Raw genomic sequence first — 57,671 nt, forward strand, 5'->3', positions numbered from 1 at the left:
GCCCCAGCCCCTGCGATGCGCCCGAACCCCGGTCCGGCGGGCGCGCCCCGGTTCGATCAGGAGCACGGCAGGCACATGGCGCCGCACGTTGTGCCGGGCGCCCCGATCGCACAGGCGCCGCGTGCGTTCGGCGCCGTCCCGGCACCGTATCGCGGCGACATGCACCGCTTCGTCGATCAAGACGCGCGCGTATGGCGCGGGGGCCGTTGGCATCATTCTCATCACGACGGACGCATCGGGTGGTGGTGGGTGGTGGGCGGCCTCTGGTACTTTTATCCGCGGCCGATCTATCCGTATCCGGATCCATTCATCCCCGGCGACGTCGCTTACGGCACCGCCGGGATGGGCCCCTATTGGTACTACTGCCGGTCGGCCGGTCAATACTATCCCTACGTGACGTATTGCCCCGAGGGATGGTTAGTGGTCGAGCCAGACCAGTGACGCTCGCGCGACGCCCCCGGGCATTACACCACCGCGGCAGCCATCGATAGGTATGCGACTCCCCGCACAGCACGACATCGCGCAACCGATCAGCGCATCGGTCCTCGCGGACCGCTACCTCGTTCCGGGCGAGGGCGACTGCCGCGACGTGTTCCGGCGCGTGTCGCTCGCGCTGGCCGCCGTGGAAGCCGAGCCGCTCCGCGAGCGTATCGCGGGCCGGTTTTACCGCAACATGTTGCGCGGCGCGATCGGGGCCGGGCGCATCATGGCGAATGCCGGTACGACGCACGGCGGAACGATGGTCAATTGTTTCGTCCAACCCGTATGTCCATCGAACGAGCACGTTGCGAGCGCATCCGATATCGAACAGGCGTTGGCCGATGCGCGCACGACGCTCTCGATGGGCGGTGGCGTAGGCTACGATTTCTCGCCCGTCGCGCCGGCGCTCGGCGTGTGTTCGGTCATCGACCGCTTCGACCAAGCGTGTCGGCAGCTCACGTTCGAGGGCGCGCGTCGCGGCGCCCAGATGGCGGTGCTGCGTTGCGACCATCCCGATCTCGTTGCATTCGTACGCGCTAAGCAAGGTCGAGCGCGCTGGCACACGTTCAACGTCTCGGTGGCCGTCACCGATGCCTTCATGCGCGCGGTGGCGGACGATGCGCCGTGGACGCTCTCGCACCATGCGAAGCCCGCCGCGGTCGAACACGCGCCTTCGCAAAGTGCCGACGGCACCTTCGTCTACGCGCAAGTCGGCGCCCGCGCCTTGTGGCGGCAAATCGTCGAATGCGCGCGTGAGAGTGCGGAGCCCGGGCTCCTTTTCATCGACACGATCAACGCGACCGACACGCTGGCGCCGATCGAAACGATCGCGGCGACCAACCCGTGCGGCGAGCAGCCGCTGCCGGCGTGGGGCAGTTGCGTGCTGGGGCCGATCGATCTCTCGCGCCTCGTGCATCACCCTTTCGGATCGCAGGGCGAGCCGAGCTTCGATTACGCACGGCTCGCCTCGCTCGTGCGCACACAAGTGCGCTTGCTGGATAACGTCATCACCGCCACGCGCTGGCCCTTGGCTGCGCAAGCGCGCGAAGCGATGTCGAAGCGCCGCATCGGCGTTGGGGTAACGGGGCTCGCCGATGCGCTCGCGATGCTGCGCCTGGCTTACGACACGCCGGCCGCGCGCGCGGTCGCAGCGCGCATCGCCGCGTGCATGCGAGATCACGCTTACGCGGCATCGAGCGTGCTCGCGGCGGAGCGCGGGCCCTATCCGCTATTCGATGCCTCGCATCATCTTGCACCCGGCGCCTTCGGCTCGCGTCTACCCGGGCCCGTGCGAGCCGCGATCGCGCGCGACGGTCTGCGCAACAGCCATCTGCTCTCGTTCGCGCCGACGGGCAGCGTGAGTCTAGCGTTCGCCGACAACTGCTCGAACGGTATCGAGCCGGCCTACGACTGGGTGTATTGCCGCGCGGTGCGTTTGGGCGGCCATGAGCCGCGGGTCTACCGTGTCGAGAACCATGCAAGGCGCCTCTACCATGCGATACATGGCGCCCACGCGCCGCTGCCCGAGTACTTCCGCCGGGCTGTCGATATCCGCGCGCTCGACCATGTCGCGATGCTGGCCGCCTTGCAACCGTTCGTCGATGCGGCCATCTCCAAGACCGTCACGATCGCCGCGGACAGTTCGCCCGAGCAGGTCGATGCGTTGTTCTTTTCGGCTCGGAAAGCCGGGCTCAAGGGCATCACGGTGTTTCGTCCGGATCCGAAACTCGAGGCCGTCATGCAATCGCAGACGCCGCGCTGCGCCATTTGCTGACGCAGCGGCTTTCGCGAACGTGCGAGCGGCGCAGTCGCGCCGCCCTGGTTCATTAGTTCGTTCGATACTTCAGTTGATTTGCAGATGCTTCTTGGCAGTCGTTGCCTTCTTCGGCAACGTCAGCGACAACACGCCGTCTTGATAGGTGGCCGCGGCGGCGGCTTCGTCGATATCGCTGTCGAGCGAGAACGACCGGCTGATCATGCCCGAGTAGCGCTCGCTGCGAATCACGCGTTCGCCTTCTTTCAGTTCCTTGTTGCGCTCCGCCTTGGCGCTGATCGACACGACGTTGCCGTCGATCTTCACATCGATGTCTTTCTTGTCGATGCCGGGCATCTCGGCCTTGACCGTATAGGCCGTATCCGTCTCGGTCACGTCGACCTTGACGTCCGCCAGCGGCATATCGCCGTTATGCAAAGCGAGCGAACGCATCGGCCGGAAAAAGCCTTGGAACAGATCGGGAATCGACTCGATCGAGAACGGGTCGTAACGCGTCAAATTGCTCATTGCATTCGCTCCTTAAAGATATGAGGACAAACGAAGCGTTTGCCGCGCATCACGCGCGACATCACTACCTCGCCGTTGCGTACTCACTTTAGGACGCGGTGCGATAGCGTGGTTGATTTGCATCAACAGGGCTGCGCCGGTGCGTGCGCGGCAGCAATCTAACGCGCCAGCTCCGCCAACGTTTCTCGCGTCGTCTCGACGACGGTGAGCCCGGCCCGCAAGCCGGGCTTCACGGTGCGGTTCGGAAACACGATCCGCTCTTCATCGCGCGTCACGGTGTATTGGTAATCGCCGTCGCGCGCGAGGACCGCGCCTTTCGAGAAAGGCGTGAAGTTCGAAACGTCGTCCGCCATGCACAGCTCGAACGCCTCGCTGTGCTTCGTGATCTGGCCGATGACGGTGAACACGCGCGGCATCGGCGCGGCATCGCGCTCGCTCGCGCCCGATACGAGCGAACGCACGGCGGCGTCGGCACCCGAGAAGCGCGACAGATCGTTTGCGCCGAACGGCCTCACCTTCCCGAGTTCGAGCGTGCAAGCGTTCGCCCCGAACGCCTCGGCCGTGAAATGCGTATAGGTGTTGCCCTTGGCCGTATGCAACAAGACAGCCTCGATGCGGGCATCGGCGAGCCATTCGAACATCGCGCGCGAAGGCGGCGTGCCCGTATGCGGCAGCAGCGCGAATCGCTCGAAGACCGACGCTCGAATCGCCGTATGCATATCGATGTGCCAACGCATACCCCTATCATCGGGCGCCACAGCGAAAAATTCCCGGGCCGCCGCTTCGAGCACGCTTGCGCGCGGTGCCTCTCGGCTATCGGCCAGTTGCGCATGCCGCCCGCAAAACAGCCGGTTCAGATCGTCATCGATATATCGGCAGCCCGCTCGCATCGCGGCCACGTTGCCGAGGACAATGCCCAGTCGGCAGGCGAGCGGCAGATCGCCGCGCGCGATGTCCGCGACCATGCGCGAGAGCAACTCGATCGGCGCGGTTTCGTCGCCGTGCACACCGGCCGAAACGAAGACGCTCGACAATGGCCGCGCTTGCGGCCATGCGGCCGGCGCAAGCTCGATCACGCCCTCCTCGAGCCATCGATAGCGCACCCCGCCCGCTGTGTCGCCTTGCGCGTCGAGCGCACCGGGACGTATGCCCGCAAGCGTGAACGCAAGAAAATCGGCGAGCATCGCCGGCTCAGCGCTGGAAGTCATACAGCGAGCCGAGGCCGAGAATTTGCGTCAACTCGTCGAGCGCCGTGCGCGATTCGTCGAGCAAGCGCGGGTCAGCGAGGTCGCTCGGTGTGAGCCGATCGCGGTAGTGCTTGCCGATCCAAGCATCGAGCCGTGAAAACAGCGCATCGTCGATCCATACGCCGGGTGCGACGGCCGCCCGCTCCGCCTCGGTCAGCACCACCCGCAAACGCAAGCAAGCAGGCCCGCCTCCGTTTTTCATGCTTTCGCGCAAATCGAACACGAGCACGTCGCTGATCGGTCCCGAAACGCTCATGAGATCGTCGAGATACGCCGCCACATGCGGGTTCTCGCGGCATTCTTGCGGCACCACCAACACGTCGCGCCCATCGGGTCGCGTCAAAAGCTGGCTGTTGAAAAGATACGACGACACCGCATCGCCCACGCTCACGCGCGCATCGGGCACTTCGATCACGTTCAACTGCGCGCCGCCGCGTGCTAGTTGCGCGCGCAACTGATCGTACACGGCGCTTTGTTCGACGAAGGCGCGCTCGTGGCAAAACAGCGTTTGCCGGTTGCCCACGGCGATGACGTCGTTGTGGAACACGCCCGCATCGATCACGTCGGGGCTTTGCTGCGCGTAGACCGTGCCCTCCTCGGTGAGCCCGTGACGCTGCGCGACGGCGCGGCTCGCTTCGAAGGTCTGGCGCGCCGGATACCGGACGGGCTCCGGGCCGCGCCGGTATTCGCTACGTCCGTAGACGAAAAATTCGACGCCGCGCTCGCCGTATTGCGCGCAAAAACGCGTATGGTTCGCGGCACCTTCGTCGCCGAGCGCGGGGGTGCCGGGCAACGCCTCGTGTACGACGAAGCATGCCGGGTCGGCGAAGATGGCAGAGAGCGTGCGGCGCGTCGCCTCATGTTCGATCGCGCGATGCAGCTTGCTCGTCAAGTTGGCCGGCGTGAAATGGACGCGGCCGTCCTGCGTATCGGCGGACGGGCTGACCGTGGCCGCATTGGCCGTCCACATCGCCGAAGCCGAGCTCGCCGCCGCCAACAGTTCGGGCGCTTCCTTCGCCGCGCGCTCGATCACCCTCTGCTCGGTGCCGGAGAAACCCAGCTCGCGCAGCAGCCGCAACGACGGCCGCTCTTGCGGCGGCAGCACGCCCTGCAAAAAGCCGAGATCGGCCAGTTGCTTCATCTTGCGCAAACCTTGCTTGGCGGCGGCGAGCGGATTGGCGATCGATTTCTCGTTCGTCTGCGACGCCACGTTGCCGAACGACAGCCCCGCGTAGTTGTGCGTCGGACCTACGAGTCCGTCGAAATTGGCTTCCCGTGCTTGCATCGTCGATCCTTCGTCGATCTTTAGAATTGGAGACCCGGCGATACGCTCGCGGGCATCGTGAGTTGCGCGCTTTCGACAGAGGCCATCGGATAAGCGCAATAGTCGGCCGCGTAATAGGCGCTCGGCCGATGGTTGCCCGAGCGGCCCGTGCCGCCGAAAGGCGCCGCCGAGGACGCGCCGTTCGTCGGCCGGTTCCAGTTGACGATACCCGCGCGTATCGAGCGGTGAAATTGTGTCCAGAGCGCTTCGTCGTCGGCGAGCAGCCCCGCCGAAAGACCGTAGACCGTATCGTTCGCGCGCGCGATCGCTTCGTCGAAACTCCCGTAGCGCACGATTTGCGCGAGCGGGCCGAAGTGCTCCTCGTCGGGCAGTTCGGCCACCTCGGTGACGTCGAGAATCGCCGGGCTCACGAAGCCCAAGCGCTCATCGCGCTGCGCCATGCTCAGCAATGAGCGCGCGCCCGCCGCCACGAGCCGCGCCTGCGCGTCCACGAGCTTCGATGCCGCGCGCGCCGACACAACGGCCCCCATGAACGGCTGCGGCTCGGCATCGTAAAGACCGTACGCGATACGCGAGGTGACGTCGGTCAAGCGCGCGAGGAAGCGATCGCCGAACGCGCCGCGCGGCACGAAGATGCGGCGCGCACAGGTGCAACGCTGCCCCGCCGACAAATACGCCGATTGGATCGTATGGTGCACGGCTGCATCGATGTCCTCGACATCCGCGACGATCAGCGGATTGTTGCCGCCCATCTCGAGCGCGAGGACGATCTCGGGCCGCCCGCCGAATTGCTTGTGCAGCAGCGTGCCGGTGTCGGAGCTACCCGTAAAGAACAACCCGTCGATTTGGCGATGATTGGCCAGCGCCACGCCCGTCTCTTTTTCGCCCTGCACGAGATTGAGCACACCCGGCGGCAAGCCGGCCTCGCGCCACACGTCCACCGTTGCGCGCGCGACGTCCGGGGCAAGCTCCGAAGGCTTGAACACCACCGCGTTGCCTGCGATCAACGCCGGCACGATATGGCCGTTGGGCAGGTGTCCCGGAAAGTTGTACGGGCCGAACACGGCCACGACGCCGTGCGGACGATGCCGCAGCACCGCCGTGCCGTCCGCCATCGGCATCCGCTTTTCACCCGTGCGTTCGTGGTAAGCGGTGATCGAAATGCCCACTTTCGCCGCCATCGCAGCCACTTCGGTGCGCGCTTCCCAAAGCGGCTTGCCCGTTTCGCGCCCGATCGCATGCGCGATGCTTTCCTTGCGCTCGGTCAGCAATGCGGCGAAGCGCTGGACGATCTCGATACGCGTTTCGAGCGGCAGCGCCGACCACGCACCGAACGCGCGGCGCGCGCTCGCGACGGCCCGATCGACGTCGCTCGCCGAGGCGCTCTTGCCCTCCCACACCACGGCACCCGTGCCGGGATTGCGCGACGCAAACGCGGGGCCGTTCGCCTCGCACCATTGCCCGTCGATAAAAAGTTCGCTCATGTTCTCTCGGTCCTTACTGATTCTTTTTGCCCAGCGCCAGCACGCGCACGTGATCGCCGTCGCTCACTTCGAGCGCCGCCGCATCGTCGGCCGATAGGCGCATCGCGCCGTCCGTGACCGTGCCCGGCGCGACGCCGACGCGAAAACCCGACATCGACATATTCGAGACCAGCGAGCGCACGCCTTCGCCGCCTTGCTCACCACCGGCACGACTGACGACGACCGGAACGACCTGGCTTTCACGCACCGTGCGCAGATCGTTGATATGACACTCGAGCACCGGACCCGCGTCGAAGATATCGACGTGGTTCTGATACCGCAGACCTTCGGCTTCCAGCATCTTGCGAGCCGGCGCCGTGTCGCGATGCGTGAGCCCGATCACCGCTTGCGCCTCGCTCGGCAACAAATCGGCGTACACGGGATAGCGCGGCATCAACTCCGCCAGGAACGACTTGCGCCCGTGAGCGCTCAGATAATCGGCCGCGTTGAAATCGATCTGATAGAAGTGCGAGCCGACCGCGCGCCAAAACGGCGAAGTGCCGTCCGCGTCGAAGTGTCCGCGCAGCTCGGCGCACAGCCGCTCCGGAAAATGCTCGCGGAACTGCGCCATGAACATGAAGCGCGATCGCGACAGCAGGCCGCCCACGCCATGCGCGCGATAACGCGGCGATAGGAACAGCGAGCACACCTCGGCATAGCCCGTGAGGTCGTGCGAGATATTGAGCAGCGACATCTTGGTCCACACGCCGAGCTCCTGGCTCGCATGCACGACCGTGCTCACGCGATAGTTGTAGAACGGCTGCTCGAGGCCCACTTGCACTTCGATGCCGCAGACACCCGCGACGTCGTGCGTCGCGGTATCTTCCATCACGAAAAAATAGCCCGCTTCATGCGGCGCGGCGCGGCCCTCCATGGTTCGCTGCGCGCGCACGATACGCGCGGCCAGCGCATCGCGGTCGGGCTTGAACGTCGTCAGGCCCGGGCCCGTTTCTCCCGCGAGCGAGACGAGCGCATCGAGGTCGTCTGTCTTGACGGCACGAACGACGATCATCGCCGATCTCCGGTAGGTTTCGTTGGGTTGCCCGGAAGCGATCCGAGGTAGGCGTTCTCGCCGCCATCGTCACTCGCTTCGCTCGCCTCCTGCGCGCTGCGATGCAGCGGCACGCAGCGCACGGTGTCGCCGTGCACGACGTCGAGCGCGGCGCGCACCGGCCCGCCAAGCGATGTATCGGGCGAATGCGCGTCCGGCAACTCGGCCAACACGCAGCGGAAATCGCCCCCGCGATGGCTCGATACGAGGTAGGCACGCGCGTGCTCAGCGGCTTTTCCGCCGGCTTCGCGCACCGTGCGCGTTTCGTTGAATCTGACGCAGGCACTGCGATCGATTTGCGCGGTCAGCACCGGGCCCGCGTCGAAGATGTCGACGAAGCGATCGGGCTCGAAGCCTTCCTCGATATGAATGTCGTACGACAGCAGCGCCTTGACGTTCGGCTCGCCGATCACGCGCTGCGCTTGCTCGGGCAAAAGCGGCACGTACAGCGGATACGTGGGCATGACTTCGGCGATGAACGTGCGGCTACGCCCGCCCGATGCGATCTCGATCTGCGCGAAATCGCGCCCGAAGAATCTGCGGCCCACGGCTTCCCAGAACGGCGACGTCCCGGCTTCGTCGGTCACGCCGAGCAGCAGCGAGAACACCTCTGGGGTGAAGCGCCGGCGATTGGCAGCCATGTACATCATCCGCGCGCGCGACAGCAAATGCGCGGCGGCGTCGCCCGCGCCGGCCGCCTCGCGATCGAGGTAAAAGCCCGCGAGCCGGCTCATGCCGGTCAACTCGTGCGACATCGTCAACGCGTGAATCTTGCGATTGACGTGCAGCTCGCGCGACGCGTGAATCAACGCGTCGTTGCGGAAAACGTAAAAGGGCTCGGCATAACCGGCCGCGGCAACGATGCTGGCGGTGCCGAGCAGTTTGCCCGTCGCGCTGTCCTCGAGCACGAAGAGATAGAACTCCTCGCCCGGGAAGTCGACGTCGGCTCGAAACGAATCTTCCGATAGCGCGATACGCGCTTCGAGCTCGTGGCGGTCGTGCGGCAACGAATGCAGCACCGGCCGCGCCGCGAGCGCCATCTGCGCGAGCGCGTCGAGATCGGAAAGCCTGCCTGGACGGACGAAGAGCATGGTGTGATTTCCTCGGGCGTGGCGCGATCAGCGAGCTTGGGCATCCGCCGTGGCGCCGACGACTTCCTCGATCGCCTTCGTCAGGCGCGCGAAGCCCTCGTTCAGATCGTCTTCGGGAATCACGAGCGAGGGCGCGAAGCGCAGTACGTTCGGGCCCGCGATCAGCAGCATCACGCCGTGCGCGGCCGCCGCGTTCACGAAATCCTTCGCGCGGCCTTCATAGGCCGCCGTCAATTCCGCGCCGATCAAAAGACCCTTGCCGCGCACTTCCTTGAATAGATTGAAACGCCCGTTGATCTCGGCGAGCTTGGCCGTGATTTGCGCGCCGCGCGCTTTGACGCCCTCGAGCAGCGCGGGATCGCTGACGAGCTCGACCACCTTGTCCGCCACGGCCGCCCCGAGCGGGTTGCCGCCGTAGGTCGTGCCGTGCACGCCGACCTTGAAATGCGCAGCGATCTCGTTGGTCGTCAGCATCGCGCCGATCGGAAAACCATTGCCGAGCGCCTTGGCCGTCGTGAGGATGTCGGGCGTCACGCCCGTATCCATGTAGGCGTAGAAAAAGCCGGTACGGCCGACACCCGTTTGGACTTCATCGAAAATCAACAGCGCGCCGTGGGCGTCGCACGCCTCGCGCAGCGCGCGCAAGAACGCCGGATCGGCCGGGATCACCCCGCCCTCGCCCTGCATCGGCTCGACGATGACCGCGCACGTTTTCGGGCCGATGGCGGCGCGTGCCGCTTCGACGTCGTTATACGGCAGATGCACGATGCCGGCCGGCACGGGGCCGAAACCTTCGGCGTACTTCGGCTGGCCGCCCACGCTGACCGTGAAGAACGTGCGGCCGTGGAACGACTGTTTGAACGAAACGATCTCGATCTTGTCCGGGCCATGGCGCTCGATCGCCGCGCGGCGCGCGAGCTTGAGCGCGGCTTCGTTCGCCTCGGCGCCCGAGTTCGCGAAAAACGCGCGGTCGGCGAACGTCAGCGATTCGAGCCGCTTGGCCAGGCGCAACACGGGCTCGTTCGTATAGGCGTTGCTCACGTGCCACAGCGTTTCGCCTTGCTCGCGAAGGACGCGCACGAGTTCGGGATGGGCATGCCCCAAACCCGTCACGGCGATCCCGCCCGTGAAATCGACATAATCGCGGCCCTGCGTATCCCAAACGCGCGAACCTTGGCCGCGCACCGGCACGAAGGACGCGGGCGAAAATACCGGCACCATGACTTCGTCGAAAGTCTGGCGGTTCACAGCGAAATCGTTCATGGTGGGTCCTCTAGGGGTAAGGGGGTGCCCCTCGGACCCGCCGCGAAGCACCGGGTCACTTACCAGGGCAATAAACGTTAGTTTAGAAAACGATCGTCACGGCGTCTTGCGTGGGGGCGACGCGATCTATCGCGTTCGTCAGGCGCTATCGGGCGGCTCGATCAATGCGCCCGCGCGTGGTTCGCCCGCATAAGCCACGCCTGCTCCATGCTGCTTGGCGATCCAATTGCGACGCTCCTCGCGCGGCGTCACGCCGAAGCGTTCGCGATACGCGTTGGAAAAATGCGCCGCCGACGAAAATCCGCACGCCAGACTCACCTGCACGATGGATTTGCTCGTTCGTTGCAATTGCATGCGCGCCTTGGCGAGCCGCAAGCCGAGGTAGTACTTCGACGGCATCGAGCCGAGGTACTGTCGAAACAGCCGCTCGAGCTGCCGGCGCGAGACGCCTACGAGGTTCGCGATATCGTCGGTGGTGAGCGGGTCCTCGATGTTCGCCTCCATGAGCTGAAGCGCGTCGTTCAAGCGCGGATGCCGCTCGCCCGGCGCCGTGACGTACGGGATGCGCTGGCGCTCCTCGCCCGAGCGCAGCACGCCCACGCCAAGCGCGTCGGCGATGCGTTCGGCGAGTTCGGGACCATGCTCGCGCCCGATCATCGCCAGCATGAAGTCCACGCTGGCCAAGCCGCCCGCGCAAGTCGCGCGATCGCGGTCGATTTCGAAGATCTGCTGGGTGACGATGGAGCGCTCGAACTGCTCGGCGAACTGCTGGTAGGTTTCCCAATTCACGCTGACCCGGTAGCCCGAAAGCTGGCCCGCCATCGCGAGCCACCAGACGCCGTGATGGATGCCGGTCACGAGCGGCGTGCGTTGCCCGACACGCGCGAGCGAAGCCAGAAAGAGCCGGTAATCGGCAAATTGCTGGAAGCGTTCGGCCAGCACGATGAGCCAATCGCAGGACAGCCCGTCGCCGAAGGCGTCGTCCGCGGGTAGCGTCGCGCCGCCCGCGAGCGGCACGGCGCGCCCATCCCAGGACAGCATGCGCCAGCGGTACAGCGCGCGGCCGTCGATTTCGTTGGCGAGCCGCAGCGCATCGACGATCGGGGCGACACCCGACATCGAGACGGGCGGCAACGCCACGATCGCCACTTGCGTCGTCCTGGCCGGGCCGGCTTGCACGCGCCCTACCATTCAGCCCTCGCGCTCGTTAAAGACGCTGGCGGCACCGGCCGCTGCAGGTGCTTCAGCCCGCCGCCGTTCGTTCTTCCAGCCTTGCATGCCGTTACTTCAAGCTGCCCGAGAGAAACTGCTTAAGGCGCTCGCTGCTCGGTTGAGCCAGCACGACCGACGGGTCACCCTCTTCCTCGGTGCGCCCCTGATGCAGGAACATTACATGATTGGAGACGTTGCGCGCGAAGCCCATCTCGTGCGTGACGACGATCATCGTGCGCCCCTCCTCGGCCAGCTTCTGCATGACCTTGAGCACTTCGCCGACGAGTTCGGGGTCGAGCGCCGAGGTCGGTTCATCGAAGAGCATGACGTCCGGGTTCATCGCTAGCGCACGCGCAATCGCGACGCGCTGCTGCTGTCCGCCCGACAAGTGCGACGGATATTGCTTCTCGAGACGCGGCGCGAGCCCCACCTTCTCCAGGTACATCCGCGCCCGTTCCTCGGCTTCGCGCTTGGACAGCCCCAGCACGTGCACGGGCGCCTCGATCACGTTCTCCAGGACGTTCATATGCGCCCAGAGATTGAAGTGCTGAAACACCATCGAGAGCTTCGTGCGGATGCGCTGCAATTGCTTGTGATCAGCCACCTCGAGATTACCGGCGCGGTCTGCCTTCGTACGCACCGTTTCGCCATCGACGACGATGCTGCCCGCGTTCGGCCGCTCGAGGAAGTTGATGCAACGCAGGAACGTGCTCTTGCCCGAGCCGCTTGCGCCGATGATGCTGATGACGTCGCCCGCTTTCGCCGTCAGCGTGACGCCTTTGAGCACCTCGTTGTCGCCGTAGCGCTTATGGATGTCGAGCGCCGCGAGTTTGGCGGCGGCGGATTGAGAAGTCGCTTGGAGCACCGTGCTCTCCCGTATGAATCGATGGCGTTTGTATCAATGCCGGCTTCAATGCCGGCCGACGGCCAAGTAAGCCAGCCAGTGCCGCTCGGCCCGCCGGAACGCCGCGACGAGTGCGAACGATACCGCAAGATAGATCAGCGCGGCGATCCCGAAGGCCTGGAACGACATATAAGTGGCCGAGTTGGCGTCGCGCGCGACCTTCAGCACGTCGGGCACCGTGGCCGTGAAGGCGACCGTGGTCGCATGCAGCATCAAGATGACCTCGTTACTGTACAACGGTAGCGCGCGGCGCAGCGCCGAGGGCAAGATGATGCGCAGGTACATCGTCCAACGGCTCATGCCGTAGGCGCGAGCCGCTTCCACCTCGCCGTGGGAGATCGAGCGGATCGCCCCGGCGAAGATTTCGGTCGTATAGGCGGCCGTGTTCAAACCGAACGCGAGAATCGCGCAATGCAGGCCGCTGCGGAAAAACTCGTTCAGCACTTCGTGCGAGCGGATGAACTGCAGGCTGTAGACGCCGCTGTAGATCAGCAGCAGTTGCACGTAGAGCGGCGTGCCGCGAAACACGTAGGTATAGCAACGCACGGGCGTCGACAGCCAGCGGTTCTTGGACACGCGGGCGACGGCCAGCGGCACCGCCATGCAAAACCCGATGACGAGCGAGGCGACGAGCAGCCACAACGTGACGGCCAGGCCCGAGAAGCCTTGTCCGTCGTAGTACAGAAACGCGCGGCCGTATTGGGAGAGGATTTCGATCATATTGCCCAGCGCCTCGTCAAAGTTCGGCGTGCCGCACGCCGATGGAATAACGCTTGTCGAGCCACAGCAGCACGACGTTCGACACGGTGGTGATCGCCAGATAGATCAGCGCCGCGACGAGAATGAAGAAGAACATGTTGAACGTGCTCTTGCCGGCGTCTTGCGCCGCCTTCACGACGTCGGCCAGACCGATGATCGACACGAGCGCCGTCGCCTTCACGAGCACCTGCCAGTTGTTGCCGATGCCCGGCAGCGCGAAGCGCATCATCTGCGGAAACAAGATGCGCGCGAACACGCGCATGCCGCTCATGCCATAGGCGCTGCCCGCCTCCAACTGGCCCCGCGGCACGGCCAAGAACGCACCGCGAAAGGTCTCCGTGAAGTAGGCGCCATAAATGAAGCCGAGCGTCAGGACACCCGCGACGAACGGATCGATGTCGATTTGATCCATGCCGAGGGCATCGGTCATTTGATTGACGGCGATTTGGATGCTGTAAAAGAGCAGCAGCATCAGGACGAGATCGGGCACCGAACGGATCAACGTCGTATAGAGCGTTGCCGCGCCGGACACCACGCGATTGCGCGAAAGCTTCGCGACCGCGCCGAGCAGGCCCAGCAACACCGAGACGGCCAGCGAAAGCACCGACAATTCGATCGTCTTGATCGCGCCGGCGAGAAGGATCGGGCCGAAGCCATACAGGAACACGGGCGTCTCCTCTTGTCTTGATATGTCGCGCGCCGAAATGCCGCGCCGCTAGGGTGCCGGCGTTTCGACACGGCGTAATACTGGCAAGATCGTCCGGCGTGTACAAATTGAAAGGCACCGGTCTATTGCGGCGCAGCATTTCCTCTGCCGCCGGCGTGCCGGCCTGCCCAACGGGCAACGAATGGGCTCTGCTGTGCCCGCGCAGCTTTCCCCATGCCTCAGCGCAGCGTCGGATTCGAAAATTGACCGTCGCTTTTTCGATATTTCCGCCGCCGCAGGACGGACGCAACAGAGGCCGCATTCGTCATACGGATAGGCGGAACCACGTCTATAATCGCTTGCCGCCCCTTGGTACGACGGGATCGCGGCGAACAAACAAAACACGGAAAATCATGAAAACAAAAGGCCAACTCACAAAAAACGTAATTGCGCGGGGACTCGCCCAATTGGCCCAAGCGGCACCGTTCGCCGCTGTGCTCTATGTCGCGCCGCACTGCGCTTGGGCGGCGCAGGTCGATCACGTCGCTTGGTTCAAGAATCTCGTTCAGACCAATAACGAGCACGCCTTCTGCGTGCCCGACGGGATGACTTACGAGCAGGTCTTACAGCAAATGTTCAAGCGCTCGCCCCACGCGGCACCCGATGGCACGATAACCGACTATGACGCGATTGGCGCATTGCGGCGAGCGTTTCCGTGCCACGCCCCGGAAGACGAGTACACGGCCATCGATACGCGTCGCGCCCAGGAAATCATCGGGATGCTGGAAACGGACACCGGGCATGATGCCCAACAACTCGTGATGGCCGTCGAAACCGAAGCGCGGCTCTATCCCCCGCCCGTCTTGTTCGTGCTGGCGAACCAGCTCTTCAAGCAAGGCAACACGCAGGATGCACTGTTTTGGTACTACGCAGGCATCTTGCGCACTCGGTACGATATAGGCCGCTGCGCGGATCGGACGGTCGATTCGACGCTCGCCGACCTGCTCCGTCAAATGCCGCCCGAATTGCGGCAGGCAGGGACCCAAGACGCCGCCAAGCTGCGCGAAATCATCGACATGGTGCTCGAATGGGACGCGAACACGCCGTACGACTATGATCAGCGCTGGATCAATTTCCACGGCATGAACGCCATCATCGGAGGCGACCGCAAGCCGCTGAGCGTGCCGAGCGGCGAATGGGCCTCGATAGTCGCGAAAACGCGAGCCCAGTTCCGCGAAGACATGGACAAGGTAATCGCATCCGCGTCGCCATCCGGTAAGCAGCCGGCATCGCAGCACGCCGCCAAGTAAGCAAACGCCTCGGCTCTCGCCGGTACTTGCCGCAACCATCGATTTTCAAACGGCAAAAAACAGAACCGGCCGTCACTCATCGTGAACGGCCGGCAATCATCATGGCGCGCGACGCAAGATCGTCGGCAAAAAAGCCGGGCACCGGCAGAACGACGTCGTCCCTTTGCGCTGCGTCTTTGGCTTGCGTCCGCCCGCCCGTGCGGTGCACATGGCGTTCGTTCGCCCCCCGTAGCCGGCGCGGCGCTGCGTCGTCTGGCCTTCAATCGGTGTCGATTTAATTCGATATGACGTGTCCGGTTGGCATAAATGTAGGACGAGAGACGACCTGAATGCAAAGCGTGTTTACACGCATAGGGAACGTCTGTACCTCGCTCATCGCGGCAATGTGCGTTATAGAACGGACATCGATGGGGTGGGTTAAGCGAATTACAGCTACTTTTCAGCGCACCGACCGGCGAAACAAGACCCAATAACCTAGCGTTTTACTAGCGCAAATGGGACGCTTGCGTTTCTTGAATCCACGCACGAAACGTTATTCACGAGAGACGAAAAATGATCCCGCGCAAAATAAATCAATCCCTAGAATTGTCCCCTTCACTCAAAATGCGTTGGCCGATCGCGATCGTAGCGGCGATGCTCACCGGCAGCGCGACAGCAAGCCACGCCGAGATCGCACCGCCGAACGCGCGTCAGCCGATACCTGAACTCGGCGAACATGTGATCAAGTTCGATAACAGCAAGGGGACGGAAAAGCTGCAATTCCGCGAGAGCCTGCGTCAACGCCAGTGCGTCGCTACCGTCACACCGGATTTCTTTACCGTAGCTCCCGGCGAAACAGCCGAGGTTCGTATGGATGTCCGAGATAGCGCATCTTCGGGCTGCCAAGGCGAACCCAAGCATGTTTTGTGGAACGTCGCGTCGTCCGAACACCACCGGCGCCCGCTTGCTTATATGGTGTTATTCAGTGTCGAGCCGAAAATGGACGAGGAAGGACGCGTCCGAATCGCGAGTACGAAATCTTCGCGGCCTGGAACCCCATACGCGGCAACGTGCGGCAATTACGCATGCCTGAACGAATGGGCGCTAGGTTACAACGATAAGCGCCAGGTGATTTACCTTTTCAACGAACGAGATTGACGTCCCGCTGCGATTGCGCTTGCCGAACGCCGCGCCGCGCGACGACGATCTCGGCCCATTGCCACGACAGCAACGCCACGCAGCCGAAAATCACTTCGCGCATCCGCTTCACGAGCGCGAGCGAGAGTCCGACTTCGCGGTCGATGCCGAACATTTGCGCAAGCAGCACGACCGCCACTTCCTGCACGCCGAGGCCCGCCGGCACCATGAACGCCGCATGCCGCACGGCCTGCGTCAGGGCCTCGATCGCGATCGCGCCGCCCGCCGACACGGGATGGCCGAGCAGCGCCAGCGCCCAATACGTTTCGAGTGCGCCGATCAGGTAACCGAGGAATTGCCAGACGAATGTTCGAACGAGAACGCCGGTGCGCGTCATGAGCGCGTCGATTTCGGCATCGAGCTTGGCGCCGTCGATGCCTTGCAAGAGGCGATGCTCACTGCCGAGCGCGCTGGCCGCGAATCGCTCGATCGCACGAAATACGCCGCCGCGGCGCAGCAGCAAAGCGGTCACGATCGGCAACGGCAGCGACAGCACGAGCGCGAGCGCGATCGTTCGCGCATGGTCGCCGCCCGTCGCGGCAAGAATGAGCACCACGCCCAGCGCGGAAAACGCGTATTGCACGGCAATCGTGACGAGCACCTCGACGATCACCGAGGCGCTGACGGCGCTAGCGTCGCGAAGACGCCATCGAGCCAGCCGGATGCCGACGATTTCACCGCCCACCGCGAGTACGGGCAGCAGGCGGCTTACCGCCTCGCGCACGGTGGCTACCCACCAGAGGAACGGGAGCGGCACGCGGCCACGCAACAAGATGCGCCAGCCGTAAGCGTCGAACAGCAGCGGCACGGCGTGAAAGGGCACGAGCCACAACAGCGCGAGGCCCGCCTGGGCGATGACGTGCATGACGTCGGCCGCGCCATCGCGAACCACGAGCGCGATAAAAATTGCGATCCCGATGGGCCAACCGGCCCATTTGAGCCATTTCGTCATAGCGACGCCCTCCCGCGCGCGGTGTCGTCGCCATCGCGCGCATCGGCCATGCCTCGCGCACCGGCTTGCCCACCGAACACATCGGCAAAGCCGCCGCACACGAGCCCGGCATCGGCGATCGCCTGCGCCACGCGCGAAGACAGCAGCGCATGAAGTTCGTCGGCATGGCGATACGCCTGCATCGAAGCCGTGATCGGCCCCTCGCCCGCTTCCGCCGGATGGCTGTAAATTTCGCCGACCCCTTCCCCCGGCATGCGAGCAAGCGCATCGAGCATCGCGGCTTCGTCCATGCCGCCCGTGTGCTCGATACCGACCACATAGTCGTTATAGGCGATACCGGCGCGCGATAGCCGCGCGCGCATGAGGCCGATCCACGGTTTGAGCCACCAAGGCGCATTCGCCTCGAACGGCAGCCGCACGGCGCGCAGACCGAATTCCCGCCCGATCGATAAAACGAGCGAGAGCACGGTCGGATGCAGATGGAAGTGCTTGTGCGCGTTGACGTGGTCGAGCGGCAACCCCGTCGCCGCGAACGCCTCGAATTGCGCGCGGATCTCGCGCGCGAGGGCCCGGCGCACGGGCGGCAGGAAGAAGAAACGGACCCCGTCGCGCGCCATCGCATCGCCGAATCGCCCGTCGGGGCCGACGAGCGCGGGGATGTACGCGGGCGGCAACGTACAGGGCCCGTCGGCCAGCACGAGATGCAAGCCCACGCGCAAGCTCGGCAGCGCTCGCGCGCGCTCGACGGCATCTTGGGCCGCCGGTGCGCTCACCATGAGGCTGGCGGCTTTGAGCACGCCTTCGCGATGCGCACGCTCGATACCCGCGTTCACCCGCGGATGCAACCCGAAATCATCCGCGGTGACGATGAGGGCGCGCCGGCCCGAGCGTGTCACTGTCTTACGCCTCGTGCGCGCGCAGGAAGCGGAAGAATTCGACGCCTTCGCGCAGACGCCGCTTCATCATGTCCCAGCTCGTCAGCATTTCGCGAACGATCTCCCAAATCTTCGAGGGACGGAAGTAGAACTGGCGATAGAACTGCTCAAGATGGTGATAGATCTCGTCGCGCGACAAATGCGGATAGCCGATCGCGGCAAGCTGCACGCCTTCCTTGCTCACGAGGTTGATGGTCTTGTTCTCTTCCATCCAACCGTTGTCGACCGCCTGTTTGTACAGCGTCGTGCCCGGATAGGGCGCGGCCAGCGAAACCTGGATCGTGTGCGGATTGATTTCCTTCGCGTACTCGATCGTCTTCTTGATGGTTTCCTGCGTTTCGCCGGGCAAGCCGAGAATGAACGTGCCGTGGATCTTGATGCCGAGCTTCTTGCAATCCGCACTGAAGCGGCGCGCGAAGTCCGTGCGCACGCCCTTCTTGATGTTCACGAGGATCTGGTCGTCGCCCGACTCGAAGCCCACGAGCAACAGACGCAAGCCGTTTTCCTTCATGACCTTGAGCGTCTTGTACGGCACGTTCGCCTTCGCGTTGCACGACCAGGTCATGCCGAGCTTGCCGAGACCGATCGCAATGGCTTCGGCGCGCGGCAAGTCGTCGGTGAAGGTGTCGTCGTCGAACATCAGTTCTTTGACTTCGGGCATGTTGTCGCGGATCCACTTCGCTTCCTCGATCACGTTCTCGACCGAGCGCGTGCGGTAGCGATGACCGCTGACCGTCTGCGGCCACAGGCAGAACGTGCAACGCGACTTGCAGCCGCGGCCCGTGTAGATGGAGACGTACGGGTAGTTCAGGTAGCCGATGAAGTAGTTGTCGATCTTCAGGTCGCGCTTGTAGATCGGCGCGACGAACGGCAACTCGTCCATGTTCTCGAGGATCGGACGCGCTTCGTTGTGCTCGATCGAGCCGTCCTTGGCGCGCCAAGAGAGGCCCTTGATCTCGGCGAACGGCTTGCCTTCCGCGAGCTCCTTACACGTAAAGTCGAACTCCTCGCGGCAGACGAAATCGATCGCCTCGGTTGCCGTGAGCGAGTTGTGCGGATCGACCATCACCTTGGCGCCCACCATGCCGACCAGCACCGACGGCTTGCGCTTCTTGACGTCTTGCGCGAAGAGCGCATCGGTGGGGAACGAGGGCGTGCTCGTGTGGATGATGATGAGATCGTAGTCGTCGCAGATCTTCAGCGTTTGTTCGACGGACAGGCCGTCGGCCGGCGCGTCGAGCACGCGGCTGCCCGGCACGAGGGCCGCGGGCTGCGCGAGCCATGTCGGGTACCAGAACGAGCGGATTTCGCGCTTGGCTTGGTAGCGCGAACCGGCACCGCCATCGAAGCCGTCATACGACGGGGCCTGCAAGAACAGCGTTTTCATGGATGAAGCTCCGGCAACCTATAGGTGAAGCAGATGTTGTGAAGACGACGGCCGCGCGAAGACGGCCGCCGACGAAATACGAATACGGCTGCGCTCAAGGCCCGTCCGACCCCTCGGCCACGCGCGCCACGACCGGCATGCGCGCGCCGCGCCAGACCACGTGCGAGCCGAATGCCGCGACGAACCATTGCGCCGCAAGCAATGCGTCGCGCAGCGGCACGAGCGGCAAATCGCGCCAAAACTCGCCGGCGGCGCGCGAGGCTCGCGCATGTAAAACGATACGGGCACCAAGACCGAGTAGCGTCGATGCGGCCAGCACCGTCTCGCGCGCGCCCGGCTGTCCGTGCCACGCCAATAGGGCGCCGGCCAGCACCCAAGGGAACGTGAACGTGATGAACAAGAAGGCGAACCCGAGCGGATTGATCGAGCGAATCGTGCGCAGCCAGCGCGTCTCGCGCAGCCAGAGCGTGTTGAAGTCGGGCTCGATCACATCGGTATCGACCACGATTTCGGACAAGACCGTCGTCATGCCTCGCTGGCGCGTGTACTCGGCCAGCCAGTAGTCGTCGGCCAAGCAATCCTTGAGCGCGGCGAACCCGCCGATATCGGCCAGCACGTTCGAGCGCAGCGCGAGCGTCGCGCCGAAACCGAAACTGCGCGAACCGCCGGCGTGCGCGATACGCACCGAAGGGGCGAACCATTCGTTGATGAACTGCGCGCCGATACGCGTCCAGAACCCGCCCACGCTCTTCGCGTGATACAGACAGGTGACAATGCCCACTTGAGGGTCGGCCAGCGGCGCGGTGACGGCTTGCAAATAATCGCGCCCGACGGCGATATCGCTATCGGCCAGGACGATCAGCGGATGCTTGGCCCGCGCCGCCAGGTTGATGAGGTTGCTGACCTTCAGGTTGTGGCCGTGCACGCGGGAATCGACGACGAGCGCGATATCGCGCTCGGGATACGCCGCTTGCAGGCGCCGCACGACGGCGATCGCCGGATCGGCCGACGAGGACACGCCGAACAGCAACTCGTAGCATGGATGCGTCTGCTCGCAGAACGTCGAAAGGTTTTCGTAAAGACGCGGCTCGGCGCCGCACAGCGGCTTGAGCACGCTCACGGCTTCGCCGGCCCGGCGGGCGCCGGCAAAGCGGCCTTCGCTCGCCGCGCGCTTGGCCAGTGCGCGCGCGGACGGCAGCGCGAGCGCGGCGACGACGACGTACGCGGTCGAGACGCAACACAGGGCGACGAGCAGCCAGTCCCACAGCACGGCGGGCGTGAACGTCATCGCGCACCGCCCTTGCCGGCCGCGCGCGCCGTGACGGCGGCGCCCGCAGCCACGTGAGCGCGGCGCGCGGACAACCCGTTCGATGAGACGCTTGCTGGCACGTTGGCTACTCCTTCGTTCTTCTCGACGCGCGGCGCCAAGCCTGCCCCGGCTTGCGCACCACCCGCTGTCGTGTCGCGTGAATGTTCGCGTGCCTGACATAAAGACAACGGACTTCGACGCACCCGGCAAACCGTGTGCGAAAGGCGACAGGGCCGGCTCGAGGACCGTGCGCGGGCGCGCGCTCAACTTGTCTGATGCGAGGCGAAACGAACACGAAGCGCGCTGAAGCGACACGCCTTGGGCGCCGTCGAACCGGCTCGAGGAAAGCCGTCAGCTCGCTTTGTAAACTTCGGAAACAGGCAATTGTAGCAGTGCGTGCGGGAATACGCTTACGACCCGGTACCACGCCACCCCGATTCGTCGGATGCAAGCAACGCCTTCTCCACCCGGCTGCCGGGAACGCGATCGATGCGGCCCGATTTTGTGACACGCTGCCCGGGTGCCGCGAACGAGCGGGCGCGCGGCGTGCTCGAGGCGCCCGATGACGCGACGCAACAACTCATGTATCTTGCAAATATCGAGCAGCGCCCGGCGCCGCGGCACCGGACCCGGTTGCGCCGCCGGTTGGAGCGTTGGCGCTTCACGCGAGCGAACTCATCATGAAAAATGTCTTGAGCATTCAACCGCACGTCGTCTTCGGCCACGCGGGCAACAGCGCAGCCGTCTTTCCGATGCAGCGGCTGGGCGTCAACGTCTGGCCGCTCGACACGATGCAGTTTTCGAACCACATGCAGTACGGTCACTGGGCGGGAAGCGCCATCGACCCGCCGCAAATGGCCGAGCTCGTGGAGGGAATCGGCGCGATCGGCATGCTTCGGCGCTGCGATGCGATCGTCTCGGGTTACTTGGGCTCGAAGGCGCATGCGCAAGCCGTCGCCGACATCGTGCGCACGGTCAAGTCGACGAACCCCGAAGCCTGGCACTTTTGCACCCCGGTGATCGGGGCGGGCGCCGGTGCGAGCGTCGACGACTACTTGCTCGAGACCATGCCCGCGATCGCCGACGGACTCTCGCCGACGCACGACACGCTGCAAAAACTCGTCGGCCGGACGATCGAAACCGTGGACGAGGCGCTGCGCGCTTGCCGCGAGATCATCCGCAGCGGTCCGCAGGTGATCCTCGTCAAGCAACTCGTCGACCGCAACAGCCCGGCCGATCGCGTCAATTTGCTCGTCGTCACCGCGCGCGAGGCGTGGATGACGCAACATCCGCGCTACCCTTTCGCGCGCCAGCCCGTGGGAGTGGGCGAGCTCACGAGCGCGACCTTCGTGGCGCGCCGCCTGAGCGGCGACTCGCTGCGCACGGCGTTCGAGCATGCGGTTTCCGCGGTGCACGCGGTGCTCAAGGCCACCTACGCCGCAGGCCGCTACGAACTCGAACTCATCGCGGCGCAGGACGACATCGCCCGGCCGCGCGAGTGGCTAGGCGCATGGTCGATCGATACGGCATGAGCCCGAGCGCTGAAAAGCAAGCGGCCCGGTCGCGCTGGAAGCGCGCCGGGCCGCTCGTACGCCGGGCACCCGTTACAGGCGCCTAGCGCAGGCCGCGCCTCAATCGAGCCGGAACTGAGCGACCGCCCCGGCGAGGTTGATCGCCTGCGTCTGCAACGCCGCCGCCGCTGCCGCCGATTGCTCGACGAGCGCCGCGTTTTGCTGAACCATCTCGTCGAGTTGCGACACGGCGCGGTTGACCTCCTGAATGCCGCGCGTCTGCTCATCGGCCGCGTGCGTGATCTCCGACATGATCGTCGTCACGCTCGACACGTTCGAGACGATCTCGGTCATCGTATCGCCCGCGCGCTTGACCTGGCTGGAACCGGAGGACACGCTATCGATCGTCGATTCGATCAGCGACTTGATCTCCTTGGCCGCCTGCGCGCTGCGCTGGGCCAAGCTGCGCACCTCGCCCGCCACCACCGCGAAGCCGCGGCCCTGCTCGCCCGCGCGTGCCGCTTCCACGGCGGCGTTCAACGCCAAGATATTCGTCTGGAACGCAATCCCGTCGATCACGCCGATGATGTCGCCGATCTTGCCCGATGCCGATTCGATCGTACCCATCGTCGTGACGACTTCGGAGACGACCTGACCGCCGCGCGAGGCGACCGTCGAAGCCGACGCGGCCATGTCGTTCGCTTGCTTGGCCGAGCTGGCCGACTGCGTGACCGTGGAGGTGATTTCCTCCATCGATGCGGCTGTTTCCTGCAAGCTGGCGGCGGCCGATTCGGTACGGCCCGACAGGTCGAGGTTGCCTGCGGCGATCTCATCGGCCGCCGTGCGCACCGATTCGCTCGTATCGCGGATCTGGCGCATGACGTCGCGCAACTTATCGACGAAGGAGTTGAACGAGCGCGCGATCTGGGCCACTTCGTCACGGCCGTCGGACGGCAGACGCTGCGTCAGATCGCCGGTACCCGAGCCGATCGCGTCCATCGCGTCGCGCACTTGCGACAGACGCTTGAACGCCTTCGACGTGACGGCCGAGACGACGAGCGCAGCCAGCACCACGATGATGACCAAGGCGATCGCCGACGTCGTCAGGAACGAACGGATGCCCGCCTTCGCTTCGCTCTCGTCGAGCGCGACGATCACGGTCCAGTCGGTGCCGGGTACGTTCATGCCTCGCAGCAGTACCGTGCGGCCGTCGGCGCCGGTCGCGAGCGGCTCGGACGCACCGGCGAGCGAGCCCACCGTCGCGGCGGTCATAGCCGGCATCAGCGCGGAGATCGGCTTGAGCGTGAGCTTCGAATCGGGGTGCGCGACGATGTCGCCCGCGCCGTCGACGAGCAAGCCGAAGCTCGCCGGCGTCGGATGAATCGACTTCACGTTCGCGATCACGCTGTCCATGTTGACGTCGCCGGCCACGACGGCCTTGAGCGAGCCGTCACGAACGATCGGTACGGCGAAGGTCACGACGAGCTTGCCCGAGCCCGCATCGACATAAGGCGCCGTGACCACCGGCTTGCCCGCCGCGGCCGCCTGTTTGTACCAGGGGCGCCCCGTGGGGTCGTAGGTCGGGGGCACGCCGGTGGGGTCGCCGAACTTGGCGGTTTTATCGGCATAGCCCGCATAGACGTTGACGAAGCCGCCCGACGCCATGATTTGCTTGAACGTGGGGATCGGATCGGCTGTGGCGGCGTTCAAGGTCACGTCTTGCAGCGCGCTGATGGCCGCCGTTTTCGAGGAGACCCATTCGCCGATCCCCGCATCGTGTCCGTTCGCTAGCGCGACGAGGTTGTTGTTGATCGAGTCGTTTTCATGGGAATTGACTACGAAGAAGTTCAGTGCCGCGTTGACGACCAAGGAGCCGACCACGATGGCGAGACAGGCTGCGAGCACACGCGCGCGAATTGACGCAAACATTCAAACGATTCCTTCAGACGATTTAGCTGCGAGGACTCGTGATCCTCCGTACAGGTAAACGGCATGCGGCGGTGCAAACTTGATCTAGATCACGTTAGGGATTGTTCGGAGTGCTATTTAAATGCGCGTTCACGTTGCAGTGCAAAAATGCGATCAATACGATAAATCGCAATGCGCGGCCGAGCGTGTTACCCCGGATTGATGCACTCGAGCGGCTGTGCCGAAATGCGCACTGGAATCGTCGCGAAAGGTCAAGACGGGGCGTTATTGGCTTCATATAGTCGTCCCCAATAATCGCAGCGGCGCTTCTCACGTCGAGCGGTTCGATCAACACACGCGCTTGCAGGAGGTGCCCGCCACACGCCGTAACAAGACGAACAAGAGCCGTGCACCGGCCACCGCCTCGATTGGAGCCCCGCGCCGCGCGCGGGCAAGCGAGCGCACCGGCATGCACGCCAACCGCAGTCACTCACGCTTGCCGACAAAGGAAACAACATGCGTTTTGCGAAGACTCTCAGCCCTATCGCAGTTGCAGTTGGAGCACTTCTCGCGCTCGCCCCGCTCGCCTCTCGCGCGGATACCGTCGTCAAAATCGGTTTTGCCGCTCCGCTCACGGGGCCTAATGCAAGTTACGGCAAAGACCTCGAAAACGGCGTCAAGATGGCGCTCGACGATGCGAAAGCCCAGGGCATCAAAATCGCAGGCCAACCCGTCTCGTTCGAACTCGTCTCGGAAGACGACCAAGCCGACCCGCGCGTCGGTGTGCAGGTCGCGCAAAAACTCGTGGACGAAGGCGTATCGGTCGTCGTCGGCCATTTCAATTCCGGCACGACGATTCCGGCCTCCGAACTCTACGAAAAAGCCGGGATTCCCGACATCGACCCGGCCGCCACCAATCCGACGATCAGCGGCCGCGGTTATAAGAACGTGTTCATGGTGATCTCGAGCGACGCGCAGAACGCGGGCACGGCCGGCGTGTATGCCGTCGAGACGACGAAGGCCAAACGCATCGCCGTCATCGACGACCGCACCGCGTTCGGTCAGGGCGAAGCCGATGAATTCGTGAAGGCCGCGAAGGCGCACGGCGGCAACATCGTCGATCGCGAATACACGACGAATCAGGCAACGGACTTCAAGACGCAACTGACGAACATCAAGGCCAAGAATCCGGACCTCATCTTCGTGGGCGCGCTCAATCCGCAAGCGGCCGGCATCATGAAGCAGATGGCGCAGCTCGGTATCAAGGCGCAGTACGTCGGCGGCGGCGGCGTGAAGGATGTCGATTTCATCAAGCTCGCGGGCGACACCTCCGAGGGCGCGATGGCGTGGGAGTACGGACGTCCGCTCGACAGCACGCCGGTCGGCGCGAAGTTTGCGGATCGCTTCAAGCAGAAATTCGGCGTGGACGTGCTCTCGTACGCCCCGTTCGGCTATGACGCGGCGTGGGCGGCGATCAAGGCGATGCAAGCGGCGGGCTCGACCAAACCCGATGCCTACCGGCCGAAACTGCAAAGCATCAGCTTCGACGGCATCACGGGTCACATCGCATTCAATCCAGACGGATCGCTGAAGAACGGCTCCTCGACGATGTACCAAGTGAAGAGCGGCCAATTCGTGACGATCGTGACCAAGGGCGGCTCCTGATCGCTCGCGCGAACGCCACCCGGTCGTACGGCGCGGCGCCCGCGGGCGCCGCGTCTTTTCCGCTATTCGTTTTGGAGTCCTAATGGTTTCGAAGATCGTAGTGGTGGGAGGCGGCGTCATCGGCAGCGCCGTCGCGTACTTTCTGCGCAGCGCGGATACGAGCGTCCAGGTGACGGTGATCGAGCGCGACCCGACCTACGCGCGCGCGTCCTCGGCGCTTTCGGCCGCCTCGATCCGCCAACAGTTTTCGACGCCTCTATCGGTGCAAATGTCCTTGTACGGCATCGAGTTCCTGCGCTCGATCGGCGAGCGACTGGCCGTCGATGGACAACGTCCGTCGATCGATCTGCACGAAGGCGGGTATCTTTTTCTCGCCACGCCCGCCGGCGAGACGATCCTGCGCGAGAATCATGCGCTGCAAACGTCGCTCGGTGCCGATATCCGCTACCTGCCGCGCGAGGCGCTGCAAGAGACGTTCGCCTGGCTCAATACCGAAGATCTCGTGGCCGGCACTTACGGCGTATCGGGCGAAGGCTGGTTCGACGGTTATGGGCTCGTTCAAGCGCTACGCAAGAAGGCACAATCGCTCGGCGTCCGTTACGTCGCGACCGAGGTGACGGGGTTGCGACGCGAAGGCCGGCACGTGCGCGAAGTGCTGACAGCGAGCGGCGAAACCTTCGCATGCGACGTGCTCGTCAACGCGGCGGGTCCCTGGGCACGACGTGTCGCGCAGATGCTCGACATCGAATTGCCCGTTCATGCCCGGCGGCGCAGCATCTTCAACGTCAGTTCGCCGGCCAAGCTGGAACGGTGCCCCTTGCTGATCGATCCGACGGGCGTCTATTTCCGTCCGGAAGGCACGACCTACATTTGCGGCACTTCGCCTAGCGCCGACCGAGATCCCGACGATTTGCCGCTCGACGAAGTCGATCACGCGCTGTTCGACGACGTGATTTGGCCGACGCTCGCCCATCGCGTGCCGCAATTCGAAGCCCTGCGCGTCGAGCATGCCTGGTCGGGCTATTACGAATACAACGTGTTCGATCACAACGCGATCATCGGGTACCACCCCGACATCGACAATTGCGTGTTCGCCAACGGCTTCAGCGGACATGGGTTGCAACAAGGTCCCGCTACCGGTCGCGGCGTGGCCGAGCTCATCTTGCAAGGGCGATTCGTTTCGCTCGACCTTTCGCCGCTTGGCTTCGATCGCGTACTCGAAAACCGCCCCGTCGTCGAACGCAACGTCGTTTAAAACGCGCGTCGCGCGGCTTCGTCATGGAGCCAGGCCCGCAGCGCATCGATCGCCGGGAGCTGTGGACTATCCGCGCGCCATACGATGAAGTGCGCGTAAATGTCGGTCACGCGCCGCTTCCATAACCGCACGAGACGGCCCTCGCACAACTCGCGCGCAACGAGCGAGGCGCGTGCGAGCGCGATGCCGCGCCCCTGCTCCGCCGCTTCGAGCAGAGCGCGGGCGTCGTCGAACAGCGGCGCGCCGCGCGGTTCGGTCAAATCGAGCCCAACTGCCTGAAACCAAGGCTCCCACGGCTGAGCGCGATGTTTGAGCAGCGTGCACCGCGCGAGATCGGCAAAGTGCCGGGGCGGCACGCCGTTACCGTAAGCGGGGCTCATGACCGGGAAAATCTCTTCATCCATGAACCGCTCTGCTTGCAGCCCCGGCCACGCGCCGGGACCGTAGCGCAGGGCCACGTCCACCCCATCGCGGCCGTTCAGCCGCGCGAGCGCCGCTTCCTTGCGCAACGTCAACTCGATATGAGGATATTTGCGCCGGAACCGGCCGAGCCGAGGTTCCAACCAGCGGTCGGCGAACGGTGGTAAGACGCTGACCGTCAAGCGAACGGGTTCGCGCGCGCGGCTGCTCGCGCGGGCAGCCCCGCGCGCGGGCGGATCGAAGGCGCGCTCGAGCACGTTCAAACCTTGCCGGATCTGTAGCGCGAGTTCGTGCGCACGCGGCGTCGGCACCGCGCCGGAGCGCTCGCGCGTGAATAGCGGCGTGGCCAATCTTGCTTCCAGCGCGCGGACGTGCTGACTCACCGCGCCTTGGGTCAGCGCCAGTTCGTCGGCCGCGCGCGTGAAGCTCGCGAGCCGCACGGCGGCCTCGAACGCACGCAAAGTTTGAAGCGGTGGAAGATGGGGACGTTTTTGCATTGGGCATTAGTACCACTAATACCTAATCCCGACAATTCATCGTTTGTCCACGGCGACGCCCGCTCGCTAGACTCCGGTCCTACGCATCGTCATGCCTCATCGTTTCCAGGACAAAACATGGACTATCGACTCTACTACTCCCCCGGCGCCTGCTCGCTGGCCGTGCATGTCGTCCTCGAAGAAATCGGCGCACCGTACGCGTTGGAAGCGGTGGCGCTCGCGCGCGCCGAGAATCGGCAGGCGCGCTACCTTGCGATCAATCCCAAGGGCTTCGTACCCGCGTTGGAAATCGCCGGCGAGCCGCGGGTGCTCACGGAGTTGCCGGCCATTCTCATCTATCTCGCCCGGCGCCACCCGCAGGCCGGCCTATTGCCCGAGACGGGCACGATCGACGAGGCGCGCGCATTCGAGTGGCTGGCATGGCTCGCGGGATGGGTGCACGGGATCGGCTACGCGGAAATTTGGCGGCCGGAGCGGTTCAGTAGAGCCGATTCGACCCCGCACGAGGCATTGCGAGCGAACGGCCGCGCGATCGTGGAAGAAGCCTATGCGAAGATCGAAGACATACTCGGTGACGGACGCACGTGGGCGGTTGCAAGCGGCTATTGCGTCGTCGATCCGTTTTTGCTGGTGCTGTACCGATGGGGCAATCGCATCGGCATACCGATGCGCGAACGATATCCGGCGTGGACGGCGCATACGGAACGGATGCTGGAACGCGCGGCGGTAGGCCGCGTGTTGGAGCAGGAAGGGGTCTTAATCGAGGGATAGCCGGCCCGCCTGCCCTCCATCGCCGATAGCACAGCCGGCCCCTTGAAAACGGGGACGGCTTCATTTCCCGCCTTACACCTTGTCACCCGCTCGCCTTGCGAGCGTCACATTCCTTTCGCGCATACGTCATCGTCGACCGGTATCCTGACCGGCACAAACGATTCGTCGAAATCGTGCCAAAGACGCGAAGAGGCCGAAGGCCCGCCACTACCACATCGCTACGCTTCCAATCCCCGCAGTCGGCTGTCAGTCAACGGAGATTTTCAATGAAGCGGTACAACAAGCTCAGAGGTGGTAACACAACGTTGCGCGCCGGTTTGACGATCGGCGTGCTCACGCTCGCCGCGTCCGGCGCGCTGCTTCCCACGCTCGCCGAAAGTCAGCCACGCGATCCGTCGCTCGCGACGGTCACGCCCATCAAGCACGTCATCGTAATCGTCGGAGAAAACCGCACGTTCGACCAAGTGTTCGGCGCGTTCAAACCGCGCGCCGGTCAAAGCGTGTCGAACCTGCTCTCGAAGGGCATCATCACCGCCGACGGCGCGCCCGGTCCGAACTTCGCGCTCGGCGCGCAGAACACCGCGCAAGCCGTCGATCCGACCCGCTTCGAGATGAGCCCCGGCGGCAAGCAACCCTACGCCGTGCTGCCCGCGCCGAACACCGGCTCCGCACCCACGGCCGCAAGCGATACCAACCCGCCGCCGTTCGCCACGCTCGCCGCCGCGCAAGCCTTCGAGGGCGCCGTGCTCGAGCCGCGTGACGTCGCGCAATTGACGACGGGCGCAACAGGCCTGCCCCATCACGTGCCCGATACGCGCTTCGGCGCCAACACGTTCGCGCTGCCTAACGGCCCCTACTCCATCTCGCGGCTCGGCCCCAACTACGACCAGTACATGGCAAGCCCCGTGCATCGCTTCTACCAGAACTGGCAGCAAGCCGATTGCAGCGTCGCGCACGCGAGCGCAACGAACCCGAGCGGTTGCGCCATGGACTTGTTCGCCTGGGTGGAAACATCGGTCGGCGCCGGCAGCAACGGCAAGGCGCAACCGGCAGGCTTCACCGATCAAACTACCGGCGAAGGCTCGACGGCCCTCGGGTACTACAACGTGCATACGGGCGATATGCCCTACTTCACCGAGCTCGCGCGCCGCTACACCATCAGCGACAACTATCACCAGCCGGTGATGGGCGGCACGGGCGCGAACAGCATCATGATCGGCGCGGCCGACGCGCTGTACTACACGGACAGCCACGGCAACGCCGCCACGCCGCCGGCCAACCAAATCGAAGATCCGCGGCCCGCGCCGGGCACCAACAATTGGTATGCGCAAGACGGCTACTCGGGCGGTTCGTACAGCAACTGCTCCGACGCGCACGCACCCGGCGTCGATACGGTCAGAGGCTATCTGAATTCGCTGCCGTATCACCCGAAGGCCAATTGCGCCCCCGGCGCCTACTACCTGCTCAACAACTACAACCCGGGCTACAACGGCGACGGGACGGTGAATACGAGCGCATTCACGATTCCGCCGTCGCCCGTTCGCACGATCGGCGATACGCTGCTGGCAAAAGGCATCTCGTGGAAGTACTACGGCGAGGGCTGGAATTCGTTCGTCGCGAATTCGCCGACCAGCACGTACTGCAACATCTGCAATCCGTTTCTCTATGAAACGGCGATCATGACGAAGCCCGAGGTCGTCAAGGCGCACTTGCAGGACGCGACCAATCTATACGCCGATATTGCGAGCGGTACGCTGCCGGCCGTCTCGTTCGTGAAGCCGGGCGGCTTGCTCGACGGTCATCCGGCTTCGTCGAAGTACGGCTTGTTCGAGGCGTTCTCGCGCAAGATCGTCGATGCGGTGCGCGATAACCCGAAGCTGTGGGCATCGACGGCGATCTTCATTACCAACGACGAGGGCGGCGGCTACTACGATTCGGGCTACATTCAGCCGGTCGATTTCTTCGGTGACGGCCCGCGGATTCCGCTGATCGTCGTGTCGCCTTACTCGCGGGGCGGCCGCGTCGTACACGAATACGCCGATCACGTCTCACTCGTGAAGTTCATCGAACGCAATTGGCAGCTCGCCCCGATCACGGGCCGCAGCCGCGACAATCTGCCGAATCCGGTGCAATTGCGCTCGAATCCGTATGTGCCGGTCAATGCGCCGGCGATCGGGGACCTGTTCGACGCCTTCCATTTCGACCACCGGCATCATGGCGACGGCGATGGCGTTGGCGACGACAGCGATCATGACGAAGGCCACATGCAGGGCGGCCTCGGCTGGTCGCCGTTCTAAGGCTCGTTCGCCACGGCTCGACGCAATGAGCCGTTGAACCGATGAGCGCACGGCCCGGCACGCCGCACCGCGTGCCGGGCCGTCATACCGGTCAGCGCATGGCGCCTGCCGCTTTTTCCTTGGCCTGGACGACGATCTGCGCGGACGTATCGCGTTCGATGCGTACCAGCGCGTCTCTCATCGCGTCGAATGCTTGTGCCGTGCATACCTGTTTGCCGAAGCGGGCTTGCAGCCGGCGCGTGATCTGCACGGTGCGCGAAACGGGATCGAAAATATAGTGCGCCGCGTACTCGATCGGATCTGTAGCGATCGTGACGTCCGACGGCATATAGACGAGCTTCAGCCCTGGCGGCAGCGTCACCACGCCTTCCTCATCGAACGTCCCGCCGATACAGACGTAGGATTGGGTCCGCACGGGCTCGGCGAGCCAACCGTCGATTTGCGATGCGATGCCGCCCGCGAAGCTCGATAAAGCCGGCACCGCTGTCACGCCGTCGGGCCACGCCAGACGTTCGATCGCACCCGTCGTCGTCGCCACGAAAGGGCCGCTCGTCGCGTTCACATCGCCGGTCTCGATCGCGGCCGTGCCGCGCAAGCCCGTTTGCCGCAACCGCTCGCGGGCAATCTGCACGGCACGCGCGGACGTCGCGCGGCGAAATACGTTGCGTTCGAGTTCGGCCGGAAAGCCGTCGTCCTCCACCCGATAGGCGTAACGAGCATCGCCGCTTTCGTCGACATCCACCTGGAGCCGTGCGCGCCTTGCTCGCGCTTGCGTGGCCGGCGTGCGCGTCAACACGCCTTCGTCGACGAGCAGCGCGGGACGATCCATGACGTTCGGCGGCAAAAATCCAAACGCGGTACCGCCGCCCGCGGTCGTATCGGCGTATCGTCCCAACGCCGGAATCCACACGATCACGTGATTGATCGCGCCAGCGCCGTAACCGGGCACGGAAGGCAGCGTATAGACCGCGCCCGAGGCAAGCAACGCCGGCTCGCTGCGAATGCCCACCGCCGCAAGCAACGCGCCGTATAGCGCCGCGTGATCCTTGCAGTCGCCATAGCGGTGATGAAGGATATCGATGACCCGATGCGGCTTGGCGGCCGTCTCGCCCAAAAAGAGCGCGACGTAACGGATGTTGGCGCGCACCCAATCGTATAAAAGCGCGGCCTTCGTTCCATCGTCGGGCGCCTCGCGGGTGATCTCCCGCGCGAGCGCGGCGACTTGCGCATCGCTTGCGCTCGAATCCTTCGCGTTGTCGCGGTATCGCTCGGCGAACGCCGCATAAGTCGGCACCGTCGTCACCATGAGACGATCACCGTCGTTCGCCGCCCCCACCGCGCCGAATTCCGCGCGCGCAAACGGCCCGTGCCGATAATCGAACGCGTAACGCGTGCGTCCATCGCTCGTTACCGGCGCACGCGCCACGTAACCGCGCGCGTCGAAGTAAAGCGGCATGTCGGCCGGCAGATCGAAGACGAGCTGCTGCTCGAGCACGCTCTGCGGAGCCGGTACGGCGAAGTACTCGAACATGCCGGGCTGCGCCGCCACGCGCGATTTGCTGAACGTCAGGCGCGTACGCCAGCCGGGCTCGATGCCGGGAAAGATGACCGTTCGCAACACACCGTCTTCGAAGGTCGGGGCGCCGGCCGCGCGCGGCTCCTGGACGTCGCGGATCGCATCGGGGCCGACGGGATGCACGCCGCCTTGCGGATCGATCGATTCGGCCGATAACGCGTCGATCCGTTCGATGTCCTTGTTGAACCATACATACCGCTGCGCGATTTCGTCGATGCCTGCAACCGTATCGGCCCGCAACGTGGAATCGTCGTGCTCGACGACGGAGCCGTCGTGCGCCACGATGAACACATGTACATCGGATTCGATCGTCGCGGGCGTCAACTCGCTCGCCGGGGCTGCGTCGGACGCGCCGGGTGCGGCGCGCGCGATCGGCCCCATGAACGCCGCGGTGCACGCACATACAACCACGAGCCAGCGTCGCATCGCTCGGCGAGTCCGGCGCGATGGTTTCGCGCCATCCATACGCGCATTCATCGCCGGAAGCGGTTGCGATACGCGCGCGGCGCAACGCCGAACTCGGCGCGAAACGCTCGATTGAAGTTCGAGAGATCGGCGAAGCCGCAAGCGAGCGCGACGTCCACGACCTTGTCGGGGGCATCGGCGAGGCGCTGCGCGGCGACGCGCAGCCGCGCGCGCAAGATATATTGATGCGGTGTCACGCCGGTCGCCCGCTCGAACGTGCGTAAGAAATGATAAGGACTCAGCCCTGCCTGTTTGGCAAGGTGCTCCACACCCAGGGCCGCATCCGGCTCGCCGTCGATCCACTGGAGCGTGTCGACCACCCTAGCCAGCGCGGCGCGCGACACCGGTTTCGCACCGGATGGCGCGGCGCCGTCCGCCTGCCGCAGCACACTCGCGGCCAGGCTCAGCGCCATTTCGTCCCATGCAATATCGGCGGCGGACGATGCGCTCACCGCTGCTCCCGCGGCAGCCACGAACGATGCGAGCGCACGCGCCGGCGCGATCCGCGCACTCGCGAACGAAGGCGAGCGTCCCGCGTGCCCGGCATCGGCAAACAGGCGTTCGAAGAATTCGGGCCGATAGTGAAAAGCGATGCATCGATCGCCCGCACGATGGCGATGAGCACATTCGAAGCATTCGCCGGCGTTGCCGAGCAACACGGCGCCGGGCGTCATCAAAGCATGCCCCGTCGAGCAACGGTATTCGAATGCACCGGCCGCAACGAGCGCGATACAAAACTCGCCGTGGCGCTCCTCGAACGCCGCGTCCCGCGGGCCGCACGTGCATAGCACGTCGGACACCGAGAAACCCTCGCCGCTCGCGACGACGCGTGAAGCCGTCGCCCCCTTCGTCGCCTCGCGCGCCCGGCGCGCCAGCGCGTGTTCGAGTTCGAGCGCAATTTTTGCCAAGATTCGCCTCGCTGCGGGCCTTATCGTGATCGGACCTTCCCGGTGCATCGCGCCAAGCGGCACCGGGCCAAGCCACTCACAACGGAGATCGATATGAACCCCATAGGAAGCGGCGCACCCGGCGCGTTCCTCTCCGCCCTCGTCTCGCCCCGGCGAGCTGCCGAGATCGACGAAGCCGACGATGTCTACGGCTGGCTAGTCGGCAGTTGGGCGTTGCAGGTGCTCCATTACCGCGGATACGACGTGCGTCGCGAGGGCCTGACCGGCGAGCTGCATGCCGGCTGGGTGCTCGAAGGCCGCGCGATCCAGGATGTTTGGATTATGCCCGCTCGCGAGGACCGGCGCGCGGGCCGCACGGCGAGCGATCCCCAAAACGATATGTACGGATCGACACTGCGTGCCTGGGACAGCGCGTTACGCGCATGGCGCATCGCATGGAATAATCCCGCGCGCGGGCATCGCGAGACGCAAATCGGCCGGCGCATCGGCGAGGAGATCGTCCAAACGGGCTCGCGCGCCGACGGCCAGGCCACGCGCTGGCGCTTCACCGAGATCACGGCCGAACGCTTTCATTGGCTCGGCGAGGCGCTGGAAGGCGACGGCCGAACCTGGCGGCTCGAGGGCGAATTCATCGCCACGCGCGTCGGTGCGTGAGGCCCCTCGCTAGAACAGCGAACGCTGACGCGTTTGAGCCATGGAAATGACGTTGAGCTCGTCCAGACGTTTGCGTGCCTTGGCGAGGTCGTGCACCAACTGCCGTTGGAGCCAGGTTTCGGCGCCGCCGCCGAACGCCTTATCGAGCCGCAGCGCCATCTCGGGCGAGATCCCCGCCTTGCCGCTCAGCAGGTTCGTCAGTGCCTGACGGCTCACGCCGAGCACCGTCGCGCCTTCGGTCACGCTGAGGTTGAACCGCTCGAGGCAAAGCTGGCGCACCATCGCGCCCGGGTGAATGTTGTCGGTATCGGCCATGGCCCGAAACCATAGCGGCGAAGCGATCATCCGTCAATCGACAAGTGCCGGTTGTCTATTCGGCGCATCATTGCGACGTCGCGCGCATTGACAGGCGCGTTGATCCGATGTCATGAAGTCGTCGTTCCGTTGGGTGGACGGTATCCCGATGTACAACAGACACCGGACCGGGATCGCCAAGCGGCGACGCCGCTTTCAGTAAGTTTAAAAAAATTACTGAAAAGCAACAAAAAGAGCCGGCCAAGAGCCTCATCCGGTATTACTCAATACCTCGGCGTCAAAGCCGTGTCATACGAAACAGAGGATGTCGATATCGCGCGGGGCCATCTCCTTGCCCTGAGCGATGTTCCGGAGGGCGGGCTTCTCGAGATTTTGAAGGAGACGGGAATCAGCTTCGTCGAAGTTCCGCCAATGACGAGAGGTGCGACGTCGTCAGGTCGTCCGCCGTGTCCTGCCGGAGGTACGCAAGCTCATGGAGCAAGGACACGAAGGGGCGTTAAGTGAACTCGAAGCGAGTCTCGCATGATGGGGGGCTGGCGTTCGATTCGTTTCCGTATCGACTCTCTTTTTGAATCGATTCGACGGCCGAGCGTTGAGCATTGCCGCACCGGGCGGGCAATCCCACCCCGGCGCGCTCAAGCACGAGCGAGACGGTCGAGCGCTTCGTCGATCAGCTTCTCGAGCAACGGCTCGACGCGCGCGGCAAGCGCTTCGTCGTACGCATACGGCCGGCTTTCCTGCATATAGGTGATTTGGGACAGTTCCAGTTGTACCGCGTGGATGCCTTGATCGGGCTGGCCGTAGTGACGCGTGATATAGCCGCCCTTGAAGCGGCCGTTCGCCACGGCCGTATAGCCGCCGTGACGGTTGACGCAATCGGCCAGCGCTTGCGCCATCCCGGGCGCCGCGCTCGCGCCGCCGGCCGTGCCGAAGTTGAAATCGGGTAGTCGCCCCTCGAAGAAGCGCGGCACATGCGAACGGATGGAATGGGCCTCCCACAACAAGACCGCGCCATGCCGTGCCTTCAGTTCCGCGAGGGTTTGCGCAAGCGCATCGTGATAGGGCTGCCAAAACCGGGCGACGCGCCGGGCCACCTCGGCTTCGGTCGGCTCGCCGCCCGGATGATAGAGCGGGGCCTTTTCGAACGTGTCGATCGGCAACAGGCCCGTCGTATCCTGCCCCGGGTAGAGGTTCGCGTTGTCGGGCGGACGATTCAGATCGACGACGTAACGCGCGTACGACGGCACGAGCAAGGACGCGCCGCGGTGCGCCGCGAATGCATACAGGCGCTCTAGGTGCCAGTCGCAATCGTCGACGTGGCGGGCGACCTCGGTCATCGTCGCGGAAATATCGGCCGCAATCCGCGTACCGACGTGCGGCATCGAGATCAAAAGCGGCAACGTGCCGGGCCGCAGCGTGAAGACGGCGGGATCGAGCGTAGCGTTCATGAAATTACCGGTCCAGTTCGGAAACAGCGTCCAGATTAACGCGTCGGACGCATCGCGTCATGCGTCACACCCGAAGACGTGCAAGCGCTTCGCGATAGGCCGCATAAGCACGCGCCTCGTCTACATGGCGCCCCTCGCGTACGACACAGCGGCCGCCCGTATGAACCTCGGCGATCGGCGAATGGCCGTGCTCGCAAAACACGATGGCGGCGAGCCAATCGTCCGGCCGGCGCCCGTCCAAGCTCGGATGCGCCGAATCCAGCACGAGCCAATCGGCTCGGCACCCCGCCTCCAACGCACCGATAGCCCGGCCGCTGGCACGCGCGCCGCCGGCCAATGCCGCGTCGAATAGCCGCTCGGCCACCTGCGGCCGCGTGGCGGACGCAAGCACGTTGCGTTGGCGCTGCGCGAGACGCTGTCCGTATTCGAGCAATCGCAGCTCCGAGCGCCAATCGACGGCGATATGGCTGTCCGAGCCGATACCGATCCAACCGCCCGCATCGAGATACCGTTGCGCGGGAAACAGGCCATCGCCCAAATTCGCTTCCGTCGTCGGACATAGGCCCGCCACGGCGCCGCTCGCGGCCAACGCCGCCGCCTCGGCTTCGTCGACGTGCGTCGCGTGCACGAGGCACCAGCGCGCGTCTACGTCGAAATGCTCGAGCAACCAGGCGACGGGGCGCGCGCCGTTCGCGGCCACGCACTCGTCCACTTCCCCCGTCTGCTCGGCGATATGGATATGGATCGGCGCGCCCGGCAGATGCGCGTCGAGCCCATCGAGCAGCGCGCGCAACGCCGGGTGCGATACCGCGCGCAACGAATGCGGCGCGACGCCGTACGCGAGCGCGCCATGCTCGGGCCTGGCGCGGCGCAGCGTCAGCAGCAATTCGAGCAGCGCTTGCGGCGTATTGACGAAGCGCCGTTGATCCGGACGCGGCTCGCGCTTGCCGAATCCGCTGTATTGGTAGAGCACGGGCAGCATCGTCATGCCGATACCGGCCTGCGAGGCGGCATCGACGACGCGTTGCCCCAGTTCCGCGGCGTTCTCGTACGGGCTGCCGTCGAGTGCGTGATGCACGTAGTGAAACTCGCACACGGACGTGTACCCGGCCTTGAGCATCTCGACGTAGAGCCACCGCGCGATCGCTTCGAGTCCCTCGGGCGTGATGCGGGCGGCGAGCCGATACATCAGATCGCGCCAACTCCAAAAATTGTCGCCCGCGTGCGCACGATATTCGGCCAGCCCGGCCATCGCGCGCTGAAACGCGTGCGAATGCAAATTCGGCATCCCGGGCATCAACGGTCCGCTCGCCCGCGCGCTGCCCGGCGGGACCGGCGAATCGGGTGTCACCGCCGTCAAGATCCCTGCGTCGTTCCATTCGAGCAGCACGTCGCGCCGCCATCCCTGCGGCAAATATGCGTGCTCGGCGAAGAGTAGCTGGCGGCCGCTCGTCATTTCGCGCTCCTATCGAGTGAGGCGGCATGCGCCTCGATACGCCCGGTCCAGGGAGATACGGGCGCCGTATAAACCGTTTCGCCCGCGCGCACGACGCGAGCGGCCAACGGCCGGCCGATCCAATAAGCGAGCTCGGCCAGCGTGCCGACGGACCATGCGACGAAATCGGCGGAGCGGCCCGGTGCCAGTTCGCCATGCCGCTCGCTTTGCCCCAATGCCCGCGCCGCATGCAGGGTCACGCCTTGCAGCACCTCGGGCACCGTGAGGCGAAACAGCGTGCAGCCCAAATTGAGCATCGCCAGCAAGGACGTGGCGGGCGACGTGCCGGGATTGCAATCGGTGGCGAGTGCGATCGGCACGCCGTGGCGGCGCAGCAAGTCGATCGGCGGCAATTGCGTCTCCCGGATGAAGTAGTAGGCGCCCGGCAATAGCACCGCGACCGTACCGGCCCGCTTCATGGCTTGCACGCCGGCCTCGTCCAAGAACTCGAGGTGATCCGCCGAGAGCGCGCCATAGCGTGCCGCGAGCGCCGTGCCGCCCGACAGGCTCAATTGTTCCGCGTGCATCTTCACGGGCAAGCCGCGACGGCCGGCGGCCTCCAACACCCGCTCGCTTTGCTCGAGCGTGAAGCCGATGCGCTCGCAAAAAACGTCGACCGCATCCACGAGGCCTTCGTCGGCCAGCGCCGGCAGCATTCGCTCGCAGACGTCGTCGATATAGGCATCGGCGCGCCCCGCGTATTCGGGCGGCAACGCATGGGCACCGAGGAACGTCGTATAGACGGACACCGGATAGCGCCGGCCCAAGGCGCGCGCAACGCGCAACATCTTGCGCTCGCTCGCGAGATCGAGGCCGTAGCCCGATTTGATTTCGATCGCGCCCACGCCTTGCGCAAGCAACGGCTCGAGCCGCGCACCGGCCGCTGCGATCAACGTGTCCTCGTCGGCCTCGCGCGTCGCACACACCGTCGAGACGATGCCGCCGCCGCGTTTGGCAATCTCTTCATAGCTCGCGCCCGCCAGCCGCAACGCGAACTCGTCCGCGCGAAGGCCGCCGAAAACGAGATGCGTATGGCAATCGACGAGGCTCGGCGTGACCCACGCGCCACCCAGGTCCTCGCTCGGCCACGCGGCGAATTCGCGCGGCAGGTCGCATGCGGCGCCCTGCCATACGATCGTGCCGTCACGGACGGCGAGCGCGGCGTCCGCGATCGATTCGTCCGTGTCGCCTCTTGGACATAGATTCAAATGCCGCCAAACCCGCTCGCTCATGATGACCTCGGAATGTCGTCCACCGCCCGCTTCGCGTAGGAAGCGGCGGCGCTTTATCGGTACCGCAAGAGCACGGCCAACGCGGCGCCCTCGCCCGCCAAATCGCAGCGCAGCGCCCGCGGCGCATCGAGCACGAGCGTATCCATCGGGCCGAGCGTGCCTTGCGCCCGTGCTTCGCCGCCCTGCGCACGGGCTAGGCGCACGTCGAGCTCGCCGTGCGAGCAGAACACGAGCGCGGCGTCGGCATCGAGCACGTGCCGGCCCGCGCCTTGCCATACCTGTAACTTGGCGGTCGCGCGATCGCGGCGCACCATGAGGTTGAAGTCGCGCGTCGGGCCTTCGATAAGTTCGGCTCGGAGCGCGGCCTCGCCGTCGAACTTCGCGACCGACAGCGGCTCGATCAGTTCATGCGTAGGCCCATGCTGCTCGAGCAAACGCATCCCCGCCCCCGCGAGCAACACGAGCGTCCGGTCGATGCCGTCGAACGTCGAAAACGGTCCCGGCTGCTCGACGTCGGCCACGCTGACGCGCCACACGAACGTCTCGAGACTCGCGCCCACCGGATACGCGGCGATTTCGCGCGTGATGCCGCCGCCGTTCTTCCAAGGCGTGGCCGTCAGGGCGCTCGCGCGGACGATGCGCATCGGCACGTCCGCGCGCGGTCGCGCCGCCCGCGTTTGCGAACCCATGCGCATCAGCGCCCGAGCATCGGCAGCTTGAGACCGACTTCGCGAGCCGTGTCGCGCGCCAGCTCGTACCCGGCATCGGCGTGACGCATGATGCCCGTGGCCGGATCGTTGAACAGCACGCGCTCGATACGGCGCGCGGCCGCATCGGTGCCGTCGCAGACGATCACGACGCCCGCGTGCTGACTAAAGCCCATGCCCACGCCGCCGCCATGGTGGATCGATACCCACGTCGCACCGCCCGCGGTGTTCAACAGCGCATTGAGCAGCGGCCAATCGGACACGGCATCGGAGCCGTCCTTCATCGCTTCCGTCTCGCGGTTCGGGCTCGCCACGGACCCCGTGTCGAGGTGGTCGCGCCCGATCACGATTGGCGCCTTCAGCTCGCCGCGTTTGACCATTTCGTTGAATGCGAGCCCCAAACGGTAGCGGTCTTTGACCCCCACCCAGCAAATGCGCGCGGGCAAGCCTTGGAACGCGATACGCTCGCGCGCCATGTCGAGCCAGTTGTGCAGATGCGGATCGTCGGGGATCAACTCCTTGACCTTCGCGTCGGTCTTGTAGATATCTTCCGGATCGCCGGAGAGCGCCACCCAGCGGAACGGGCCCTTGCCCTCGCAAAAGAGCGGACGCACGTAGGCGGGCACGAAGCCCGGAAAATCGAACGCATTCTCGACGCCCATGTCGAGCGCCATCTGACGAATGTTGTTGCCGTAATCGAGCGTCGCCGCCCCGCGCGCTTGCAACGTCAACATGGACTGCACCTGGCGCGCCATCGATTGCTTGGCGGGCACGACGATGCTTTGCGGGTCCGTCTTTTGGCGCTCGCGCCATTGCTCGACGCTCCAGCCCTGCGGTAGATAGCCGTTGATGGGATCGTGCGCGCTCGTTTGATCGGTAACGCAATCGGGCGTGATGCCGCGCGCCACGCATTCATCGAACACGTCGGCCGCGTTACCCACGAGCCCGACGGAGACGGGCTTGCCGCTCGCCTTCGCTGCCTCGACGATGGCCAGTGCCTCGTCGAGCGTCTTCGCTTTACGATCGACGTAGCGGGTCTTCAAGCGGAAATCGATGCGCGTTTCGTCGCACTCGACCGCGATCATCGAAAAGCCCGCCATCGTCGCGGCGAGCGGTTGCGCCCCGCCCATCCCGCCGAGGCCGCCCGTCAGAATCCAGCGGCCCTTCGCATTGCCGCCAAAATGCTGATTGGCCACCGCATAGAACGTTTCGTACGTGCCCTGAACGATCCCTTGGCTGCCGATGTAGATCCAACTGCCGGCCGTCATCTGGCCGTACATCATGAGTCCCTTGCGATCGAGTTCGTGAAAGTGCTCCCACGTGGCCCAGTGCGGAACGAGGTTCGAGTTTGCCAGCAGCACGCGCGGCGCGTCCGCGTGCGTGCGAAACACACCGACGGGCTTGCCCGACTGAATCAGCAGCGTCTCGTCGTCCTCGAGGTCTTTCAGCGACGCCAGGATCTGGTCGAAACAATCCCAATTGCGCGCGGCACGCCCGATGCCGCCATAGACGACCAGCGCATGCGGATGCTCGGCCACCTCGGCATCCAGGTTGTTCTGGATCATCCGGTAGGCCGCCTCGGTGAGCCAGCTCTTGCACGTCTTCTCGGCACCGCGCGGCGCGCGGATCGTGCGCGTCGGATCGAGACGCGGGTCGAAAGGTTTCGGATCGTTCATGTGAGTCCTCGGTTGTACGGCTTTCGTGCGGCTCAAAAATGTCCCGTGAAGCGATAGCGGCTGCCCGGGTGCCAAAGGTCGGCGACGGATGCGACCTGCTCGCGCGACCAGGTGCGCCGATGCAGCACGAGACAAGGTTCGATCTCGTCCATGCGCAACTGCGCGCGCGTATCGGGTTCGGGCTGCGCGGCTTCGATGCGGTATTCGACGCGCTGCAACGGCGCGACGCGCGTCAAATACTGATTCGGCGTAACGCGCGAGAAATCCTGCAAGGCGTACTCGGGCGCAACGGCCGGATTGACCCAGCGCGCTTCCAGTTGCACGGGCTCGTCGTTTTCGAAATGCAGCACGCGCGAATGAAACACGGGGCTGCCGGGCGCGACCTGCATTTCGTCGGCGAGCGCCTCGCCCGCGACCGTGGCGCCGAGTTCGAGCACCTGCGCGTGATAGCGATGCCCGCGGGCCGCGATTTCGTCGGAAATGCTGCGGATCGCGACGAGCGTCGATTCGTATTTCGGCCGCGCCACGAAGGTGCCGGCGCCTTGCACACGCGTGAGCACCTGTTCGGCCGTCAACTCACGCAATGCGCGGTTCACGGTCATGCGCGCGACTTTGAACTCGCGCGCAAGCTCGTTCTCCGACGGCACCAGGTCGCCTTCGGCCCACTCGCCGGAGTGGATTCGCGCGAGGATGAAGTCTTTGATGCCCTGGTACGCCGGTGCATTCATCGCTTTCACGCTTTCCATGATCAGGCGTGAGCGCTCACTTCCGACGCGAACGAGAGCGGGCTTGCTTGCGCGATCGTGCCGCTCGTGACGAGCCGCGCGATGCTGGCGATATCGGGGGCGAAATATCGATCGAGGTCGTAATGCGGCACGTGCTCGCGCAGCGTATCCATCACGCGTTGCAAGGCTCCGCTCGTGCGGTGCGGCGCGCGCAGATCGATACCTTGGGCCGCGGCCAGCAGTTCGATCGCGAGGATGTTCGCGGTGTTCTCGGCGATATCGGCCAGCTTGCGCGCGGCGAAGGTCGCCATCGACACATGGTCTTCCTGATTGGCCGAGGTGGGCAACGAATCGACCGAAGCCGGGTGGGCGAGCGTCTTGTTCTCGGACGCCAATGCCGCCGCCGTCACGTGCGCGATCATGAAGCCCGAATTCACGCCGCCGTCTTTGACGAGGAACGGCGGCAGGCCCGAAAGCGTGGCATCGATCAGCAGCGCGATCCGCCGCTCGGCCAGCGCGCCGATTTCGGCGGCGGCCAGCGCGAGGTTATCGGCCGCGAACGCGACCGGCTCGGCGTGGAAGTTGCCGCCCGAGAGCACTTCGCCCGTATCGGGGAACACGAGCGGGTTGTCCGACACGGCGTTCGCTTCGATGAGCAGCACCTCGGCCGCGTGGCGCATTTGATCCAGGCATGCGCCCATCACCTGCGGCTGGCAACGCAGGCTGTAGGGGTCTTGCACCTTGCCGCAATCGCGGTGGGACAAATTGATGCCCGAACCGTCGAGCAGCGCGCGATAGGCCGCGGCCGCTTCGATTTGGCCGCGATGGCCGCGCAGCGCATGGATGCGCGCGTCGAAGGGCTTGATGGAACCCGCCGCCGCATCGACCGAGAGCGCTCCGGCAACGAGCCCCGTGCGAAACAGGTCCTCGATCGCGAACATGTTGTAAAGCGCGAGCGCCGTCGAGGCCTGCGTGCCGTTGAGCAGCGCGAGCCCTTCCTTCGCTTGCAGCGACAGCGGCGCCAACCCCGCGAGCTCGAGCCCCTCGGCGGCGCTCATCCGCTCGCCGCGCGCCGTGACCTCACCGATCCCGAGCAACACGGCCGACATGTGCGCGAGCGGCGACAGATCGCCCGACGCACCCACCGAACCTTTGACGGGAATGATCGGCAAAACATCGGCATTGACGAGCGCGATCAGCGCATCCATCACTTCGCCGCGAATACCCGAGTGGCCCCGGCCGAGGCTAGACAGCTTCAGCGCGATCAAGAGACGCACGACCGGCTCGGCCATCGGCTCGCCCACGCCCACCGCGTGCGAGAGCACCAGGTTGCGTTGCAACAACTCGAGTTGATCGTGCGGGATGTGCGTGCTGGCCAAACGACCGAAGCCCGTATTGATGCCGTATGCCGGTTCGCCCTTCGCGGCGATATCCGCGACGGCCTTCGCGCCCGCGTCGATCACCGGACGGCTGGCGGGATCGAGCGTCAACTTGACGCGTTCGCGTGCAATGCGGCGCAGTTGGGGAAGCGTCAAGTGGCCCGGCGTGAGAATCATCATGGATAAGGTCCTGTCTGAACTGTGCTGTGCGATGTGTACGGACTGCCCGGGCAGTCCCGGCAAGCCGTTGGGCTGCCTGCATGCCTCGATCTGACACGCAGTCTAGTGTCGCCAGCTTGTATAGACAAGTGTTTTTCAAAAGTCTCAGACTAGGGATAACCATTAGGGGATCGAGCGTAAACGTCCGGTGGGGATGATCCGAATCTCCTGGCCTTTCGAGCAGTCGACGGCAGGCGAGGCGTGGTTGCCATATAGCCGGCGCCATCGCAAACGGCGACCGTCTTGTCTATACAAATCGTTCTCGCGCCCCGCGGCATAAAGACCGGCGACTTTTTCAATGCGCGGGTCGGCCGCGCCCCGGCCTCGTGGCGCGGAGCCCCCGCCATGGCGGGTCCGGGGACGGCGCGGCGCAGCCCACGCCGATGGGTACGCGTCATGCTTCATGCATGGCGAGGCCCGTCGCGAAACCCGTTTAGCGTCGAGCGCGAGCCCCGGTATCACCCAGCGACTCTTTGACGACTATGAACAAGACGCAAGGGCAACCACCGCAAATGGACCTTATCGAACTCGCACGCGAATCGGGCATGGCCGTATTGCTCGATGCGAAGATCGGCCGCGAGCAGTACGTGAGCGTGAGCGGTTCGCTCGCGGCGCTCGCGCGCTTCGCGGACGCCGTCCGCGCAGAGCCGGAGGCCGAGTCCTCGGACGACGACACGCATTGATGCGTTTTCGACTCGAGCACCCGCGACGCGCGGGCGGCTTCGCTGCGCAAGCGTCCCGGGCGGCTCTCCTTGAGCGGGGCTGGCGCCTCGCTTCCACCAGCCAAATTCAGCGCTTTCTTCTCCACTCGGCGGGCGGCGAATGCCTGCACCGAGGCGGGCTCGGCATGCGCCTACCAAATGTGTCAGTTACGGTTTCGCATAAGAATGGCTTAAATCCGGCACGGTCCGATGCACTTGTTGCGAGCGCATCTAAATGGGGAACTGCCGATGAAAGCCACCGTCTCAAGCGAGCGACGAGTCCACGGCGCGGTCCGCGTGGGTTTCGTGCTCGCTCGTCCCGCGACGCTCAGATACGCGTTCACCGGGCGTCGCCGGCGCGAGCGAGGCTGTCTCGAGCCACTGCAGCACGATCGGCCATAAGCGCGTCTGAAATCGGCTATGGAAAAACGCGAAATGTCCGATCGCATCCGCATCGAACGCACCGGGTTCGAGACGCAGGTGCACGCGCGCCTCGCAGCCCTCGAAGTAAGCGAGCAAACGCTCGATCGCGGGGACGGTGCCGAACGGATCGTCGGTGGTACTGATGGCGAGCAGCGGCGCGCGAACGCCGGTGAACCGGCGCGCGAGCTCGGCTACGCGCTCATCGCTCAACGCGAAGGGGCGCGCGCGATAGGTCTGCTCGAAGCGGGCGCGGCTGTATGCCCACGAACGCGCCACGCCGCGAGGCGTGTCTTCCATCCAGCCCAGACGCTGCGCCGGGACATAACCGAACACGGCGGCGAGCGCCGGCATCGCGACATGCCACTTGAGCAGCATGGCAAGTCGATGCTTGCGGGCGTAATCGCGCCAATACGCGTACTGGGCACCCATCGTCACCGCGCGGCGGATCGTGACGTTCGACGGTGCGAGGCCGAGCAGGCAACCGCCGATGCTATGCGCGACCACATCGATGACTTGCCCGGGGAAGGACGAAGCGGCGAACCGCAGCGCGCCCTCGAAATCGAGCGCGCCCCAATCGATCCAATTCGCATCGAAGCCGGCGAACGTGGCCGGCCGCGATTCGCCGATTCCGCGATAGTCGTACAGGAGCACATCGCGCCCGTGAGCGAAAAGATACTCGGCGAAGCGAAAGTAGTAGCGGCAACGCACCGACGTCGCCGGATTGACGACGACGACGGGGCGCGCGGCGCAGCCGGCTTGCCATACGAAACCGGTTATCGGCCTGCCGTCGGCTGCCGCGAAAGTCACCCTGCGGGGCACGCTCGCTTGCGCGCGCTCTTCTTTCATCGTCGCTCCTTATGCCGTACCCGAAATTTCCGCACCGGTGCGCGCCGTCGCGCCCGTGGCTCAGAGGTTCCCATTTGATCCGATGCCCAGCTTCGAATCAATTTACTTTCCCGTCACTTTCCTATGAGGTAGACGCATGGCAACGCCTCTCGTTCGACTTGCTCCGCTCGATTTGATCCGCGGCTTCGTCGCTGTCGGCCGCCGTATGAGCGTTACGCTCGCGGCGGAGGATCTGTGTCTCACGCAATCGGCGGTCAGCCGGCAGATTCATTCGCTCGAAGATGCGCTCGGCGTATCGCTGTTTCATCGCGGCTACCGCTCTATCACGTTTACGCCGGCGGGCGAGCGTTTGTTCCGCACGGCCGACGGTGTCGTGCGCCAACTGCAAGACGCCTTCGAAGCCATCACGCGCCCGGCGGAAAAACAACCGGTGACGATCACGGCGAGCATCGGGGTAACGTCGTTGTGGCTGCTACCACGGCTGTCGGAGCTGCAACAGCGCTACCCCTCGCTCGACGTGCGCGTCGCGGCCAACGACAAGCTGCTCGATCTGCGCACCGAAAGCATCGATCTGGCGATACGCTACGCGAGCGTGGCGAACGCGCCGGCCGGCGCCACGCGCTTGTTCGACGAAACGATCCTTGCCGTCGCGAGCCCGTCGCTCGGGGTCACGCGGATCGACGCCGACACCGTCGCGCACCAAGTCCTAATCGAATTCGACGGCCTGCGCCGGCCGCTGCTGCGCTGGTCGGATCATTTGACCGCGTTGGGCCTCGGCGAAATCAAGCCGCGCAGCATGCTGCACCTCAATCATTACGATCAGGTCGTGCAAGCAGCCCTGGCCGGACAGGGCATCGCACTCGGACGCGCGGCGCTCGTCGAACCGCTGATCGCGCAAGGCAAGCTCGTCGCCGTCGATACGGGCAAGGGCACGCCCAGCGGGCACGCATACTGGCTCGTACAAGCCGAGGCGGCGGCACGCCAAGACGTGCGCGATGTCGCGCAGTGGATCGTCGAGCAGGCGCGCAGCAGCGCCGAGCCACTCGTGAGCGCAAGCCCCCACGCTCGCCCCACGGGCCAGGTGCACGGCGGCTCGGCCGCGCAGCCGGAGTCGGAGCCGTTTTCCGACGTCGCCGCGCGCGCATTGAAGGCCACGGCGCCCGACGGCGAGCGGGTTGCACTGTCGTAGTGCAACAAAGCAGGGAAGTTTACAACCTACCATTTGTGGTAGTTGCCGCTTGAAGGCTCGACGGGTGAAATCGACGGAATTCGCGTACGGCGCGCCCCAGTGCACGTCGTATCCGTTTCCGGAGGTGACACCCGATGCGCATGCCTTTGCTGCAAATCGAATCGCTCGCCGCCGGTTACGGCAAGGGCGAGGTACTCGACGACATCTCGTTCGCGCTTTTCCCCGGCAGCCTCGCCTACGTCCTAGGTCCTCGCGGCGCGGGCAAAACGACCCTATTCATGGCGATCGCCGGCATCGTGCGGCCCAAACGCGGCGTGATCCGCTTCGACGGCGAGGATCTGCGCCGCAAGCGTCCCACCGAGCTGCTCGCCCGTGGCATCGCCTACGTTCCCCACAATCGCTTGCTTTGCAGCTCGCTATCCGTCCGCGAGAATCTGTTGGCCGCCGTTTGGCGCGATACGGATCGCCCACGGCTCGAAGAACAAGCCGAGCGGCTCGCGCAGCGGCTCCCTTTTTTGAAAACCTGCGAGCATCAAAGCGCCGGCCGGCTGACCGACGGCGAGCGGCAGCTTTTGGCGATCGCCCGCGCGCTGATGTCCCGGCCACGCTTGCTCTTACTGGACGACCCGTTCAATGCGCTCACGCGGGCCGAAGCCGAGCAGGTGGCGGGGCTCGGCGCGGAACTCGCCGGACAGGGAACGGCTGTGGTAATCGCGCAACGCAACCCCACACCCGCGACGAACTCGGGGGTGACGGCTTATACGCTCGATGGAGGGCGCCTCTCGCGATCACAGACGCTCATGGGCCCGTCCCGGCCCGGCCTGGCGGCCACTTAGTGACGGGCGATGGGCACGACGTGCGAAACGACGGTGTTTTCTTCGATTACGGCGCGCCCATTTCCACTGATTCCAATTGCCGGGCCGCGGATCGACATGAGCCGCACGCAATGGGGCGGAGGGCGGTTATTTCGCTGACGCTAAATAAAATAATTGCAAACTTTCACGACTTTGAGCGCGCCGAAATAAATGAAACCGATTTTTCATCGCGCCGGCAAATTGCCCAACGACCGCCGTCGTCAGGCAACCCTATCCGGAACACTTACCGCTCGCCGAAATTCGCATTCGGCATGATTGCAACTGAACCGCAATCACTGGACGGACAAGTCATTGCAATAAGCCCAGCATCGCGGCCCGGACGACGGCGGCGGTCTTGTTGGTCGTCTTGAGCTTCGTCACGGCATTTTTGACATGAAAATTGACCGTGTCGACCGAGATCACCAGGATCTTCGAGATCTCCCCGGACGTCTTGCCGTCGGCGGCCCATTTGAGCACCTCGACCTCTCGATCGGTGAGCCCGCGCTCGGGATCGGACATCAGCGTCGGCATCAGCACGCGCTTCAGTGAGAGATGCGCGGTGCTGACGAGCCAACGCATCTTCACTTCGTTTTCGGCGAGTTCGACCGGCGTCAGCGGATCGCTCGAGCGCGCCAACGTGAGCATGCCGCCCACGCCGCAACTATCGAACGCAGACTGCGCCCAGCCATGACGCAACCCGTGCGACTGCGCCTCGTTCCAAAACTCGGGTACGCCGCTGAACAGGGCATCGCTCCAGACGACGGGCGCTTGCGAACGGCGCGCATGCTGCACGGTCGGGTCGATGTCCAAATAGCGTGCTTCGTGGTAACGCTTCTTCCACGCCTCGGGGTAATTGCTCAGCCAGCGTGTCTTCGGCTTGGACAGCGGCCACGGCGCCCGCAAGCCGTACGCGCAGTACTCGAAGCCCAAGCCATTCGCCGCGGCCTCGATTTTGCTGAAAATCTCCGCATCGGAGCTCGTATGATTCAACTCGTGCAACAGTTCCTCGGCCCAACTTTTCATTTATGCCTCCTTGTCGTCGCGCGCGCCGTGCGAACGACTCGCGCGATACCGAAACGGCCGCGCCCGGCGGCCGGAGCATCGACATCCCGGCACGCATCTCCCGCAACTCGGTACGAACCGAATCGCGGCTCTCATGTGAGACGCCTGCCAAAGGCTCTTCTTAATTTCAATGCTGACACTTCGATTTGCGGCGCCTTGATTCCGGTCATTTCACATTGCGCGACGCTTGCTCGGCAAACGCACGGCATGTCGAAACGGATGAGGGATGGCGCGTACCGTCGGCATACCGCGCCGAGTCCCACCTCTATTACATAAGCCCCGCCGGTGTTTTAGCCGACGCTCGCCCGCGTCGATTAAAACGAGCGTAATCATCTCACATTTTTAGCCGTCGAAAATCGATCCAAAGCTCGCTTAACCATTAAACATTTTTCGACGGGAAATTAATACCGAAAGCAAATGCAGCCGCGCTGTCGCAGCGTCATATTTACGCGCAATTACACTTGCGCTTAATGGCTCAATGCACTATCTACGCACCATTTTCGGGCGGCGGAAAACACGCGAGCGATCGGCGGGCGGGTCTATGCGTTGCTTCCTTCACCGCTAGAAGAACGCCGGTGCGGTGGCAAGGCTCGAACGCCGCGGACGACATTCGTGCGGCAGAGCACATCACGCGCTCTGCACAGGCGCTCGGCTCGTGATTAAACTACTACGAGCGTCGTCAGCACGATGGCGGCGCCGCCCACGGAGCCACATCATGAATCGGCCGATCGCTCGTCTGCCCTTGCGCTACATCTCCACGATGTCGCCCGGGGCGCGATGGAAATGGCTCACGTTCGTCGGCCTCGCCGCGCTCGTCGGGCTCCTGGCCTACTTCGTCTCGCTCGAGATGCAGACTTCCCGGCTCCAAGCAGGTTATTTCGCCCGCATAGGCCGGCAGGTATCGTTTTCAGTCGAACCGGGGGCGAGCGGCGCCATCCGTTTCCCATCGCCGGGCGGCCCCTACGATATGCGGTTAGGGTATGCGCGCATGCCCGATTTCGAGGCTCGGCTCCGCGCGCGCGGCTATGTGGTGACGAGTCAGGCGCGCGATTCGTCGATGATGACCTCGCTCGCCGATCGCGGCTTGTTCATTCCCTATGCGGAAAAGGATCAGGCCGGACTGCGCCTGTTCGATGCGCAAGGCGCGCCGCTATTTAGCGCCCGCTACCCGGCCCTCGCCTATTCCGACTTCGATGCCATTCCACCCGTCATCGTCGGCGCGCTGACTTTCATCGAAGATCGGTACTTGCTCGATTCGAACGAGCCCGATCGCAATCCGGCCATCGATTGGGGGCGATTCGCGCGAGCGCTCTCGGATCAGGCATTGCGACTCGTCGATCGCCACCAATCGACGCCGGGCGGCAGCACGCTCGCCACGCAAACCGAAAAATTCCGGCACTCGCCGGGCGGACGCACGGCAACGGCGCCGGAAAAGCTGCGTCAGATTGCGTCGGCTTCGATCCGGGCCTACCTCGGCGGCGAAAACACGACGGCCGCGCGCAAGCAAATCGTCGTCCATTACTTGAATACCGTCCCGCTCGCGGCGCGCGCCGGCGTGGGCGAAGTGCAGGGCCTCGGCGACGGACTCACGGCTTGGTACGGACGCGATTTCGCCGAGGTCAACGCACTGCTCTCGCAGATCACCGCCGAAACGGGCAACGGCCCGGCCGCGCCCGGCGTGCTCGCCGCGCAAGCGCTTGCGTTCAAGCAAGCCTTGTCGCTGTTGATCGCTCAGCGCGCGCCCTCTTATTACCTCGTCCGTAACCGTCCGGCGCTGGACAAGCTGACCGACAGCTACATCCGCGTCCTCGCGGCCAATGGCGTCATCTCCGCGCCGCTACGCGACGCCGCGCTCGCGGCTTCGCTCGATTCGCACAAGGGTGCGCCGCCGCAGCCCGGTTCGTCCTACGTCGCACGCAAGGCCGTCACGCTCGTCCGATCGCGTTTGCAGCAAGCGCTCGGACTCGACAGCTTTTACGATCTCGATCGCCTCGATCTGACCGTCCATGCCACGTTGAACGACTCGGTGGAACGTGCCGTTTCGGAGAAGCTCGCCGCCGCCGCCACGATCGACGGCGCCAAGGCCGCGGGGCTTTACGGCTTCGAGATGCTGCGGCCCGGTGACGATCCCTCGAAGATCTCGTTCAGCTTCGCGCTATTCGAACACCAGAAGAACGGCCATGACGTCGTGCGCGTGCAAACCGATAGCGTGAACCAGCCGTTCGATATCAACGGCGGCGCGCGTCTCAATCTAGGCTCGACCGCGAAACTGCGGACCGTCATCACCTACCTCCAGATCGTCTCGACGCTGCATGCGCGTTATGCCGATCTCAGCGCCGCGCAGTTGAAGCACGTACAAATCGATCCGTTCGACGGCCTCTCGCGCTGGGCCGTCGATTACCTTGCGCACACGAACGACCGGTCGCTTGAGGCCATGCTCAACGCGGCCATCGATCGCAAGTATTCGGCCAGCCCGGGTGAAACGTTCTACACCGGCGGCGGCGCGCAAACCTTCTCGAATTTCGACAAATCCGACAACGGCCGTATCCTGACGGTGCGCGAAGCGTTCCAGCATTCGGTGAACCTCGTGTTCGTGCGACTGATGCGCGACATCGTTCACTACGAAATGGTCTCGAGCGCAGGCCCCTCGACGCAGTGGTTCGACGACCCCGCGTTGCGCCGGCGCTATCTGGAGGCATTCGCCGATCAGGAGAGCCTCGTCTATCTGCATCGGTTCTTCGTGAAATATCACGACAAGCGCCCCGACGATGCGCTCGATACGCTCGTCGCCGACATGCGCAAGAGCCCGCCGAAGCTCGCGACGGCGCTGCGCAGCGTCGCGCCCGGCGAACCGTTCCCGTGGTTCGCGCAGCGCATGCGCGCCGCGCTGAAGAGCACGCCGGCCGCGTCGCTCTCCGATGACGATCTGGCGAAGCTGTACGAAAAATATGCCATCGACAAATTCAATCTGAACGACCGCGGATACATCTCCGGCGTTCATCCGATCGCGCTGTGGATGCTCGAATATCTGCGCACGCATCCGAATGCGACCGAGGACGAGCTGCGCAAAGCGAGCCGCACCGCACGCATGACCTCCTACAAGTGGCTATTCAAGACACGCCATCACATCACGCAGGACCGGCGCATTCGTCACATGGTGGAGTTGCAAGCCTACGACGCGATCGGTAAATCGTGGCGCGCGCTCGGCTATCCGTTCGAGACGATCACGCCATCGTTCGCCGCGGCTATCGGTGCGTCCGGCGACCGGCCCGATGCCCTCGCGCATTTGATCGGCATCGTCGCCAACGACGGCAAGTCGTATCGGGCGCAAAGCGTCGATACCCTCACGTTCGCCGAAGGCACGCCGTTCGAAACGCGCTTCGGCCGCGCGCCGAGCCCCGAGCATCAGGCCATCTCGCCCGCTATCGTGACAGCCGTGCGCGGCTTGTTGAATAGCGTCGTGCAGGGCGGCACCGGCGCGCGCCTCGCCGCGGGGCTGCCGCTCGGCGACGGCCGCACGCTCCAGGTCTACGGCAAGACCGGCACCGGCGACCAGCGCTTCGGCGTCTATGCGCGCGGCGGACGGCTCATCGAATCGCGTAAGGTCAATCGCACCGCTGTCTTCGTCTTCGTCATCGGCGAGCGCTTCTACGGCACGCTGACCGCGTATGCCCACGAGCCGTATGCGGCGCGCTACGACTATACGAGCGCGATGGCCGTGCAACTGCTCAAATCGCTCGGCCCTTCGCTGGCCCCGGTACTGGAATCCGGCGACGCGCCGGCACACACCGCGGCATCGGTCGCAGGCGCGGGCGGCAGTTCGTCCGGCGCCGCAACACCCTCGTTCTAACCCGGTCTTCCCGCCCCGTCCCCTTCACTCGTTCCGTCCCCGTGCTTCGCGCGGGGGCGGGCACGTGCGTTGCACCACTATCGACGTCGCACGTGCGGCACACCTTACGAGGCACACCTTTAAAGGAGATCTCACATGAACAAGGACCAAGTGAAGGGCGTGACGGAAAAGATGAAGGGCAAGGTGAACCAGGCGGTCGGGAAAGTGACGAACGATCCGGCCCAGCAAGCCAAGGGCGACCTGCAGGAAGCCGCGGGTGAGGTTCGCAAGGGTTATGGCGATGCCAAGGAAGACGTCAAGGACGAGCTCAATCGCGACCATGACGTGAAAAAGCATCACTGATAGCGGCGAATGAGCGCGCACGCTCGTGTGCGCTCGCTGGCGGGGCGCACCGGCGGTTCAGCCCGTGCGCCCCGCTTTTCTTGCCTGCTCCAGCACGAAGTCGATGAACGCACCGGCGGCTCGCGTCTGGTGCCGGTCAGGCATATAGAGTAGATACATGTGCGTGCCGAAAATACTGAGCCGCCATGCATCGAGCGTCGTCACGACCTCGCCGCGCCGGATATCGTCTTGCACGACATAATCGGGCACGATGCCCACGCCCAAGCCCGCGAGGATGGCTTGACGCAAAAAGAGAAAATTTTCCGAGATCAGCGTCGGTTCCAGCAGCACCTCATGGCGCTCCTCGGCCAAATAGGCGGCGACGCGCAACTGACGGCCGACGACCGTCGCCGTGATCAGCGGCGTCGTGCGTAGCGCGTCGAGTTGCGTCGGCAAACCGTACTCATCCGCGTAGGCCCTAGACGCACATGCGACGTACCGCACCGCCCCCATATCGCGCGCGACGAGGTTTTGCGGCGGTTCCGACATGACGCGCACGGCGATATCGACTTCATCGCGCAGCAAATCTTCCACGCGATTTTCGAACATGACGTCGAGCACGATGCCGGGGTGCAGCCGCTTGAATTGCAGCAGCCAATCGGCCATCACGAGTTGCCCGTAGCCGCTCGGCACCGACAGCCGAACGCGTCCCTGCGGCGTTTGTCCTAGCGTCTCGACGGTCTCCTGCGCCGCCTCCAGCGCCCGCCGGATCGCACGACCGTGTTCGACCAGACGCAGCCCCGCCTCGGTCGGCTCCACGCGCCGCGTCGTACGCCGCACGAGTTGCAGCCCGAGCGTGCGTTCGAACTGATTGAGGTGATAGCTGACATTGGCGCGCGTCATCTTCAGGCGGCGGGCGGCCTCGCTGAGATTGCCCGCCTCCAGAATTTCGACGAGCAGCGAGAGCGAATTCAGATCCATGGGTCTTTACCACCAAGCGCTGACAAGCGCCAACGAGCAGTGCACGACGCACTGTCAAGGAAATTTTTACAGTCTGTCAATTCAAGCTTTAATTGTCAATTGCGGCTAACCGATCGACAATCGCACGATCGTCCATCTTTGCCGCGCGCCCCCTTATGACCGCCTCTACGCAAGCCTCCGTCGTCTCTCGCACGCTGCATGGCAGTGTCCTCGTCGTCACGATCGATCACCCGCCCGTCAACGCCTTGAGCGTCGATGTGCGGCGCGGACTCGCCGAAGCGATCGAGGCCGCGCAATCGGACGCCGCCGTCGCCGCCGTGCTCATCGTCGGCGCCGGTCGAAATTTCATCGCGGGCGCCGACATCCGCGAGTTCGGCAAGCCGCCGCTCTCGCCCCTGCTGCCCGCGGTCTGCAACAGCATCGAAGCGTGCACCAAACCCGTCGTCGCCGCGATTCACGGCGCCGCGCTGGGCGGGGGCCTCGAAATCGCGCTCGCCGCGCACTATCGGATCGCGGTGCGCGGCGCGAAACTGGGATTGCCGGAAGTGCAACTCGGCTTGCTGCCGGGTGCCGGCGGTACGCAACGCGCGCCGCGTCTCATCGGCGCCGCGCACGCGCTCGATCTGATGCTCTCGGGCCGGCACGTACGCGCCGAGGAAGCGCTTGCGATGGGGCTCGTCGATCGCCTTGGCGCGACCGACGACGTGCTCGGCGAAGGACTAGCCTATACGCGCGAGTTGCTCGCCGCGAAAGCCGGCGTGCGGCCGACGCGCGCCGCAACCGCGCTTGCCGACCTACAAGCGGGCCGCGCGGCCGTGGAAGCCGCGCGCAAGGAAACCGCCGCGCGCACGCGGGGACTCTTTTCGCCGATGAAGATCGTGCAAGCCGTCGAAGCCGCGTTGACGCTGCCCTTCGACGAGGGCCTGGCGCTCGAGCGCCAACTCTTCGTCGAATGCCTCGAAAGCCCGCAGCGCGCGGGGCTCATCCATGCATTTTTCGCCGAACGCGAAGTGGCCAAGGCGCCCGAGACGAAAGCCGCCTCGGCGCGTGCCGTGGCATCGGTCGGCATCGTCGGCGGCGGCACGATGGGAGCCGGCATCGCGGTCGCCGTGCTCGACGCGGGGCTGCCCATCACGATGATCGAGCGCGACGAAGCGGCGCTCGAACGCGGCCGAGCGCATATCGAACGCGTCTACGACGGACTGCTGGCGAAAGGGCGGATCCAGGCCGAGGTCAAAGACGCAGCTCTCGCCCGCTTTACCGGCAGCACCTCGTACGACGCGCTGGCGAACGTCGATCTCGTGATCGAAGCCGTGTTCGAGGACATGGCCGTCAAAAAGGCCGTGTTCTCCGAACTCGATCGCGTCTGCAAACCCGGGGCGATTCTCGCGACGAATACCTCGTATCTCGACATCGACGAAATCGCCGGCGTGACTTCTCGCCCCTTTGACGTCGTCGGCCTGCATTTCTTCTCGCCGGCCAACATCATGAAGCTGCTCGAAATCGTGGTGCCGGCCCGCGTGAGCGCGGACGTCGTCGCCACCGCCTTCGAGCTCGCCAAGCAATTGCGCAAGGTGCCCGTGCGCGCGGGCGTGTGCGACGGCTTCATCGGCAACCGGCTGCTCGCCGTTTATCGCACGGCCGCCGACTACCTCATGGAGGACGGCGCGTCGCCCTATCAGATCGACCGCGCCATGCGCGAATTCGGCTATCCGATGGGACCGTATCAGGTCGTCGATTTGGCGGGCGGAGATATCGGCTGGGCGGCGCGCAAGCGGCGCGCCCCGACCCGCGATACGCGCATGCGCTATGTCGAGATCGCCGACCGCCTGTGCGAACGCGGCTGGTTCGGCCAAAAAACGGGACGCGGCTTTTATCGCTATGAACCCGGCGCGCGCACCGGCACGCCCGACCCCGAAGTGGAAGCGATCATCGACAGCGAACGCGCGCGCGCGGGCATCTCGCCGCGCAGCTTCACCGACGAGGAGATCGTGCGCCGCCTCATGTGCGCCGTCATCAACGAAGCCGCCAACGTCGTGCGCGAAGGCATCGCGCTGCGCCCGCTCGACGTCGACATCGCCCTGGTCTACGGCTACGGCTTTCCGCGCTACCGCGGCGGGCCGATGAAATACGCGGACATGCTCGGGTTGCCGAACGTGCTGGCCGAACTCACGCGCTTGTCGCAAGAAGACGCCTTTTTTTGGCGGCCGTCGCCGCTCATCGTCGAACTCGTCGAACGCGGCGCCGACTTCGCAAGCTTGAACGGCGCGGCATCGTGACGTCTGCGCGCGATTGCGCCATCGCGCTCCCGCGCTCCGGCGTCTTTCCGTTCCTCTCATTCGATCGTCAGCGAGGGCTTAAGCGATGGATCTGAGTTTCACGGCAGAACAACAAGCGTTTCGCAGCGAAGTACGACGCTTCCTCGACGAGCGACTGCCCGCGCGCACAGCGCACAAAGTCAAACAGGGCCTTAGGCTCACGCGCGAGGACATGGCCGAGTGGCATGCGATTTTGAACGCACGCGGCTGGCTCGCGAGCCACTGGCCGCGCGAGTACGGCGGCACCGGCTGGAGCGCGGTCGAGCGCTTCATCTTCGATAACGAGTGCGCGCTCGCCGGCGCGCCGCGCATCGTGCCGTTCGGCGTCAACATGCTCGCGCCCGTCCTGATCAAGTACGGCAGCGAGGTGCAAAAGCGTCACTACTTGCCGCGCATCCTCGAGGGCAGCGACTGGTGGTGCCAAGGGTATTCGGAACCGGGCGCGGGCTCGGATCTGGCGTCGGTCGCCACACGCGCCGTGCGCGGAGTCGATCCGCAAGGCGAGCACTACATCGTCAACGGCCAGAAGACGTGGACGACGCTCGGCCACTACGCGAACATGATGTTCTGCCTCGTGCGCACCGCCACCGACGTGCGCAAACAAGAAGGCATCAGCTTCTTGCTGATCGATATGCGCACGCCCGGCATCGAAGTGCGTCCGATCGTGACGCTAGACGGCGAGCACGAAGTGAACGAAGTGTTCTTCACCGACGTGCGCGTGCCGGCGGAGAACCTCGTCGGCGAGGAAAACCGCGGCTGGACCTACGCCAAATATCTGCTCACGTACGAGCGCACCAATATCGCCGGCGTGGGATTCTCGGTGGCGGCGCTCGAGCGCCTCGAGCAAGCGGCGGCGAAGATCATGCAAGGCGGACGGCCCCTCGCCGACGATCCGCTGTTCGCCGCTCGCTTGGCGCGCGTCGCGATCGATCTGGAAAACATGACGACGACGAACCTGCGTACGATCGCGGCTGCCGCGGGCGGGGGTGCCCCGGGCGCGCAAAGCTCGATGCTCAAAGTGCGCGGCACGCAGATTCGTCAGGAGATCGCCGCGTTGATGCGACGGGCACTGGGCCCCTACGCCCAGCCGTTCGTCGACGAAGCGCTCGACGAGGGCTATGAAGGCCCGCAACTGGGCGCCGTCGATGCGCCCGATGCCGCCAAGAGCGACTTCAACAACTACAAGCTCTCG

General features: G+C 64.7%; 46 protein-coding genes and 1 pseudogene (1 of these 47 running past the window's edge). 17 read left to right on the top strand and 30 right to left on the bottom strand.

The genetic code is table 11. The annotated features are described in order from the left end of the window. Nucleotides 1-441: pseudogene (locus C0Z18_RS13415) on the top strand (hypothetical protein); the annotation flags it as partial. A 52-nt stretch (nt 442-493) separates the two neighbouring features. Next, nucleotides 494-2,254: an adenosylcobalamin-dependent ribonucleoside-diphosphate reductase gene (locus tag C0Z18_RS13420; protein ID WP_102645915.1), complete on the top strand. Its 1,761-nt coding sequence runs from the start codon at nt 494-496 to the stop codon at nt 2,252-2,254. A gap of 69 nt (nt 2,255-2,323) precedes the next feature. On the opposite strand, the gene C0Z18_RS13425 is transcribed toward C0Z18_RS13420, so the two are convergent. The 11 genes from C0Z18_RS13425 to C0Z18_RS13475 form a co-directional block, all read right to left on the bottom strand. After that, the gene (locus C0Z18_RS13425) at nt 2,324-2,761 is read right to left on the bottom strand and encodes an Hsp20/alpha crystallin family protein (RefSeq protein WP_102645916.1); all 438 of its coding nucleotides are present in this window, start codon (nt 2,759-2,761) and stop codon (nt 2,324-2,326) included. A 158-nt stretch (nt 2,762-2,919) separates the two neighbouring features. After that, complete coding sequence (astE, locus tag C0Z18_RS13430; RefSeq protein WP_102645917.1) at nt 2,920-3,969, bottom strand: succinylglutamate desuccinylase; 1,050 nt, start codon at nt 3,967-3,969, stop codon at nt 2,920-2,922. Next, complete coding sequence (gene astB / locus C0Z18_RS13435; protein ID WP_102645918.1) at nt 3,953-5,293, bottom strand: N-succinylarginine dihydrolase; 1,341 nt, start codon at nt 5,291-5,293, stop codon at nt 3,953-3,955. Before astB ends, astE begins: the two co-directional genes overlap by 17 nt. Nucleotides 5,294-5,313: 20 nt before the next feature. Further along, nucleotides 5,314-6,777: a succinylglutamate-semialdehyde dehydrogenase gene (astD, locus tag C0Z18_RS13440; protein WP_102645919.1), complete on the bottom strand. Its 1,464-nt coding sequence runs from the start codon at nt 6,775-6,777 to the stop codon at nt 5,314-5,316. 13 nt (nt 6,778-6,790) lie between these two features. Beyond that, a complete protein-coding gene (astA, locus tag C0Z18_RS13445; protein WP_102645920.1) occupies nt 6,791-7,828 on the bottom strand; it encodes an arginine N-succinyltransferase in 1,038 nt (345 codons plus the stop codon). Next, nucleotides 7,825-8,958, bottom strand: coding sequence for an arginine/ornithine succinyltransferase subunit alpha (aruF, locus tag C0Z18_RS13450; protein WP_102645921.1), 1,134 nt, complete (start codon nt 8,956-8,958; stop codon nt 7,825-7,827). Before aruF ends, astA begins: the two co-directional genes overlap by 4 nt. 27 nt (nt 8,959-8,985) lie before the next feature. Beyond that, complete coding sequence (locus C0Z18_RS13455) at nt 8,986-10,221, bottom strand: aspartate aminotransferase family protein (RefSeq protein ID WP_102645922.1); 1,236 nt, start codon at nt 10,219-10,221, stop codon at nt 8,986-8,988. Nucleotides 10,222-10,359: 138 nt separating this feature from the next. Then, nucleotides 10,360-11,412, bottom strand: coding sequence for a GlxA family transcriptional regulator (locus C0Z18_RS13460; protein ID WP_102645923.1), 1,053 nt, complete (start codon nt 11,410-11,412; stop codon nt 10,360-10,362). A 91-nt stretch (nt 11,413-11,503) separates the two neighbouring features. Next, nucleotides 11,504-12,298, bottom strand: coding sequence for an ABC transporter ATP-binding protein (locus tag C0Z18_RS13465; RefSeq protein ID WP_102645924.1), 795 nt, complete (start codon nt 12,296-12,298; stop codon nt 11,504-11,506). Between the two features lie 45 nt (nt 12,299-12,343). After that, complete coding sequence (locus C0Z18_RS13470; protein ID WP_102645925.1) at nt 12,344-13,057, bottom strand: ABC transporter permease; 714 nt, start codon at nt 13,055-13,057, stop codon at nt 12,344-12,346. 16 nt (nt 13,058-13,073) lie between these two features. Next, nucleotides 13,074-13,763, bottom strand: coding sequence for an ABC transporter permease (locus C0Z18_RS13475; RefSeq protein ID WP_102645926.1), 690 nt, complete (start codon nt 13,761-13,763; stop codon nt 13,074-13,076). 392 nt (nt 13,764-14,155) lie between these two features. Between C0Z18_RS13475 and C0Z18_RS13480 the strand changes: the two genes are divergently transcribed. Continuing rightward, a complete protein-coding gene (locus C0Z18_RS13480) occupies nt 14,156-15,052 on the top strand; it encodes a hypothetical protein (protein WP_102645927.1) in 897 nt (298 codons plus the stop codon). A 552-nt stretch (nt 15,053-15,604) separates the two neighbouring features. Then, nucleotides 15,605-16,189, top strand: coding sequence for a hypothetical protein (locus C0Z18_RS13485; protein ID WP_146014009.1), 585 nt, complete (start codon nt 15,605-15,607; stop codon nt 16,187-16,189). On the opposite strand, the gene C0Z18_RS13490 is transcribed toward C0Z18_RS13485, so the two are convergent. The 4 genes from C0Z18_RS13490 to hpnI all read right to left on the bottom strand — a co-directional run bounded on the left by C0Z18_RS13490 (nt 16,173) and on the right by hpnI (nt 20,790). After that, nucleotides 16,173-17,180: a lysylphosphatidylglycerol synthase domain-containing protein gene (locus C0Z18_RS13490; protein WP_102645929.1), complete on the bottom strand. Its 1,008-nt coding sequence runs from the start codon at nt 17,178-17,180 to the stop codon at nt 16,173-16,175. The two genes, C0Z18_RS13485 and C0Z18_RS13490, sit on opposite strands and share 17 nt — an antisense overlap. Beyond that, the gene (gene hpnK, locus C0Z18_RS13495; RefSeq protein ID WP_102645930.1) at nt 17,177-18,076 is read right to left on the bottom strand and encodes a hopanoid biosynthesis-associated protein HpnK; all 900 of its coding nucleotides are present in this window, start codon (nt 18,074-18,076) and stop codon (nt 17,177-17,179) included. Before hpnK ends, C0Z18_RS13490 begins: the two co-directional genes overlap by 4 nt. Before the next feature lie 4 nt (nt 18,077-18,080). Beyond that, nucleotides 18,081-19,502 (bottom strand): hopanoid biosynthesis associated radical SAM protein HpnJ, encoded by a 1,422-nt coding sequence (gene hpnJ, locus C0Z18_RS13500; protein WP_102645931.1) that lies wholly within the window; start codon nt 19,500-19,502, stop codon nt 18,081-18,083. Between the two features lie 94 nt (nt 19,503-19,596). After that, nucleotides 19,597-20,790: a bacteriohopanetetrol glucosamine biosynthesis glycosyltransferase HpnI gene (hpnI, locus tag C0Z18_RS13505; protein WP_102645932.1), complete on the bottom strand. Its 1,194-nt coding sequence runs from the start codon at nt 20,788-20,790 to the stop codon at nt 19,597-19,599. A 701-nt stretch (nt 20,791-21,491) separates the two neighbouring features. On the opposite strand from hpnI, the gene pdxY reads away from it, so the two are divergent. After that, nucleotides 21,492-22,343, top strand: a complete 852-nt coding sequence (gene pdxY, locus C0Z18_RS13515) for a pyridoxal kinase PdxY (RefSeq protein ID WP_102645934.1) — start codon at nt 21,492-21,494, stop codon at nt 22,341-22,343. Between the two features lie 99 nt (nt 22,344-22,442). Here the strand turns inward: pdxY and C0Z18_RS13520 are convergent, their stop codons facing one another. Further along, a complete protein-coding gene (locus C0Z18_RS13520; RefSeq protein WP_102645935.1) occupies nt 22,443-24,251 on the bottom strand; it encodes a methyl-accepting chemotaxis protein in 1,809 nt (602 codons plus the stop codon). 495 nt (nt 24,252-24,746) lie between these two features. Between C0Z18_RS13520 and C0Z18_RS13525 the strand changes: the two genes are divergently transcribed. Beyond that, the gene (locus C0Z18_RS13525; RefSeq protein ID WP_102645936.1) at nt 24,747-25,895 is read left to right on the top strand and encodes a branched-chain amino acid ABC transporter substrate-binding protein; all 1,149 of its coding nucleotides are present in this window, start codon (nt 24,747-24,749) and stop codon (nt 25,893-25,895) included. 82 nt (nt 25,896-25,977) lie between these two features. Further along, nucleotides 25,978-27,150, top strand: a complete 1,173-nt coding sequence (locus tag C0Z18_RS13530) for an NAD(P)/FAD-dependent oxidoreductase (RefSeq protein ID WP_102645937.1) — start codon at nt 25,978-25,980, stop codon at nt 27,148-27,150. Here the strand turns inward: C0Z18_RS13530 and C0Z18_RS13535 are convergent. Next, nucleotides 27,147-28,067 carry a LysR substrate-binding domain-containing protein gene (locus tag C0Z18_RS13535; protein WP_102645938.1) on the bottom strand — a complete coding sequence of 307 codons (921 nt, stop codon included), beginning with the start codon at nt 28,065-28,067 and terminating at the stop codon, nt 27,147-27,149. The two genes, C0Z18_RS13530 and C0Z18_RS13535, sit on opposite strands and share 4 nt — an antisense overlap. A gap of 117 nt (nt 28,068-28,184) precedes the next feature. Between C0Z18_RS13535 and C0Z18_RS13540 the strand changes: the two genes are divergently transcribed. Together C0Z18_RS13540 and C0Z18_RS13545 are read left to right on the top strand one after the other, a co-directional pair. Continuing rightward, on the top strand, nt 28,185-28,838 hold the full coding sequence (locus tag C0Z18_RS13540; RefSeq protein ID WP_102645939.1) for a glutathione S-transferase family protein: 654 nt from the start codon (nt 28,185-28,187) through the stop codon (nt 28,836-28,838). 266 nt (nt 28,839-29,104) lie between these two features. Continuing rightward, nucleotides 29,105-31,135 carry an alkaline phosphatase family protein gene (locus C0Z18_RS13545; protein WP_102645940.1) on the top strand — a complete coding sequence of 677 codons (2,031 nt, stop codon included), beginning with the start codon at nt 29,105-29,107 and terminating at the stop codon, nt 31,133-31,135. A gap of 91 nt (nt 31,136-31,226) precedes the next feature. Here C0Z18_RS13545 and C0Z18_RS13550 read toward each other — a convergent pair whose 3' ends face one another. Both C0Z18_RS13550 and C0Z18_RS13555 read right to left on the bottom strand, forming a co-directional pair. Further along, nucleotides 31,227-33,092, bottom strand: coding sequence for a DUF3857 domain-containing transglutaminase family protein (locus C0Z18_RS13550; RefSeq protein ID WP_408646996.1), 1,866 nt, complete (start codon nt 33,090-33,092; stop codon nt 31,227-31,229). Between the two features lie 92 nt (nt 33,093-33,184). Beyond that, nucleotides 33,185-34,084, bottom strand: a complete 900-nt coding sequence (locus tag C0Z18_RS13555; RefSeq protein WP_102645941.1) for a helix-turn-helix domain-containing protein — start codon at nt 34,082-34,084, stop codon at nt 33,185-33,187. 93 nt (nt 34,085-34,177) lie between these two features. Here C0Z18_RS13555 and C0Z18_RS13560 point away from each other — a divergent pair, with 93 nt between their 5' ends. Next, a complete protein-coding gene (locus tag C0Z18_RS13560; protein ID WP_102645942.1) occupies nt 34,178-34,738 on the top strand; it encodes a hypothetical protein in 561 nt (186 codons plus the stop codon). A 9-nt stretch (nt 34,739-34,747) separates the two neighbouring features. Here C0Z18_RS13560 and C0Z18_RS13565 read toward each other — a convergent pair whose 3' ends face one another. The 8 genes from C0Z18_RS13565 to hutH form a co-directional block, all read right to left on the bottom strand. Then, a complete protein-coding gene (locus C0Z18_RS13565; RefSeq protein ID WP_102646077.1) occupies nt 34,748-35,053 on the bottom strand; it encodes a HigA family addiction module antitoxin in 306 nt (101 codons plus the stop codon). Nucleotides 35,054-35,688: 635 nt separating this feature from the next. After that, the gene (gene hutG / locus C0Z18_RS13575) at nt 35,689-36,501 is read right to left on the bottom strand and encodes an N-formylglutamate deformylase (protein WP_102645944.1); all 813 of its coding nucleotides are present in this window, start codon (nt 36,499-36,501) and stop codon (nt 35,689-35,691) included. Between the two features lie 64 nt (nt 36,502-36,565). After that, nucleotides 36,566-37,957 carry a formimidoylglutamate deiminase gene (locus tag C0Z18_RS13580; RefSeq protein WP_102645945.1) on the bottom strand — a complete coding sequence of 464 codons (1,392 nt, stop codon included), beginning with the start codon at nt 37,955-37,957 and terminating at the stop codon, nt 36,566-36,568. Continuing rightward, nucleotides 37,954-39,228, bottom strand: a complete 1,275-nt coding sequence (gene hutI / locus C0Z18_RS13585; RefSeq protein WP_102645946.1) for an imidazolonepropionase — start codon at nt 39,226-39,228, stop codon at nt 37,954-37,956. The genes C0Z18_RS13580 and hutI overlap by 4 nt, the downstream gene beginning before the upstream one ends. 53 nt (nt 39,229-39,281) lie before the next feature. Continuing rightward, a complete protein-coding gene (locus tag C0Z18_RS13590) occupies nt 39,282-39,917 on the bottom strand; it encodes a HutD/Ves family protein (protein WP_233217307.1) in 636 nt (211 codons plus the stop codon). Nucleotides 39,918-39,922: 5 nt separating this feature from the next. Continuing rightward, nucleotides 39,923-41,611, bottom strand: a complete 1,689-nt coding sequence (hutU, locus tag C0Z18_RS13595) for a urocanate hydratase (protein WP_102645947.1) — start codon at nt 41,609-41,611, stop codon at nt 39,923-39,925. Nucleotides 41,612-41,643: 32 nt separating this feature from the next. Next, nucleotides 41,644-42,339 carry a histidine utilization repressor gene (hutC, locus tag C0Z18_RS13600; RefSeq protein WP_102646079.1) on the bottom strand — a complete coding sequence of 232 codons (696 nt, stop codon included), beginning with the start codon at nt 42,337-42,339 and terminating at the stop codon, nt 41,644-41,646. Between the two features lie 20 nt (nt 42,340-42,359). Further along, complete coding sequence (gene hutH / locus C0Z18_RS13605; protein ID WP_102645948.1) at nt 42,360-43,895, bottom strand: histidine ammonia-lyase; 1,536 nt, start codon at nt 43,893-43,895, stop codon at nt 42,360-42,362. Nucleotides 43,896-44,416: 521 nt separating this feature from the next. Here hutH and C0Z18_RS13610 point away from each other — a divergent pair. After that, complete coding sequence (locus C0Z18_RS13610) at nt 44,417-44,617, top strand: hypothetical protein (RefSeq protein ID WP_102645949.1); 201 nt, start codon at nt 44,417-44,419, stop codon at nt 44,615-44,617. Between the two features lie 282 nt (nt 44,618-44,899). Here the strand turns inward: C0Z18_RS13610 and C0Z18_RS13615 are convergent, their stop codons facing one another. After that, nucleotides 44,900-45,904 (bottom strand): alpha/beta hydrolase family protein, encoded by a 1,005-nt coding sequence (locus C0Z18_RS13615; RefSeq protein WP_102645950.1) that lies wholly within the window; start codon nt 45,902-45,904, stop codon nt 44,900-44,902. Between the two features lie 136 nt (nt 45,905-46,040). On the opposite strand from C0Z18_RS13615, the gene C0Z18_RS13620 reads away from it, so the two are divergent. Together C0Z18_RS13620 and C0Z18_RS13625 are read left to right on the top strand one after the other, a co-directional pair. Beyond that, nucleotides 46,041-47,093, top strand: coding sequence for a LysR substrate-binding domain-containing protein (locus C0Z18_RS13620; RefSeq protein WP_102645951.1), 1,053 nt, complete (start codon nt 46,041-46,043; stop codon nt 47,091-47,093). A 134-nt stretch (nt 47,094-47,227) separates the two neighbouring features. Beyond that, a complete protein-coding gene (locus C0Z18_RS13625) occupies nt 47,228-47,929 on the top strand; it encodes an ATP-binding cassette domain-containing protein (RefSeq protein WP_102645952.1) in 702 nt (233 codons plus the stop codon). Between the two features lie 327 nt (nt 47,930-48,256). Here C0Z18_RS13625 and C0Z18_RS13630 read toward each other — a convergent pair whose 3' ends face one another. Next, on the bottom strand, nt 48,257-48,970 hold the full coding sequence (locus C0Z18_RS13630) for an autoinducer binding domain-containing protein (protein ID WP_102645953.1): 714 nt from the start codon (nt 48,968-48,970) through the stop codon (nt 48,257-48,259). A gap of 754 nt (nt 48,971-49,724) precedes the next feature. Here C0Z18_RS13630 and C0Z18_RS13635 point away from each other — a divergent pair. Next, nucleotides 49,725-52,859: a transglycosylase domain-containing protein gene (locus tag C0Z18_RS13635; protein ID WP_102645954.1), complete on the top strand. Its 3,135-nt coding sequence runs from the start codon at nt 49,725-49,727 to the stop codon at nt 52,857-52,859. Nucleotides 52,860-52,994: 135 nt separating this feature from the next. Then, nucleotides 52,995-53,201, top strand: coding sequence for a CsbD family protein (locus C0Z18_RS13640; RefSeq protein WP_102645955.1), 207 nt, complete (start codon nt 52,995-52,997; stop codon nt 53,199-53,201). Between the two features lie 57 nt (nt 53,202-53,258). Here the strand turns inward: C0Z18_RS13640 and C0Z18_RS13645 are convergent, their stop codons facing one another. Next, the gene (locus C0Z18_RS13645; protein WP_102645956.1) at nt 53,259-54,161 is read right to left on the bottom strand and encodes a LysR family transcriptional regulator; all 903 of its coding nucleotides are present in this window, start codon (nt 54,159-54,161) and stop codon (nt 53,259-53,261) included. Between the two features lie 155 nt (nt 54,162-54,316). Between C0Z18_RS13645 and C0Z18_RS13650 the strand changes: the two genes are divergently transcribed. Together C0Z18_RS13650 and C0Z18_RS13655 are read left to right on the top strand one after the other, a co-directional pair. Beyond that, nucleotides 54,317-56,440, top strand: a complete 2,124-nt coding sequence (locus C0Z18_RS13650) for a 3-hydroxyacyl-CoA dehydrogenase NAD-binding domain-containing protein (protein WP_102645957.1) — start codon at nt 54,317-54,319, stop codon at nt 56,438-56,440. An 85-nt stretch (nt 56,441-56,525) separates the two neighbouring features. Continuing rightward, nucleotides 56,526-57,671 carry the 5' portion of an acyl-CoA dehydrogenase family protein gene (locus C0Z18_RS13655; protein WP_102645958.1) on the top strand. It continues 63 nt past the right edge of the window, so the window shows 1,146 of its 1,209 coding nt (coding positions 1-1,146); its start codon is at nt 56,526-56,528; its stop codon lies beyond the right edge, outside the window.

It is taken from the genome of Trinickia dabaoshanensis, from assembly GCF_002879885.1.
In the GTDB taxonomy this organism is placed as follows: Bacteria; Pseudomonadota; Gammaproteobacteria; order Burkholderiales; family Burkholderiaceae; genus Trinickia; species Trinickia dabaoshanensis.

Bases quoted from the DNA above. Each gene is read 5' to 3' on its own strand.
- C0Z18_RS13420 (WP_102645915.1), top strand. From the start codon at position 494: ATGCGACTCCCCGCACAGCACGACATCGCGCAACCGATCAGCGCATCG.
- C0Z18_RS13425 (WP_102645916.1), bottom strand. From the start codon at position 2,761: ATGAGCAATTTGACGCGTTACGACCCGTTCTCGATCGAGTCGATTCCC.
- astE (WP_102645917.1), bottom strand. From the start codon at position 3,969: ATGACTTCCAGCGCTGAGCCGGCGATGCTCGCCGATTTTCTTGCGTTC.
- astB (WP_102645918.1), bottom strand. From the start codon at position 5,293: ATGCAAGCACGGGAAGCCAATTTCGACGGACTCGTAGGTCCGACGCAC.
- astD (WP_102645919.1), bottom strand. From the start codon at position 6,777: ATGAGCGAACTTTTTATCGACGGGCAATGGTGCGAGGCGAACGGCCCC.
- astA (WP_102645920.1), bottom strand. From the start codon at position 7,828: ATGATCGTCGTTCGTGCCGTCAAGACAGACGACCTCGATGCGCTCGTC.
- aruF (WP_102645921.1), bottom strand. From the start codon at position 8,958: ATGCTCTTCGTCCGTCCAGGCAGGCTTTCCGATCTCGACGCGCTCGCG.
- C0Z18_RS13455 (WP_102645922.1), bottom strand. From the start codon at position 10,221: ATGAACGATTTCGCTGTGAACCGCCAGACTTTCGACGAAGTCATGGTG.
- C0Z18_RS13460 (WP_102645923.1), bottom strand. From the start codon at position 11,412: ATGGTAGGGCGCGTGCAAGCCGGCCCGGCCAGGACGACGCAAGTGGCG.
- C0Z18_RS13470 (WP_102645925.1), bottom strand. From the start codon at position 13,057: ATGATCGAAATCCTCTCCCAATACGGCCGCGCGTTTCTGTACTACGAC.
- C0Z18_RS13480 (WP_102645927.1), top strand. From the start codon at position 14,156: ATGAAAACAAAAGGCCAACTCACAAAAAACGTAATTGCGCGGGGACTC.
- C0Z18_RS13485 (WP_146014009.1), top strand. From the start codon at position 15,605: ATGATCCCGCGCAAAATAAATCAATCCCTAGAATTGTCCCCTTCACTC.
- C0Z18_RS13490 (WP_102645929.1), bottom strand. From the start codon at position 17,180: ATGACGAAATGGCTCAAATGGGCCGGTTGGCCCATCGGGATCGCAATT.
- hpnJ (WP_102645931.1), bottom strand. From the start codon at position 19,502: ATGAAAACGCTGTTCTTGCAGGCCCCGTCGTATGACGGCTTCGATGGC.
- hpnI (WP_102645932.1), bottom strand. From the start codon at position 20,790: ATGACGTTCACGCCCGCCGTGCTGTGGGACTGGCTGCTCGTCGCCCTG.
- pdxY (WP_102645934.1), top strand. From the start codon at position 21,492: ATGAAAAATGTCTTGAGCATTCAACCGCACGTCGTCTTCGGCCACGCG.
- C0Z18_RS13520 (WP_102645935.1), bottom strand. From the start codon at position 24,251: ATGTTTGCGTCAATTCGCGCGCGTGTGCTCGCAGCCTGTCTCGCCATC.
- C0Z18_RS13525 (WP_102645936.1), top strand. From the start codon at position 24,747: ATGCGTTTTGCGAAGACTCTCAGCCCTATCGCAGTTGCAGTTGGAGCA.
- C0Z18_RS13530 (WP_102645937.1), top strand. From the start codon at position 25,978: ATGGTTTCGAAGATCGTAGTGGTGGGAGGCGGCGTCATCGGCAGCGCC.
- C0Z18_RS13535 (WP_102645938.1), bottom strand. From the start codon at position 28,067: ATGCAAAAACGTCCCCATCTTCCACCGCTTCAAACTTTGCGTGCGTTC.
- C0Z18_RS13540 (WP_102645939.1), top strand. From the start codon at position 28,185: ATGGACTATCGACTCTACTACTCCCCCGGCGCCTGCTCGCTGGCCGTG.
- C0Z18_RS13545 (WP_102645940.1), top strand. From the start codon at position 29,105: ATGAAGCGGTACAACAAGCTCAGAGGTGGTAACACAACGTTGCGCGCC.
- C0Z18_RS13550 (WP_408646996.1), bottom strand. From the start codon at position 33,092: ATGGGGCCGATCGCGCGCGCCGCACCCGGCGCGTCCGACGCAGCCCCG.
- C0Z18_RS13560 (WP_102645942.1), top strand. From the start codon at position 34,178: ATGAACCCCATAGGAAGCGGCGCACCCGGCGCGTTCCTCTCCGCCCTC.
- C0Z18_RS13565 (WP_102646077.1), bottom strand. From the start codon at position 35,053: ATGGCCGATACCGACAACATTCACCCGGGCGCGATGGTGCGCCAGCTT.
- hutG (WP_102645944.1), bottom strand. From the start codon at position 36,501: ATGAACGCTACGCTCGATCCCGCCGTCTTCACGCTGCGGCCCGGCACG.
- C0Z18_RS13580 (WP_102645945.1), bottom strand. From the start codon at position 37,957: ATGACGAGCGGCCGCCAGCTACTCTTCGCCGAGCACGCATATTTGCCG.
- hutI (WP_102645946.1), bottom strand. From the start codon at position 39,228: ATGAGCGAGCGGGTTTGGCGGCATTTGAATCTATGTCCAAGAGGCGAC.
- C0Z18_RS13590 (WP_233217307.1), bottom strand. From the start codon at position 39,917: ATGGGTTCGCAAACGCGGGCGGCGCGACCGCGCGCGGACGTGCCGATG.
- hutU (WP_102645947.1), bottom strand. From the start codon at position 41,611: ATGAACGATCCGAAACCTTTCGACCCGCGTCTCGATCCGACGCGCACG.
- hutC (WP_102646079.1), bottom strand. From the start codon at position 42,339: ATGAATGCACCGGCGTACCAGGGCATCAAAGACTTCATCCTCGCGCGA.
- hutH (WP_102645948.1), bottom strand. From the start codon at position 43,895: ATGATGATTCTCACGCCGGGCCACTTGACGCTTCCCCAACTGCGCCGC.
- C0Z18_RS13610 (WP_102645949.1), top strand. From the start codon at position 44,417: ATGAACAAGACGCAAGGGCAACCACCGCAAATGGACCTTATCGAACTC.
- C0Z18_RS13615 (WP_102645950.1), bottom strand. From the start codon at position 45,904: ATGAAAGAAGAGCGCGCGCAAGCGAGCGTGCCCCGCAGGGTGACTTTC.
- C0Z18_RS13620 (WP_102645951.1), top strand. From the start codon at position 46,041: ATGGCAACGCCTCTCGTTCGACTTGCTCCGCTCGATTTGATCCGCGGC.
- C0Z18_RS13625 (WP_102645952.1), top strand. From the start codon at position 47,228: ATGCGCATGCCTTTGCTGCAAATCGAATCGCTCGCCGCCGGTTACGGC.
- C0Z18_RS13630 (WP_102645953.1), bottom strand. From the start codon at position 48,970: ATGAAAAGTTGGGCCGAGGAACTGTTGCACGAGTTGAATCATACGAGC.
- C0Z18_RS13635 (WP_102645954.1), top strand. From the start codon at position 49,725: ATGAATCGGCCGATCGCTCGTCTGCCCTTGCGCTACATCTCCACGATG.
- C0Z18_RS13640 (WP_102645955.1), top strand. From the start codon at position 52,995: ATGAACAAGGACCAAGTGAAGGGCGTGACGGAAAAGATGAAGGGCAAG.
- C0Z18_RS13645 (WP_102645956.1), bottom strand. From the start codon at position 54,161: ATGGATCTGAATTCGCTCTCGCTGCTCGTCGAAATTCTGGAGGCGGGC.
- C0Z18_RS13650 (WP_102645957.1), top strand. From the start codon at position 54,317: ATGACCGCCTCTACGCAAGCCTCCGTCGTCTCTCGCACGCTGCATGGC.